This is a genomic window from Nonomuraea solani, from assembly GCF_900108335.1.
Lineage (GTDB): Bacteria > Actinomycetota > Actinomycetes > Streptosporangiales > Streptosporangiaceae > Nonomuraea > Nonomuraea solani.
In genome coordinates this window covers 1-57,671 of sequence record NZ_FNVT01000010.1, presented here as the reverse complement: position 1 = coordinate 57,671, position 57,671 = coordinate 1, and the positions used below count along the sequence as shown (strand labels likewise).

The following is a 57,671-nucleotide window of genomic DNA, read 5'->3' as shown; positions in this document are numbered from 1 at the left end:
CGATGTGCCCGAGGACCACCCGGTCCGTGCCGAGCGCGTCCAGGAGTTCGTGTCCCATCGTGCCCTTGTCGCAGTGGGTGACGACCGGCGCGCCGGTCCGCCGGGCGGCCTGCGCGACCGCGCTGATCAGCCGGGCGCCGGGCAGGCGGTGGTAGCCGGCGGCGAGCTTGATGGCGCCGGCCCGCGCGGGTGAGCGCCGGACGATCGGCCCGACGAGGCCGAGTTCGTCCATGCCCTCCTCGATCTCGGCGACCAGCAGGCCGGCGATCTCGTCCACGTCGTAGTGGTGCAGCCAGTGGGCGTCGCTGTAGTAGGTGCTCTTGTGGAAGCCGGTCACGGCCACCACGTGCAGCCCGGTCCGCTCCGAGAGCGCCCGCATCAGCCGTGGGCTGCGGCCGAAGCCCAGCGGGGTCATCTCCACGACGGCGGACAGGCCGAGCCGGCGCGCCGCCGAGACCTCGTCGACGGCGGCCTCCAGCGAGTCGAGCCGGTAGTCGGGCTCGTTGCGGACGGCCCAGTCGCCGGTCATGAACAGGTGCTCGTGGGCGTAGGTGACACCGAGCTCCTCGACGTCGCCCAGCACGGTTCTGACGGTCACAGCAGGGCTCCGTTCTCGCGCAGCCGGGTGCGCAGGACGTCCACGTCGATCTCCGCGGGGTCCCGGGAGGTCTCCACCGCGAGGGCGGCGGCCGTGCCGGCCGCCTGGCCCATCGCCATGCACTGCGCCATCGACCGGGCGGAGGCGTGCGCGTCGTGGGTCGCCGACAGGCAGCGGCCCGCGACGATCAGGCCGGGGGCATCGGCAGGCAGCAGGCATCGGTACGGGATGCCGTAGGTGCCGTAGTCGCGGACGTACTCCCAGCGGGTTCCCGAGCCGGAGTCGTGGTCCTCGATGGGCGCGCCGCAGCGGGCGATCGTGTCGGGGTGGTCCCGGCCGGCCAGCACATCCTCAGAAGTCAGGACATATCCTCCTTTGAGGCGGCGGGACTCCCGTACCCCGATCCGGGTGGACGTGCCCAGCAGCACGGCGGAGCCGTACCCTGGGACCTTCTCCCGCAGGAAGCGCACGTACTCCCCCACCTGCCGCCGCCCCTCACGCTCGGCCCGCGACAGCTCCAGCGGATCGGTCGGATCCAGGCCGCTCACCCGGGTCAGGTTGGTGTGCACGATCCCGTCGTGCACGGTCCTGTGCACCGACCCCTCGCGCCGGGGCAGGTCGTAGGCGTCACCCGCCGCCTTCATCAGGGCGTGCAGCCCGGCGGTCGAGGTGGCCGACAGGTCCACGCCACCGAGCCGGAACGTCGTGGTCATCGGCTGCAGCCGCATGCCGGGCCGCTCCAGCGCGGCCCCGGCCCGCCACGCGACCTCCGCGTCGCCGGTGGCGTCGACGACCACCGGCGCCCTGACCGCGAACCGCCCGGCGACGGTCTCCACCACGTCGCCCGCCGCGCACACCTTGGCGTGCAGCAGCACGGTGACGCCGGCGGTCAGCTCGTCCCAGACGACCTTGAGCGCCTCCGGCTCGTACGTGACGCCCGTGCCCGCGCCATAGGTGTTGGGCCGCTCGAACGCCGACCCGGTGGCGAACAGCCGCTCGCACACCTCCCATCCGATCCCGCCGACCACGCGCGGCGACTCAGGCCCCGGCGCGTAGAAGCCGTAGAAGGTGTCGAGCACCGCGGCACCCGTACCGCCGAGGAACCCGGCGCTCTCCACCAGCAGGCAGCGGGCGCCCGAGCGGGCCGCCGCCACGGCGGCCGCGCAGCCCGCGCTGCCGCCACCCGCGACGATCACGTCGCCTTCCCACAGCACATCCACGCGGGACGCTCCTTTCAACGCAGGTGCCAACCGCCGTCGACGGGAATGACCGCTCCCGTGGTGCGGCGGGCGGCCGGGGAGAGCAGCCAGAGGACGGCGGCGGCGATGTCCTCTGGGGCGCACAGGTCGGCTCCGAGGGGCATGAGCTCGGGCAGCCTGGCCTGGATGGCGAGGTCGGTCTGGGCGCGGCGGCTCATGGGGGTGGCCACCAGCCCGGCCGAGATCAGGTTGACCCGCACGCCGCGCGGCGCCACCTCGCGGGCCGCCGCCCTGATCAGCGGGATCAGGGCGCCCTTGGAGGAGGCGTAGGCCACCGTGCGGAAGTCGTCGTCGAGCGAGGTCCCCAGCGCCGAGCCGATCACCACGATCGACCCGCCCTCCGCCATCGCCGGGATGGCCGCGCGCAGCAGCCGGAACACCGACGCGTGGTTGACCCGGTGCACCTCGTTCCAGGCCTCGTCACCGCATGCGGTGATGCCGCCGTCGCCGAGCGACCTGCCGGACATGCCGACCGCGTGGACGACCCCGCTGATCGTGCCGTGCGCGGCCGACGCCCGGGCGATGGCCTGCTCGGCGCCGCCGGGCGCGGTGATGTCGATGCCACCGGCGAGATCGACGCCGAACGCCGTGCCGCCGGCCGCCTCCACCGCCGCCACGCAGGCCCGGCCGATGCCACCGTCCGAGCCGGCCACCACGACGGTCATGCGCCGGGCTTTCGCAGGACCTGGGCGGCCCGGCGGGCGTGCTCCAGGTAGGCGGCCTCGAACAGCTCCTCCGAGCGCGGCCGGCCGACGAGTTTGGCGCTGGAGATGACCGGCGGGACGAGGCCGTCGCGGGCGAGCAGCTCCGCCGTACGGACCTTGATCTCGTTGACCACCGCGACGGCCGCCACCGTGCTGCCCGGGCCGACCGGCTCCGTCAGCCCCTCGATCTGGCACAACGCGTCGCCGACCGGCGTACGGAGGTCGATCACCACGTCGGCGTGGTCGCAGAGCCGCGTCCCGCTCGGATGGCCGGGCTCGGCCGCCATCGTCTCCCGCATCGACGTCACCGCGACGACCGGCACGCCCGCCTTGCGCAGCCCCATGGCCATCTCGATGGGGACCGCGTTGAGCCCGCTGACGCTGAACACGATCGCCGCGTCCGAGGGCCGCAGCTCGTAGTTGGCCAGGATCTGGTCGGCCAGCCCTTCGACGCGTTCGATGAACATCGCCTGCCGCATCCCGTTCGGGCCCGCGACCTGCGTGTAGAACGTCGTCGCCAGTTCCACGATGGGGTGGAAGCCCGGGTAGGAGCCGTACCGGGGGAACAGCTCCTCCACGCCCATGCGCGAGTGCCCGGTGCCGAACGTGTGCACCACTCCCCCGCCGCCGATCACCCGTGCCGTGATCGCGGCCGCGCTCGCGATCGCCTCCTCCTGGGTGCGCTCGATCTCCCCGAGCAGCTCCATCGCCCGCTTGATCCACTTCATTTACGGCATCCCTCCATAGAGCGCGGCGCCGATCGCCCCGGCCCACGGGCCGAGGGCGGCAGGCAGCACCGCGACGTCACCGATGAGCGGACGCCTCCGCTCGAACTCGTCCCGCATGGCGGCCAGCATGAGGTCGAGCGCCCCCGCCACCCCGCCTCCGACGACGACCGTCCCGATCCCGAGCAGCGCCACCGCGTCTCCGAGCGCCACCCCCAACGCCCAGCCGGCCCGGCCCAGCGCCGCCGTGGCCGCCCGGTCCCCGGCCCGTGCCGCCGCCGCGACGGCCGCGGCGGTGGTGAGGCCGTCGAGTCCCCGTACGATGCCCGGGGCCGCGGCATAGGTCTCGGCACAACCGCGGTTGCCGCAGCAGCAGGGCGGCCCGGCGGGGTCGACGGTGATGTGGCCGACCTCGCCCAGGTTGTCCCGGGGGCCGGTGAGGATCTCACCGGCGAGGGCGACCGCTCCACCGATCCCGGTGCCGAGCACGGCGAAGAGCACGTCGGACCTGCCCCGGGCGGCGCCCGTACGGAGCTCGGCCAGCGCGAACGCGCGGGCGTCGTTGACCACGGCCACCGGCAGCCCGGTACGCCCGCTCAGCTCGGGCCCGACGGGGAACCCGGTCCACTCGCCCGGCGGGTTGGGGACGAACAGGGCGATCCCGGCGGCCCGGTCCACGTGGCCCGGCAGCCCGATCCCGATGCTGACCGCACCCTCCGGCACCAGCCCGGCGACCAGCTCCACCACCTCGGCCGGGCCTGACGGCGTGGGGACGGTCCCGGTGCCGAGCACCTCCGCGGCCTCCCCCTCGCCTTCGCCTTCGCCCTCGCCTTCGCCTTCGCCGAGGAGCGCCCATTTCACGGCGGTGCCCCCGACGTCGACGCCGAGCCGCGTCACCACGTGAGGGTGCCCGCGCCGGAGACGACGCCGGACGGGGTGACCACCTCGACCGGGCCGGGCGCCGACAGCCGCCCGCCGCCGTCCGGCGCGACGGTGAGCACCTGACTTCGGAACGAGGCCCCGCCACCGACGCGGAGCCGGCCGCCGGCGTCGGGCCCGACGCCCAGCAGGCGCAGGTACGCCAGCAGCGGCTGGGCGTGCGCGTGCAGGTTGGCCACCGGGTACGCCTGCATGGCGACCCCGACCTCCGCCAGGTCCCAGGTGCGCCCCGGACGCGCCGACTCGGGCGGCAGGTAGGCGTCGGGGCCGGACAGCGTGCCCTCCCAGACGTCGGGGTAGGCGGCCGCGTGGGAGGCCAGCGACATCCGGCGCCACCAGGCCCACCCCAGGTCGGGGGCGTGCTCGGCGGCGGCCCAAATGAGCGTCATGTTGATCGCGTACCAGATGGCGCTGTCGCCGGCGCCGCTGCCCGGCAGGATCGGCCAGCGTACGCGGGCGCCCAGGGGTGAGCCCGCGGCGGCGGTGGCCTCGATCCTGGTCAGCAGTTCGCGGGCCTGGGCGGGCGAGGCGGCGCCGCACAGGATCGCCCACGGCTGGACCTCCAGCCACAGGTCGTCCTCCCCGACCAGCGCCCCGGGGCCGTACGCGCGGCGGAACCAGCGGCCGTTCCACTCGCCGGCCACCAGGTCGCGCAGCGACTCGCCGAGCTTGCGCGCCTCGGCCGCCGTCGTGGGATCGCCGAGCCGCTCGGCCACGGCCGCGTACCGGGGCAGCACCCAGGCGGCCATCGCCGAGTTGAGCACCGACTCGCCGCGCTCGATCATGTCCGCCGCCGGGACGCCGCTCCGGGAGATCGCCAGGTCGTTCCAGTCGGCGTTGAGGATGCGCACGTGCCCGTGGTCGCCACGGCCGACGACGTCGGTGAGGAAGCGGAACTGGCGCCGCAGGTGCTCTCCGAGCGGCACCTCGGGCGCGTCGTGCACCGGGTGGTAGGGCACGGCCGCGCCGAACGCCTCGACGTCGCCGGTCGCGGCCAGGTATTCGGCGGCCAGCCACAGCGCCCACAGGTTCTGGTCGGACGGGCGGAACAGGTCGGTCCAGGGGGATTTGTCCGGGCGGAGGGCGTACGGCAGGTCTCCGTCGGGGCCGCCCCAGGCGCACGTGTTGCGCAACACGGAGAGGGCCAGGCCGGGCTCGGTGTACACGAGGGGCAGCGCGTGCTGGAGCGGGTCGCGCGCGGCCCCGTTGAAGCCGTGCCTGAAGGAGTAGCACGATCCCTGGTCGAGGGTGTGCCCGCCGAGCACCCCGTCGGCGCAGGCGCCGCCCGTCAGCAGCGCCGCGTGCCAGGGGATCTCGCGCTCGGCCTCCGGCGCCGCCGCGGCGTGCGCCGCGGGCAGCCGCGCGGCCAGGCCTGCGAGGCTGCTCTCGAAGAGACCGGGGTCCGCCGGGCCGTCCAGCAGGCCGTACCGCAGGTCGATGGTCTGCTCGGCGCCCGGTTCCAGGTCGAGGGGGACGACGACGCGTCCGGAGCGGGTCCGTTCGCCGCCGAGCAGTTCCAGTTCGAGGCCGGGGTCCGGCGCCGGGGCCGGCCCGGTGATCAGGGCGACGTCGGCCGGGCGGGACTCCCACTCCTCGGTCAGCGGCAGCCGTACCGGATCGGCCGTCAGGTTGCGGACCCGCAGCCGGATCAGGACCCAGGGCTGCTCCCCCTCCGGGCAGAGCACGGTGCGCTCCAGCGACAGCCGCTCGTCCGCCACCCGCACGCGCAGGAACGACGGCCCGAACAGGCGCTCCGCCGTGGAGCCCTCCGTGCGCAGGGCACCGGCGGCGGCGACGCCGGTGTCGCGGGTCAGCCAGCGCAGCCCGGTGTGCTCGTCGAACAGGTCGCAGCGGCCGTCGTTGCCGGCGACCAGCGTGATCCGCCGGTTCCCGAGGTGGACGACGTGCCGCCGGGTCGGCGGATCGAGGATCGGGTCCCAGAGCGCCCGGGGGTCGCCGTCCTGGTCCATCGTGTACGAGAACGCGGGCAGGCCGTGGACGCGGGTCCACTCGCCGAAGGCGTTCACCTCTTGACACCCCCGAGGGTCAGTCCGGCGACGTAGTAGCGCTGGAGCAGGAACATGAGCACGATCGGCGGCACCGCGGTGACCAGCGCGGCGGTGGTCATCAGCCGGATGTCGTAGCCGATCTCGGTCTGGAGCTGGGAGATCCCGACCGGCAGCGGCCATAGCGCCGGGTCGTTGGCGACGAGCAGCGGCCAGAGCAGGTTGTCCCACTGGGCCAGGAACTGCAGCAGGAACAGCGTGATCAGCGCGGGCCGGAGCAGCGGGACCGCGATCGTGGCGAAGATCCGGAACTCGCCGGCCCCGTCCACGCGCGCCGCGAGCAGCAGCTCCTCGGGCAGGCCGAGCGCGAACTGCCGGACGAGGAACACGCCGAACGCGCTCATCATGCTCGGCACGATCATGCCCTGGAAGGAGTCGATCCAGCCGAGCCCGTGCACGATGACGTAGACGGGCACCATCACGACGGTCGGCGAGAGCGACAGCGTGCCGACGACCAGCGCGAACAGCACCCTGCCGCCGAAGAAGCGCAGCCGGGCCAGCGCGTAGCCGGCCGCGCCGGCGAAGATCACGTCGAGAAGGCCGATGCCGAAGGAGAGGATGAGGCTGTTGCGGAAGTAGACGGGGAAGTCGCCGCCGGCGAACATCTCGGCGAGGTTGGCGAACAGGCCGAACCCGGCGCCGCCGCCCGCCGGCGCCGAGGCCACGACGACCATGACGCCGATCGGCAGCAGCATGGCCGCCACCACCAGCGGGAGCACGACCCTACTCATCGTCACCGCCGCGCAGGAAACGGAACTGGGCCAGCGACAGCACGACCAGCATGACGAGCAGCACCATCGCCATGGCCGAGGCGTAGCCCATGCGCTCGAAGCCGAAGGCGTTCGACCACATGTAGTAGGGCAGCACCTCGGTGGCGCCGGCCGGGCCGCCGCCGGTCAGCAGGAACGCGGGGACGAACGCCTGCGTCGACCCCACCACGGCGATGATCAGGACGAACAGCAGGGTTCTGCGCAGCAGCGGAAGGGTGATCGAGAAGAAGGCGCGGACGGGTCCGGCGCCGTCGAGGGCCGCCGCCTCGTACACGCCGCGGGGCAGCGCCTGCAGCCCGGCCGTCAGGATGATGACGAAGAGCCCGAGGTGCTTCCAGGTGACCATGACGACCAGCGACCAGATCGCCAGCCGCTCGTCGGTCAGCCAGGACACCGGCCCCAGCCCGGCCAGGCCGAGCACCGTGTTCGCCGGGCCGCCGTCGGCGTAGATGATCCGCCACACCACCGAGGTGGCCACCAGCGGCATCACCGCCGGGATCATGATCAGGCCGCGCAGCACGCCGTTGCGCCGGCCCGGCCTGGCCAGCGGGACGGCGATCGCCAGCGCCAGCACGATCGCCGGGAGCACCGAGCCCGCCGTGTAGAGGGCGGTGACCTGGGCCGAGTTCCAGAACCCGGGGTCCTCCAGCATGCGCCGGTAGTTCTCCAGGCCGACCCATTCCGGGGTGCCCGCCAGGTCGTAGCGGGTGAAGCTCAGGTAGGCGGCCGACAGGAACGGCAGCAGCCAGAACACCCCGAAGTAGACCATCGCGGGCAGGGCCAGCAGCCCGCCGGTCCGCGCCTCGGCCCGCCGCTGCCCCCTGCCCGACAGTGTGTGGACGGCTGTCACAGTGCGAGCCGCATCGCCTGGTCGAAGTCCAGCGCGGCCTGCTCGGGGGTCTTCTTGCCGTGGGCCACGGCGTCGCCCGCGTCGGTGAGGGCCTTGGCCATCTCGTTCCACACCGGCGTGCGCGGGCCGAAGTCGGCGTGCGGGGCGGAGGCGACCATGATGTCGATGGCCTTCTGGTCGGCCCCGGTGAGCTTCTCCCAGCCTTTGACCGGCGTGAGCGAGCCCGCCTCCCATAGCTGCGTGGCCGCCACGTCGGGCCGCTGCAGGTAGTCGATGAAATGCCAGGCCGTGTACGGGATCTTCGTCTTGGCCGACACCGCCCAGCCCCACGTGTAGGCGGGCACCACCGGCTGACCGGCGTCGAAGCGCGGCAGCGGCGCGATGTCGAAGACCTTGCCGAACTCCAGCCGTTTGTCGAGCGTCGGGAACAGGTCCATCGCGAACAGGCCGGAGACGAGCATCGCCGCCTCACCGGTGGCGAACAGCCCGAACCCGGACATCGGGTTCGACAGCCTGGCGTTGCCGAGTCCGCCGTAGTAGCGCAGCGCCGCCACGCCCGCGTCGGTGGCCAGCGTGGCCTTGCGCCCGTCGGGGCTGAGTATGGTGCCGCCCTTGCCCTTGACCAGGGCGAGGAGCTGCATGACGGTCCACTGCGGGTTGCCGAGGATCCACTGCAGGCCGACCTTCCTGCCGTCGGCCGAGGTCAGCTTCTTGCTGTATTCGGCGACCTCTTCCCAGGTGGTGGGCGGTTTGTCGGGGTCGAGCCCGGCCTCGGCGAAGCGGTCACGGCGGTAGTAGAGGTAGCAGAGGGTGTAGTCGGTCGGCGCGCCGTAGACCTTGCCGTCGTGGGTCATCGAGTCGAGCGCCGCCTGGTCGTACGCGCCCGTCACGGTCTTCTCGGTGGGCGCCAGCCGGCCCTTGCGGGCGTGGCCGGGGATCGTCCAGCCGCCGATCCTGAACAGGTCGGGCGCGGCGCCGCCGGCGAACGCGGTGAGCAGCTTGGTGTCGAGCTGGTTGACGGGGACGTAGAGCGGGGTGATGTCGACGCCGCCGAACTCCTTGACGTACTGGTGGAGCAGCGGGGTGAAGACCGCGTCGTACGCGCGGGTCTGGTGCAGCCAGACCGACAGCTTGCCGCGCGGGACACCGTCGGCGGGCACCTCGGGCTCCTGCCCGCCGCCACACGCGGCCAGCAGGGGTGAGAGGGCGGCGGCGGCCAGTAATCGGCGTCTGGACAGGCGGTTCATCGCGTCTCCTGGCTCATCAGGGCGTTCTTGGCGTCGTTGAGCTCGACGGAGAAGACGGCGAGGTCGCCTCTGGCGTGCCGGATCGTGTACTCCAGGGGCAGGCCGCCCTCGGTGACCGTGGATCGGGCGGTGGCCAGGAGCGCGGCGGCCATGGGCACGTGCAGCAGGCCCGCCAGGCGGTAGTCGGCGTTGACGGCGCCGATGGTCTCCCTGCCCGAGGCCGGGGTCAGGCCGTATTTCAGTCGCAGCAGGCCGTAGAGGGAACCGGTCAGGTCCTCCTGGAGGATGCCGGGCACCCGTTCGGAGGGGAGATGGGCGCTCTCGATCATGCAGGGCTCGCCGTCGAGCAGCCGGAGGCGTTCCAGGAAGACGATCTCGGCGCCGGTCTCGACGCCGAGCGCGAGGGCGACGTCGGGGCCGCACGGCTGTGTGTGCGCTTCGAGCACCTGCGTGGTCGGTCTTCGCCCCAGCCTGGCCATCGTCTCGGTGAAGCCCGCCGGTCTGGAGCCCAGCTCGGAGGCGACCCCGAGCGGCGCCGTGTACGTGCCGCTGCCCTGCCGGGCCACCAGCAGGCCCTCCTGCACCAGGTCGCCGATCGCCCGGCGCGCGGTCGCCCTGCTCACCCCGGCGAACACCATCAGGTCCTTCTCCGCCGGGATGGGGGTGTTGGGCTCGCACTCGCCGATCACCATGCGCAGGCGCTCGCGCAGCTGGTAGTAGAGCGGCACGGCGGCACCGGGTTCCAGGGACAGTCGTCGCGCCCAGTCGATTTCGCTCATCCGTTGGCCTCTGGCTCAAAGTTGTACGGACGACCGCATCTTTTCCGGAGACCGCCGGTCCTGTCAATGGCCCTCTTTTTCAATGTGGAGGTGGTAGCCCCAACGGCTACGAGTGGCGCAGGACGTCGTCCACCACGGCCAGCGACAGGGTCTTGTAGCCGACCGAGTCGAACAGCACGGTGATCCGGTCGTGCTCGCGGCTCATGACCGTCCCCGGGCCCCACATCGTGTGGGTCACCTTCGCCTGGACGGGGAACCCGCCCTCGTCGGGCACCGGCTCGGGAGTCGTCTCGCCGTTCCGGCAGGTGTCGCACGAGCCGCACGGACCGGCGTACGGCTCGCCGAAGTATTCGAGCAGGAAGCGGCGCCGGCAGCCCCGCGTCTCGGCGTAGCCGCGCATCATGTCGATGCGCGAGTCGTCGACGCGGTGCCGGGCCTCGTCCAGTTCGACGGCGCGCGCGGCCGCCTGCTCCGGGGTGAGGGTGGCGGAGGTGTAGCGCAGGTCGCCGGTGTCGGTCACGGAGAGCGCGCCCGCCCGTTCCAGCAGATTGACGAGCCGGGTGAGGTGGGACGTGCTCACTTTGAGCAGCTTGGCCAGCTCGCCCGCGGGCACCGTACCGGCGTGCTCGCGGGCCAGCGTCGCCACCCGCAGCAGCGCGTCGGCGTCGGCCCGGCCGCCGGTGAAGAACCGGCGCAGGCCCAGGTCCTCCTGCCGGTAGAACAGCACCGCCGTGGCGGGCACGCCGTCCCGGCCCGCGCGGCCGATCTCCTGGTAGTAGGCGTCGGGCGACTCGGGCGGGGCGGCGTGCAGCACGTAGCGCACGTCCGGCCGGTCGATGCCCATCCCGAACGCCGACGTCGCGACGATCGTGTCCACGTCACCGGCGGTGAACAGCTCGTGTACGCGGGTGCGCTCGGTGGCGCGCATGCCCCCGTGGTACGGCTCGGCCCGGCGCCCCTTGCCGGCCAGCGCGGCGGCGTACTCCTCGGTCTCCCGGCGGGTGGCGACGTACACCAGGCCGAGGCCCTCGCGGGAGGCGGCGTCCTCGATCAGCGCCTCGCTCTTGTCCTGCGCGCGGACGAAGCGCCGCACCTCCAGCGCGATGTTCGGCCGGTCGAACCCCCTGACGATCTCCACCGGGCGGGCCAGCCCGAGCGAGCGGACGATCTCCTCGCGGACGTTCGGCGCGGCGGTGGCGGTCATCGCGACCACCGGCGGATGCCCCAGACGCTCGATGACCTTCCCGAGCCGCAGGTAGTCGGGGCGGAAGTCGTGGCCCCAGGACGAGACGCAGTGGGCCTCGTCGATCGCGATCAGCGACGGCCTGGCCCGCGCGAGCCGTTCGACGACGTCGGGCTTGGCGAGCTGTTCCGGGGACAGGAACACGAACGCCGCGTCGCCCGCCGTCACCTTCTCCAGCCCCGCCTCGACGGAGGAGGTCGAGTTCACCGCCACGGCGCCGCCCGCGTCGGCCTTGAGCAGGCCGGTCACCTGGTCGCGCTGGAGCGCGATGAGCGGCGAGACGACGATGGCGGGGCCGTCGAGCAGCAGCGCCGGCACCTGGTAGACCGCCGACTTGCCGCCGCCGGTCGGCATGATCAGCAGGACGTCACGGCCCTTGAGCAGGTGTTCCATCGCCTCCTGCTGGCCCGGTCGCAGCCGCGGCCAGCCGAAGCTCCGCCGAGCCGTGGCCCGTAACCGCCGTCCCTGCCGTCCGAACCGGCTCTTCAGCCTCATCCACAATCGCATGCCACCCATCCTCCACTCGGTGGGGCGCTCATTACCCGCAGGCGCGGCCCGCATGCCCCATCGGACGGCGCTTGCGGCGATTGGATTGTGGTTGCGGCGATTCGGCGGCTTAGGCGAGACTCGGCGGCAGTCGTGAGGCGGGCCGGAGGAACGATGAGCACCACCACGGGCAAGGGCAATGCCTATCTGGATCAGGTCGTCGCGCAGCAGGCGGTGCTCGAGGACGATCTGCGGGCGCGCCGCGGCGGCCCCGGCGAGCCGTCACCCGGCGCGGCGGGCCCGCTGCTCAAGCGCGAGCGGGCCCTGGGCGGCGGCCCTCCCGAGAAGGCGACGCCCGGCCCGGTGGACGTGCGGATCACCGGCTTCTGGCGCTGGAAGAACGTGCTCGTCCCGCCCAACGCCTTCGTGGTGCACACCCGGCGCGGCCGCGAGAACCCGCTGCACATCGGCCTGGGCGTGTCGTTCCGGTTCAACCCGGCCACCGACTCGTTCCTGGTGGTGCCGGGGGCCACGCAGACGATCCTCATCAACGCGTACTGCATCTGCCGCGAGTTGCAGGGCGTCCTGGTGCAGGGGTACGTGCAGTGGGGCATCCAGTCCTTTTCCATCGCGTACCGGAAACTGGACTTCGGCGACCAGGCCGACCCGATGCGGCTCGTCAACCTGCAGCTGCGGGAGCAGGCGGAGGCGGCCATCAAGGACAAGGTCGCGACCATGGGCGTGCGCGACGTGCTCAGCGACAAGCAGCCCATCATCGAGGAGCTGACGGCCCGGCTGCGCGCGGTGGCCGAGGGCGAGGACAACACCGACCAGGGGCTCGGGCTGCGCATCGTCACCGTACAGATCAAGGAGGCCGTCGTCAGCTCGTCGCGGCTCTGGGAGAACCTGCAGAAGCCCTACCGGGCCGAGCAGGGGCAGCTCGCCCGGCTGGCCGAGCTGGAGTCGGAGGAGGCGGTCGCGCAGCGCGAGATGGCGGCCGAGCGGCTCAAGGAGACGCAGCGCCTGGAGTACGAGCGGGAGCTCGCCGAGCTGCGGGCCCGCAACGAGGCGTGGCAGTTCGACACCGAGGTGGCCGAGCGGCTGCGGCGTACGCAGCGCGAGCACGACGACTCCAGGGCGGTGGCGGAGCTGGAGACCGAGACGACCCGGCACGCGCTGCGGATGGAGCGCGAGCGGCACGCCGAGGAGGCCGAGACCGGCCGGCTCCGGATCGAACGGGAGCGGGAGCTGAAGCGCCTGGAGCTCGACGGCGAGCTGGAGCTGGCCCGCTCCCAGGTGCTGGCCGACCACGAGCGGGCGCTGCTCGACGTGGAGCGGACGCGGCTGCGGGCCGACATCGACAACCGGCAGACGCCGGCCAGCCTGCAGGCCAAGCTGATCGGCCTGCTCCCCGAGATCATGGCGAAGCTCCCCCAGCCGGAGGAGCTGCGCATGGTGTCGATCAACGGCGGCGACCGGACGACCGTGTCGGGCCTGCTGGCCGAGCTCGCCGTGGTGATCGGGGTGCTGCGGTCGGCGATCGACGAGCCTTCGAAATGAAAAGGCCTTTTTCGATCAGGACATCGATTCCAGTTCGGTACGCGCCAGCTTGATGGAATTCTCCGGCAGTGACGCGGGATTACCGGCGGCGTCCAGCGGATATTTCGCCTGGACGGGGTTCAGCAGCGCGGCCGGCGAGTCCGGATACGTTTCCAGGAACAGGACGTAACCGCTGTCCTGGTTGAGCGCGGTGGTGTGCTCCTCCTGGTAGGTCACGCCGTCGAAGGTGCCGCCGAGTTCCTTGACCTCGATCGACTGCCCCTCCTTGGCCTCACCCTTGAACACCTTCACGATCTGGGCGGTGTAGACGGTGATGACCATCGGCGGCGCCTCGGGCTGGGCGGCCACCGCGGCGGGGGCTCCGGCCTGCGGGTTGAGCTGCGGGTCCGTCTCGGCGGGATCGGGCGCCGCCTCCTTCTCCTGGAGGTAGCGCGGCTCTCCGACGATGCGGGCCTCGACGACCAGATTCGCCTTGTCGTAGAGCGCGTCGGCGCTCTCGTACTGGGGATAGTCGGCTCGGTAGAGAATGGGCTCTTCATGGCTCGAGCACGCGGTCATGAACACCGCGACGAAGACGAGCGCTCCAAGTCGCCGTAGCACGCGGCGGCCCCCTTTAGTAGTAGGCGTTGACGTCGGCGACATCGTGCGACTGCGGCTTGGTCATCGAGTTACGGTTGCGGCTCGTGTTCATGATCGACGTGGTCGAGTTGTGCGCGAGGTTCAGCGCGTGCCCGAACTCGTGGACCAGCGTGCTCGTGACGAAGTTCGAGAAGTTGGACGCGTCCCTGTTGATGGTGCGCGTGTTCAACTTGACGTACATGCACATGCCGCCGCACCGCTGGTAGGTGCCGTACCAGGTGTTGCTGTACGACTTCACCGTGATGGTCGAGCCCGAATTCGTGCTCTTGTAGAAATGGGCGGGGCTCGACGTGGCGTTCCAATTGGCCAGAGCCTTGTTCATCGGCGCCTGCCAGGTGCTGTTGTAGCTGTACGGGTACATGTGGATCCGGGCGATGTCCTGGCCGGTGCCGTTCCAGTGCGCGGCTGCCGGGGAACCACCCGTCACCACCACCAGCATGACGACGACGGCCGCCAGGAATCCGCGTCGTGCGTGACGTATCAATACTCTCGAATGCATTTCGAGATGACACTCCTTGCGTGCCGAGGGGGTGTCGTGCGGGAAGCACGGAAAAGGGCCTGGAAAAATCGCGGGCCCGGTTATTCAAGGAGAGGCTCGAAGGCTGATCGCAGCGCTTCGAGAGGAGTATGAACGGCTGATGATCACCTGTCAAGGGAAGGCGGCGCCCCCAGAGTGACGGACATGTTCCCTGACCTGCGAGAAATTCACTCGGACGAGTCCTACGCCGCCCGGCGCGACTGCTGCCGGATTCCCCTTGGCTGAAGGTGGCCGTTCCTCGCTCTCCGAGGTCAGGGGGCTGCCGTGGCGGGAACCGACCGCGCGACCGAACTGGCGCCGGCCGGGCAGGTGGGCACGCTCCCGGCACGGCTGAGAGAGGTGCCGCTCACCGGCTCCGAAGTCCTTCACCCGTCCTCTCCTTTGTTCGGCGACCTGGCCTGAATGTCGCCCCGGACTTCCCGATGGAAATGCTCGCCTATACCTTTCTGCACGATTTCGAGGTGCTGGAGAGAACACCGTTCGACCTGAACGACCTCGCACAAACGCTATGGGGCGTTGGTTCGGAAGGAGGAGCGGTAGGACTGCGGGGTGACGCCGACGACCTTCTTGAAGCGTTCCCGGAAAGCGGTGGGTGAGCCGAAGCCGGCCTGCGTGGCGATGCGCTCGACGCCGTGGTCGGTGGTCTCCAGCAGAAATTGGGCGCGGCGGACACGGGCTCGCAGCAGCCACTGCAGCGGGGTGGTGCCGGTCTGCTCCCGGAAGCGGCGGCTGAAGGTCCGCTCGCTGAGGCCGCTGCGGCCGGCCATCTCACCGAGGGTCATCTCGTGGGCCAGGTTGTCCTCGATCCAGGACAGCACGGGCTCCAGCAGCGAGCCCTGGGGCACCGGCGGCTGGGCGTGCACGATGAACTGGGCCTGCCCGCCCTCGCGTTCCAGGGGCGTCACCGACAGCCGGGCCAGGTCGGCGGCGACCGCCGAGCCGAAGTCGCGGCGGACGAGGTAAAGGCACAGGTCCAGCCCGGCCGCGGCGCCGGCCGAGGTCAGGATCTGGCCGTTGTCGACGTAGAGCACGTCCGGCCGTACGTCGACGCGCGGAAACCGTTCGGCCAGCCGGTGGGCGGCGATCCAGTGCGTGGTCGCGCTCAACCCGTCGAGCAGCCCGGCCGCGGCGAGGGTGAACGCGCCCGCGCAAATAGAGGCGATCCGGGTGCCCGCGGCCGCCGCCGCCCGCAGCGCGTCGAGCACCTCCCGGCCCGGCGGGGCGGCCACCTCTGAACAACCCGGCACCACGATCGTGTCCGCTTCGCGCAGCGCCTCCAGGCCGTGCGGGGCGGCGAGCGTGAACGTGTCGGTGACCACCTGCGGCGTCGCCGCACACACCAGCACCCGGTACGGCCGCCGCCCGTCCGCCAGGCGCGCCCGCCCGAACGCCTCGATCGGGGTCGCCATGTCGGCCGCCACCACATGATCCAGAGCCAGGACCGCCACCGTGTGCATGGGGCCACGGTAGGCGAGAACCCGCCATTCGCGAATCGCCTGGTCAGCACACAGACGCCGGGCGCGACCACTGACAGGCGTGGCTGGCGGAAACCCGTTGGAAATTGTCGATTCAGCCCATGGGGTCGTAACGGTCCTCGTGATCGTCCGGCCCGGCTCACCGAGATCGGTGAGGGTCTTCTTCGCTCTTGACAGGAGAGTGGCCGCGCCGCACTATCTTCACCACTAACTTTATTCCTAAAGAAAGTCCTCTACATGGCAGGCACGGACCGCGGCGACCTGACCAGGACGGCGATTCTCGCCCTTCTGGGCACGGTCGGCCCGTTGAGCCGGAGCGAGATGGCCCGCGAGTTGGATCTCAGCCCGGCCACCGTCACACAGCTCACCAAGGAGCTCATCGGGCACGGGATGCTGGAGGAGCTGGACCTGAAGCCATCGCGCGGCGGCCGGCCGGCTCAGCGGCTCGGGCTGGTGGGGAGTGCCGGACGGGCGCTCGGCGTGAAGGTGACGGCCGATCATCTGGTGCTGGTGGACGTACGGCTCGATGGTGAGGTGCTCGGGTCCTGGGAGCTGCCGCACGATCCGGCGGCGCCCGGCGCGCTCGACCACCTGGCGGACGCGGTGGAATCGGTGGTCCAGGAGATCTCCGGGGTGCCGCCGCTGCTCGGGGTCGGGGTCGGGGTGCCGGGCAGCGTGGACGACCAGGCGGTCGGCACGGTCAACGCGCCGACGCTCGGCTGGCAGGCCATGCCCGTGGGCGAACGGCTGCGGCGCCGGCTCAATCTTCCCGTCCTGGTCGAGAACGACGTGAACGCCCTGGCCGCGGCCGAGCGCCTTTATGGCCGGGGGCGTACGCACCGCGACTTCCTCGTGGTGACGATCGGGCGCGGCGTCGGAGCGGCGATCGTCGCCGACGGCCGCGTGTACCGGGGCGCCCGGGGCGGCGCGGGCGAATTCGGTCACCTGCCGGTGGATCCCGAAGGCCCGCCCTGCGGCTGCGGCGCCCGGGGCTGCCTGGAGGCGTTCGTCGGCTCGGCGGGCCTCCTGGCCGCCGCCCGCACCAAGACGACGGCCGAGGGCCTGGCCGCGCTCGGGAGGGCCGCCGCGGGCGGGGACGGAGGCGCGCGGGAGGTGTTCGCCGAGGCCGGGGCGATTCTGGGCCGGGCCACGGCGGGGCTGATCAACGTGGTGGACCCCGAGTTCGTGGTGGTGCTCGGTGAGGGTACGGCCGACTGGCCGCTGTGGCGGATCGGGTTCGAGCCGGCGCTGCGGGCCCAGCTGTATCCGGGCCGCCGTGACATCTCCGTCGAGGTCGAGAGCTGGGACGACACGAGCTGGGCCCAGGGGGCGGCGGCGCTGGTGCTGGCCACCCCGTTCGACGCCGCCGGAGCGGCGGGCGAGCAGGGCCGCCTCGTACGCGCCCGTCTGATCGGAGCCGCCCCGTGAGCGTCCGGCAGGCTCTTCCCGAAACCCCGCCGAAGGTGGCCCACGTGCGGCCGAAGCGGCGAGGTAAGTGGCGTTATGCCGGCACCGTCGCGGTGTTCCTGTTGCCGAGCCTCGTGCCGCTGGTCCTCTACACCCTGATCCCGATGATCGGCTCGCTCTGGATCAGCCTGCACGAATGGGACCTCATCACCGACATGCGCTGGGTCGGTCTGGGCAACTATCTGGAGCTCATCGGCGACCCCGACACCCGCGCCGCGTTCCTGCACACCCTGTACTTCATCGCCGGCTACCTCCCCCTCGTCTACCTCGGCGGCCTGGGCCTGGCGGTGCTGCTCAACCGGGCGATGCCCGCGCGCGGCCTGCTGCGCGGCGTCTACTTCCTGCCGGTGATCACGAGCTGGGTGGTCGTCGCGCTGATGTGGAAGTGGCTGCTCAACCCGGCCAGCGGCATCGTCAACTGGGCGCTCGGCCTGGTCGGCGTGAGCGGGCCGGGCTGGTGGACCGACCCCGACTGGGCGATGCCGTCGATCATCCTCGCCTCGGCCTGGAAGGACCTGGGCTTCGTGATGATCATCCTGCTGGCCGGGTTGCAGGCGATCCCCCGCGAGTTCCAGGAGGCCGCCATGGTGGACGGCGCCACGGCCTGGCGCAGGTTCCGGCACATCACGCTGCCGCTGCTGTCGCCCTCGACGTTCTTCGTGGTGGTGATCTCGCTGATCAACGGCTTCCAGGTGTTCGACCAGGTCCAGATCATGACGGGCGGCGGGCCGGGCGGCGCGACGCAGGTGGTGGTGTCGCAGATCTATGACCTCACCTTCCGGTATGGCCGCGCCGGCGCCGCCTCGGCACTCTCGTGGCTGCTGTTCGCGCTCGTGCTGCTGGTGACCATCGTGCAGATCCGGGGCCAGAGGCGGTGGGTGACCTATGGGTAGGAAGGCGATCCGCTATCTCCTGGTGGGGATAGGCGCGCTGGTCATGTTGTTCCCGTTCGGCTGGGCGGTGATCACCTCGATCACGCCGAGCGACGCCGTCCTGGCCGTGCCGCCCGACTTCACCCCCGAGGGCGCGAGCCTGGACGCGTACGGCAGGCTGCTGGAGACGCTGCCGTTCTGGCGGATCGTGCTCAACAGCGCCTGGATCGGCGCCGCCTCCACCGCGTTGCAGCTCGTCACGAGCGCGATGGCGGCGTACGCGTTCGCCCGCCTGCCCTTCCCCGGCAGAGGCGCGCTGTTCGCGGTCTACCTCGCGACGCTGATGATGCCGCTGCCGGTGCTGGTCGTGCCGCTGTTCATCGAGATGCGCACGTTCAACCTGGTCGACACCTACTTCGCGCTGCTCGCGCCGACGATCGCCTCCGCGTTCGGCGTGTTCCTGCTGCGGCAGGCGATCAACCAGGTGCCGAGGGAGTTCGACGAGGCGGCCGTGCTGGACGGTGCCGGACATTTCCGGATCTTTGCGTACGTGGTGCTGCCGCTCATCCGCCCGGCCCTCGCCACGTTCGCCATCTTCGGCTTCATGGCGAGCTGGAACAGCTACCTGTGGCCGCTGATCATCATCAAGTCGCCCGAGTTCATGACGCTGCCCCTGGGTCTGGCGACCCTGCACGGCCAGTTCACCACGCAGTGGGACGTGGTGATGGCCGGTTCGGTCGTCAGCGTCGTCCCGATCCTCATCTTGTACGTCTTCGCGCAGAAGCACGTCATAGCCAGCGTCGCGCAGAGCGGGCTCAAGTAAAGGAAACCCCCCATGTCACGACACATCAAGATCGTCACCGCCGTCGCGGCGGCCGCGCTGCTCGCCACCGCCTGCTCGCAAGGCTCGGCCACCAAGGGCACCGACTCCGCGACCGGCAAGGTGACGCTGCGGTACTTCACCTTCTCCGCCGCGCCCGACCACGTGAAGGACCTCGACACCATCGAGAAGGCCTTCGAGAAGGAGAACCCGAACGTGGACGTGGTCGTCGAGACCGCCCCCTTCGACCAGTACTTCACCAAGCTCCAGACCAGCATCGCGGGCGGCACGGCGCCGGACACGTTCGAGCTCAACTACGAGAACTTCGTCACCTACGCCAGCGCCGGCTCCCTGCTCGACCTCGCCACGGTCGCGGGCGACGGCGGCACCGCGGTGTACGCCCAGGAGTCGCTCAACGCCTTCAAGCGCGACGGCAAGCAGTACGCGCTGCCCGCCTCCTTCTCCACGGTCGTGCTCTTCTACAACAAGGACCTGTTCGACAAGGCCGGCGTGGCCCCGCCGACCGCCGACTGGACGTGGGCCGACGAGCAGGCCGCCGCGGCGAAGCTGACCGACAAGAAGAAGGGCGTGTACGGCGACTTCCAGCCGGTGCAGTTCTTCGAGTTCTACAAGACGCTCAAGCAGGCGGGCGGCGAGTTCCTGTCGGCGGACGGCAGGAAGTCGGCGTTCAACGGCCCGCAGGGCGTCAAGGCGGCCACCTGGCTGGTGTCGAAGGTGGGCAAGACGATGCCGACCGAGGCCGAGATCGGCGGCACCGCCGACTACGACACGAACCTGTTCAAGTCCGGCAAGCTCGCCATGTGGCACAACGGCATCTGGCAGTTCGCGGGCCTGAAGGACGTGCCGTTCGATTGGGACGTGGTCGTCGAGCCGGGTGACGCGGCCAAGGCCAGCGCGGTCTTCCACAACGCGGTCGCCGCCTCCTCGACCACCAAGCACGGCAAGGAGGCGTGGGCCTGGGCCCGCTTCCTGTCCGCCTCGGACACCGCCGCGAACACCCGAGTCCAGTCGTCGTGGGAGCTGCCGCCGGTCTCCGACCAGCAGGTGCTGTCCGGCTATCTCAAGGATCCCAAGCCGGCCAATCGGCAGGCGGTCTTCGACTCGCTCAAGTCCATCGCGCTGCCGCCGGTGATCAAGCGCCAGCAGGAGATGCAGGACGCGGTGACCAAGGAGCTCGGCGAGGCCGCGGCCGGCCGCAAGTCCGTCGAGGACGCGCTCAAGGCGGCCGCCGCCGAAGTCGACGCCCTGCTCGGCTAGACCTTCTCGTTCCTACGCACTACAGGAGAGATTCGTTGTCCCTCGTCGCGCACAGCCTCGACGTGATCAAGCGCTTGCAGGCGCCTTCCGGGGCCTATCCGGCCTCGCCCACCTTCTCCGCCTACCGCGGCTACTCCTGGCTGCGCGACGGCGCGTTCATCGCCGAGGGGGTGAGCAGGCACGGTGACGTGGCCGGCGCGGACGCCTTCCACGCCTGGTGCGCGCGGGTGGTCGGCGACCGCGCGGGCCAGGTGGACGCGCTGGTGTCCCGCGCGGGGCGCGGCGAGGCGGTTCCGGCCGCCGAGATGCTGCCGACCCGGTTCACGCTGGACGGTGTCGACGGCGACGACGACTGGTGGGACTTCCAGCTCGACGGGTACGGCACGTGGCTGTGGGCGCTGCGGGAGCACGGCGTCCGGCACGGCCACGTGGTGCCCGGCGTGGAGAAGGGCGTCAGGACGGCGGCCCGCTATCTGACCGCGTTCTGGCACGTGCCCTGTTACGACTGGTGGGAGGAGCACGTCGAGCACCGTCACGTGGCGACGCTCGGCTCGATCCACGCGGGGCTGCGCGCGGCGATCGCGCTCGGCGTCCTGAGCGGCCCGGAGTCGGCCGCGGCGGCCGAGGCCGTCGAGGGCATCGCCGGGCTCGTGGCGCAGGAGGGCGTCACTCAGGAGGGACATCTGCGCAAGTGGCTCGGCAGTGACGCGGTGGACGCGAGCCTGCTGGCCTGTGTGGAGCCGTTCGGGCTGTATCCGGCCGGGCATCCGGCCGGCGAGGCGACGGTCGCGGAGGTCGAACGGCAGCTCGCCCGCGACGGCGGCGTCTACCGCTACCTCGACGACACCTTCTACGGCGGCGGGCGGTGGGTGCTGCTCGCCGGGTTCCTCGGCTGGAACCACGCCCGCGCCGGGCGGCGGGCCGAGGCGGCACGCTATCTGGAGTGGATGGCCGCGCAGGCGAACCCTGCGGGCGACCTGCCCGAGCAGGTGCCCGGCCTGCTGCTGGCGCCGGATCGGCGGCAGGAGTGGCTGGATCGCTGGGGGCCGGTGGCCACGCCGCTGCTGTGGTCGCACGGCATGTACCTGGTGCTCGCGGACGAGCTGGGGGTGACGGCATGATCCGGCACCGGCCGTACGGCTCGGGGCATCCGTACGCGGAGACCGAGGACCAGCGTGTCCCGGCCAGGCCGCTGGACGGAGAAACGGCGGAGCTGCGGGTGCGGGCGTCCGCGCGGGTGACCTCCGTCGTGTGCGAGTGGACCGCGGACGGCGCCGCACCCGTCGAGCTACCGCTGACCAGGGTAAACGCGACCGAAACGGGCGGCACGACGGGCGACGGCGGTCATCTGGCCGCCGCTCAGGCGCGGGCGGCGCGGGCCGTCGCCGGTTCCTGGAGTGTGCGCACCCCCGCCCTGCGCGCCGGAACCCGCTACGCCTACCGCTTCCGGGCCACGACCGGTGACGGCGCGGCCCGTACGAGCCGCTGGTTCGAGGTGACGGCGGCGAGCTGGTCGGACGCCGGCGGCAAGCTGGAGGTCACCGGCGCCGACCGGATCGTGCCGGGCAGCGTGCGCTGGCTCGCCGACGGCGACGGCCCGCTGCGGGTGCGGTTCGAGCTGGAGCTCACGCCGGAGGAGCACGTGGTCGGCTTCGGCGAGCGGTTCGACGCCGTGGACCAGGTCGGCCGGGCCCTGGACGCGGTGGTGTTCGAGCAGTACAAGGCGCAGGGCCGGCACGGGCGCACGTACCTGCCGATGCCGTACGCGATGGTCATGGGCGGCCCGGCGAGCTGGGGCTGGCACGTCCAGACCTCCCGCAGGACCTGGTACGACGTCGGCGCCGCGCGGCCGGGCCGGATCGTCGTCGAGGCCGAGACCGGCCGGGACGGCGAGCTGGGCGTGCGCTTCTACGGCGGCGAGCGCCCCGCGGACGTGCTGGACGCCTTCCTCGGCGACGCCGGACGCCCGGCCGAGCTGCCGGAGTGGGTGTTCCGGCTGTGGGCCAGCGGCAACGAGTGGAACACCCAGCAGCGCGTGCTGGCCGAGATGGACCGGCACCGCGAGCACGGCATCCCGGTGGGCGCGCTGGTCATCGAGGCGTGGAGCGACGAGACGACGTTCACGGCGTTCCGCGGCGCGGAGTACGAGCCGTCCGGCGAGCCCCACCGGCTGGCCGACTACACCTTCCCCGAGGACGGCCCGTGGCCGGACCCCAAGGCCATGGTGGACGAGCTGCACCGCAGGGGCGTCAAGGTGCTGCTCTGGCAGATCCCGCTGCAGAAGACGCGCCCGCACCCCCGCCACCAGGCCGCCGTGGACGCGAAGCAGCTCGTCGAGCGCGGGTACGGGGTGCGCGAGGCCGGCGGCCGCCCCTACCGCAACCGGGGCTGGTGGTTCCCGCTCGCGCTCATGCCCGACCTGTCCGCGCGGGAGGTGCGCGACTGGTGGACGGCCAAGCGGCGCTACCTGGTCGACGAGGTGGGGATCGACGGGTTCAAGACCGACGGCGGCGAGCACGCCTGGGGTCACGACCTGCGCTACGCCGACGGGCGCGACGGCGCGGCGGGCAACGGGCTGTTCCCCGTGCACTACGCCCGCGCGTTCGGCGACCTGCTGCGCGCGTGCGGCAAGGCGCCGGTGACGTTCAGCCGGGCCGGGTTCGCGGGGTCGCAGCCGCACGGGGTCTTCTGGGCCGGGGACGAGGACTCGACGTGGGAGGCGTTCCGTTCCTCGATCAGGGCCGGGATCACGGCCTCGGCCTGCGGGATCGTCTATTGGGGCTGGGACCTGGCCGGGTTCTCAGGGCCGGTGCCGGACGCCGAGCTCTATCTGCGCGCGGCGGGGGCGTCGGCGTTCATGCCGATCATGCAGTACCACTCGGAGTTCAACCACCATCGCACGCCCATCAGGGACCGCACGCCGTGGAACGTCGCCGCCCAGACCGGGGACGAGCGGGTGATCCCGGTGTTCCGCGGGCTGGCGGAGCTGCGGGAGCGGCTGGTGCCGTATCTGGCGGAGCAGGCACGGGCGGCGGTCGCCGGTGGCGCGCCGCTGATGCGCGGGCTGTTCTTCGACCATCCGGCGGATCCGGAGGTGTGGCGGCATCCGCTGCAGTACAAGCTCGGTGACGCGCTGCTGGTGGCGCCCGTGACCGAGCCCGGCGTTACGGAAATTTCCGTCTATCTCCCTGAAGGTGGCTGGGCCGACGTCTGGACCGGGCGCGACCTGACCGGCGGGCGGACGGTGATCCTGCCCGCGCCCCTCGACCGCCCGCCCGTCCTGTGCGCGGCGGAGCACTGGTCCCGTCTGTCCGCCATCTTCTGAAGAAGGGCACCCCCATGAGCCGGTTACGGTCGGCCGCCATCGTCGTGGCGCTCGTCCTGCTCGCCTCCCTCGTCACCATTCCCGCGTACGCGCTGGACGGCATCCACCACAATCCGACCGGAATCGACGACCTCTACTCCAGTGAGCCGACCGAACGCCTCCCCCGCGACCCGATGGCCGGTGAGGCGGTCCGGATCAACGCCACGACGTGGCCGATCGAGTCCGGCCAGACGGTCTGGGTGACCTGGACGAAGAACGGCGTGAACCAGACCCCGGTGGGCGCCGCCTGGGACCACAACAGCGGCAACAACAGCTACTGGCGGATCGACCTCGGCACGTTCGCCCGGGGTGACCGGATCTCGTACACGGTCAACGCCGACGTGAACGGCGGCGGGCAGAAGAGCACCGGCCCGTTCGCGTTCACGGTCACCTCGTGGAGCACGGTGACGAACGTGACGGGGTACGTGAACAACGGCACGTCGGTGGATGTCACGACCGGTGACAGCGCGGGGAGCTTCACGCCGAAGATCCGGTTCGCCTTCCCGGCGCTCGACCGGTTCCGAACGCAGATCGCCCCGAGCGGCTCAGGTCTCAACATTTCCGGTTTATCCGGATTTACGGTGACGAACTCGGCCAGCACGTTGACCCTCTCCACCGCGTCACTCGTCCTGAAGATCCAGAAGGCGCCGTACCGGCTGTCGGTCTACAAGGGCGACGGCACGACGCTGATCACCCGCCAGTACGACCCCGCCACCTTCCGCAACATCGGCTGGGCCAGCGACGGCGCCACCACGATCACCAAGATCGAGGACCACTTCATGTCGCCGGCCGGCGAGCGCTTCGAGGGCTTCGGCGAGCGCTACGACCGGCTCGACCAGCGCGGCACCGACGTGCACAACTACGTCTACAACCAGTACCGGGACCAGGGCGCCACCCGGCGCACCTACCTGAGCGTGCCGTTCTTCCTGAACTCGGCCGGGTACGGCGTGCACGTCGCCGGCACCCGCTACGCGATCTTCAACCTGGGCACGCACCTGAGCGACCTGGCCGGCTTCACCGTGGACACCGGCGGCGGCCTGGACTCGACGCTCGACTACCACGTCTTCGCCGGTACGCCGGCCGAGATCGTGGACGACTACACGGCGGTCACCGGGCGGCCGCAACTGCCGCCGAAGTGGGCGTTCGGGGTGTGGATGTCGGCCAACGAGTGGAACACGCAGGCCGAGGTGAACGCCGAGCTGGCGAACGTGGACACATACCAGATCCCGCACACCGCGATGGTGCTGGAGCAGTGGAGCGACGAGGCCACGTTCTACCTGTGGCACGGGGCCACGTACACCCCCAAACCGGGCAGCGGTAAGCCGGCGTACGCGGATCTGACGTTCCCGGCGGGCAGCGCGTGGCAGGACCCGAGGGCCATGGTCACCGGCGCGCACGCCAAGGGCATCAAGATGATCCTCTGGCAGATCCCGGTGCTCAAGGAGAACTTCGACACGAACCCGCCGACCGCGCCGCAGCAGCACCTCAACGACAAGGCGTACGCGCAGGCGCAGGGATACGTCGCGAAGAACGCCACCAACGGCCCCTACCGCATTCCGACCGGCCAGTGGTTCGGCGACAGCATGGTGCCCGACTTCACCAGCACGGCGGCGGCGAACTGGTGGATGAGCAAGCGCGACTACCTGATCGACGAGGTCGGCGTCGACGGCTTCAAGACCGACGGCAGCGAGGCGGTGTTCGGCAGGAGCGTGCAGTTCGCCGACGGCCGCAAGGGCGACGAGATGCACAACGCCTACCCCAACAGCTACACCGGCGCCTACAACGCCTACGTCAAGGGCAAGAGGCCGGACGGCACGATCTTCAGCCGGGCGGGCACGACGGGCGCGCAGAGCAGGTCGATCTTCTGGGCGGGCGACCAGAACTCCAGCTTCGGAGCCTTCCAGGAGGCGGTCAGGGCGCAGCTCAGCGCCGGGCAGTCGGGCGTGCCGTACACGGCGTGGGACCTGGCGGGCTTCACCGGCGACTTCCCCAGTGCCGAGCTGTATCTGCGCTCGGCGGCGCAGGCCACGTTCTCGCCCATCATGCAGTACCACTCGGAGAAGGCGAATCCCGGCACCTCGGAGGCGCGCACGCCGTGGAACGTGCAGGCGCGCACCGGTGACACGAGCGTGGTGCCCAGTTTCCGCAAGTTCGCCAACGTGCGGATGAACCTGATCCCGTACCTGTACACCGAGGCCAAGGCGAGCGCCACGACGGGCGTGCCGATGATGCGGGCCATGAGCTTCGCCTTCCCCGGCGACGCGACGGCGGCGGCGCAGGACCAGCAGTACCTGTTCGGCTCGCAGCTCCTCGTCGCGCCGATCACCACGCAGGGCGCCACCTCGAAGAACGTCTACCTGCCCGCGGGCGAGTGGTACGACCTGTGGAACGGCGGCCGCTTCACCGGGCCCGGCACCAAGACCTACAGCGCGGGCCTGGACACGATCCCCGTCTACGCCAAGCCCGGGGCGATCATCCCCCTCAACCTCAACGCCGACTACCAGCTCGGCGGGGAGATCGGCAACAGCGTGGACGCGTACACGAACCTGACCTTCCGGATCTATCCATCGGGATCGACGTCGTACGCCTACTTCGAGGACTCCGCGAACGCCACCCGCACGATCACCTCGGCCGAGAACTGGGCCGCCCACACGGTGACCGTCACGGTGCCCGCGCTCACCACGACCGGCACGCTGCAGGTCGCGAGCACGAAACCGGCCTCGGTGACCGGCGCGACGGCGCGGGCGAGCCTCGCCGCGCTCAAGGCCGCGGCCGAGGGCTGGTGGTGGGACCCGGTGCGGCAACTCACCCATGTCAAGCTGGCGAGCGCCGCGGCGAACCGGACGATCACCCTCAACGGCGTGGACAAGGCGGCCTACGAGGCCGAGTTCGCGACCGGCACCGGCACGTCCACGAACACCGACCACGCCGGATACACCGGGACGGGGTTCGTGGACGGCTTCGCGAGCGCGGGTGACGCGGTGACGTTCCAGGTCAAGGCCGACGCGGCGGGCAGCCACCAGCTCAAGTTCCGCTACGCGACCACCGTGGCCTCGACCAGGACCATCACTGTGGACGGCGTCGCCGCCGGCACGCTCTCGCTGCCCGCGCTCGCCGACTGGGACACCTGGGGCACCGCGACGCTGACCACCCCGCTCACCGCGGGCGCCCACACCATCAAGATCACGTACGACAGCGGTGGGATCAACCTCGACAACCTGGTGGTGGCCCGGCCATGAAACGAGCGCTCATCTTCCTGACGACCCTGCTCTTACCGCTGCTGGTGGCCCTGCCCGCGCAGGCGGCCGTCCAGCGGGTCCAGTTCACCAGCGGCTCGGCCTACCTGATCGCCGAGTTCCTGGACGACGACCTGGTGCACTTCGAGCTGGCCAACGGCACGTCACCGGGGGCCGGCGCGCCGCTCTTCACCACGCCGCAGGTGGCCAAGACCGACTACACCGGCCCGGCGAGCTTCACCCAGGCGGCCAACACGATCACGACGGGCGCGATGAAGGTCGAGGTCACGGCCGGCACGCTGTGCGTGAAGGTCTACGACCCGGCGCGGCTGCTGTACGAGGCGTGCCCGCGCAACCTGGCCCAGGCGTGGAAGGGCCTGTCGATCACCAAGGGCTCGATCCAGAACGCGTACGGGCTGGGCGAGCAGTTCCTCATGGGCGGCAGCGCGGACGGCGACTGGGTGGGCCGGACGCGCACGCCGGGCGGCCCGTACGGCAACGCGATGGCGTACGACACCGACAACGGCCCGGTCGGCAACGCCCAGATCCCGGTCCTGTTCGCGGTCGGCGCCGCCAACCTCAACTACGGCCTGCTGCTCGACCAGGTCTACAAGCAGGAGTGGAACCTGACCGGCGACCCGTGGACGGTGGACACGTGGGGCGACCAGCTCAGGTGGTACACGATGGCCGGGCCCGACCTGCCCGACCTGCGCAAGGACTACATGGAGCTGACCGGCCGCCCGCCGGTGCCGCCGAAGAAGGCGTTCGGCATGTGGGTGTCGGAGTTCGGCTACGACGGCTGGGCCGAGATCGACAACCGGCTCTCCGGGCTGCGCACGGCGAAGTTCCCGGTGGACGGCTTCGTGCTGGACCTGCCGTGGTTCGGCGGCGTGACGGCGGGCTCCGACAACACGCGCATGGGAAGCCTCACCTGGGACACGGCCGCCTTCCCCAGCCCGTCGGCCACCATCGCGAACTATCAGGCGAACCAGGGCATCGGCCTGATGACGATCGAGGAGTCGTACGTCGGCAGGAACCTGCCCGAACACGCCGACCTGTCCACCCGCGGCCATCTCGTCAGGGCGGGCTGCGCGACGTGCGCGCCCACGTATCTCACCACCAACGACTGGTGGGGCCGCGGCGGCATGATCGACTGGACGCGGGACGCCGCCGGCGACCACTGGCACACGACCAAACGGCAGCCGCTGATCGACGCCGGGATCCAGGGCCACTGGCTGGACCTGGGCGAGCCGGAGATGTACGACGCCGGCGACTGGACCTCGGGCGTCCTGCCCGGCAAGCACGCCCACGCCGACTACCACAACATCTACAACCTCAAGTGGGCCGAGAGCATCGCCCGCGGCTACGCCTCCGGCACCAAGCGGCCGTTCATGCTGGCCCGCTCCGGCGCGGCGGGCATGCAGCGGCACGGCGTGGCCATGTGGTCGGCCGACATCGGCTCCAAGCTGACCGCGCTGGCCCAGCAGCAGAACGCGCAGCTCCACATGTCGATGTCCGGCATCGACTACTACGGCTCCGACATCGGCGGCTTCCGCAGGGAGATGCTCGACTCGGACCTGAACGAGCTGTACACGCAGTGGTTCGCCAACGGCGCGTGGTTCGAGGTGCCGGTGCGCCCGCACACCGAGAACCTGTGCAACTGCGCACAGACCTCCCCGGACAAGATCGGGCACACCGCCAGCAACCTCGCCAACCTCCGCCAGCGCTACGAGCTGACGCCCTACTACTACTCGCTGGCCCACCGGGCCTACCGGTTCGGTGAGCCGGTCGTGCCGCCGCTGGCGTACCACTACCAGAACGACCCGAACGTCCGCGAGTCCGGCAACGAGAAGCTCATCGGCCGCGACCTGCTGGTCGGCGTCGTGGCGGGCGCGGGCGAGCGCGAGCGGGACATCTACCTCCCGGCCGGCACCTGGTACGACTACGCCACGGGCGAGCAGCTCACCAGCACCGGTCAGTGGTTCCCCGACCGCCCGCTGTGGGTGAACGGCGCCTTCCGCCTGCCGGCCTTCGCCAGGGCGGGCGCGATCCTGCCCAAGATGCACGTGGACGACAAGACCATGAACGTCCTGGGCAAGCGCACCGACGCCACCACCAGGAACGAACTGGTCGCCCGCGTCCACCCCGCCACGACCGCCACGAACTTCACCCTCTACGAGGACGACGGCGCCTCGACCGGCTACCAGTCGGGAGCCGTCCGCACCACGCAGATCGACCAGCACCTGACCGGCGGCACCGCGACCGTCACTGTGGCCGCCTCCAGCGGCACCTACCCCGGCGCTCCGGCCACCCGGTCGAACGTCGTCGAGCTGGTCGCGCCCACCCAGTCCTCGGCCGTCACCCTGAACGGCACCCCGCTGACCCAGCACGCCACCAAGTCCGCCTTCGACGCGGCCGCCAGCGGCTGGTACAACGCGGGCGGCAACCTCGTCGTCGCCAAGTCGGCGGCCACGGCCGTCACGACGGCCAAGACGTTCGCGTTCACCCTCGGCCAGGCCCCGGTGTCGGCCACGTTCCGCTGCGACAACGGCACCACGACCCCCGGCCAGTCGGTCTACGCCGTCGGCAACGTGCCGCAGCTCGGCGCGTGGTCGGTGGCGAGCGCGGTCAAGCTCACCCCGTCCGCCTACCCGACCTGGACCGGCACCATCGGCAAGCTGCCGCCCGGCACCCAGGTCGAATGGAAGTGCGTCAAACGGCAGGAGGCGAACTTCCCCGACACGGCCGACCAGTGGCAACCGGGCGCCAACACGGTCTTCACCACCCCGGCCACCGGCGCCTCCGGCACGACGACCGGCACGTTCTGACGGAACGGCGCGCCGCCCCGGGGCGGCGCGCCGTTGGTCACACCGGGCGCTTGGTCCCGGATTCGCCGTCGGCCGGCGCCATGACCTGCGGCTTGCGGATCACCGTGTCGGCCAGCACCATGACCTGTGGCTTGCGGATCACGGTGTCGGCCAGCACCGTCACCACCTGCGGCTTGCGAATCACGTTGGTGGCCGTGGCCGGGCCCACGACTGCGGGGCCCGGGCCCAGTGCCAGCACGGCGGCCAATCCGACGGCCGAGACGATGGCGCGACGCGTCCAGGTACGAATCTTCATGCGGCTCTCCCAATGGGCCGATGATCACGACGTTACCGATCACCAGCATCAGCGCCACCCCCTCGCACGTCCACCCCAGAATGTGTCCGGATGTGGACACCTGTTGACCGTAACGACCATGGTCGTTATGAAGGAGTGGTCCCCCACGGCAGGAGTGCGCGATGCGCGGCTTAGCGGGAAAGCGAATCGTCGTCTGCGGAGGCGCGTCCGGCATCGGTGCCGCCACCGCCGAACGGCTCGTCGAAGAGGGCGCCAAGGTCGTGGTGGGCGACATCGACGAGGCCGGCGCCGAGGAGACCGTCAAGCAGATCACCGCGTCCGGCGGCACCGCCGTGGCCGTGCCGTTCGACCTGGCCGACGAGCCGTCCGTGCGGGCCCTGTTCGAGCGGGCGATGGCCGAGTTCGGCGGCGTCGACGGCCTCTACAACGTGGGCGCGGACCTGTCGGTGGAGACCCTCGACGCCGACAGCGACGTCGTGGCGATGGATCCGGCGATCTGGCGGCGTACGCTGGAGGTGAACCTGATCGGTTACGCCCTGACCTGCCGCACGGCCATCCCGCTGCTGCTGGAGCAGGGCGGCGGCGCCATCGTGAACACCTCGTCGGGAGCGGCGAACGCGGCCGAGCCGGTGCGCGCCGCCTACGCCGCGTCGAAGGCGGGCGTCAACACGCTGACCCGCCACATCGCCACCCGCTGGGGTAAGAAGGGCATCCGGTGCAACGGGGTGGCGCCCGGGCTGGTGCTCAGCCGGACGGCGCTGTCCAGGTTGAGCGAGGACTTCCAGGAGCTGGCGCTGCAGATGACCCGCAGTCCCCGCCTGGGCAGGCCCGCCGACCTGGCCGCCATCGTGGCGTTCCTGCTGTCGGACGACGCCGAGTGGGTCAACGGGCAGACGTGGGCCATCGACGGCGGGGGCACGCTGCGCGACTGACGATCAGTCGAACTCCTCGACGTACTCCTCCGGCGGCCCCAGCTCGGGGCGGTCCCGGAGGTCGAGGGTCGCGCCGAGGCGTTCCAGTTCGAGGACCGTCACGACGTTCTCGCCCGGGTGCAGCAGGGGCGCCGGGCAGTACAGCGTGACCTGCGGTCCGATCTCCCGGTAGCGGCCGAGCAGGAACCCGTTGACCCAGACCATGCCACGGCACGATCCCGGCAGCGCGAGGAAGGTGTCGGCGGGGGTGGCGACGCGCACGGTCGCGACCGCGAACCCGGACGACGCGGTCGCCGGTCCGCCGTGAACCGCGCGGGTGAGGTCGGTCGAGGTCCAGTCCTGGAGGGCGAGCGGGGTGCTGTCCCAGCCCTGCACCATGCGCCGGTCGATGAGGACCGGGCCGAGCAGGCCCTTGTGCCGGCCGATGCCCGGCCCGTAGTTCACCCGGCCGAGGTTCTCGACCAGGACGTCCAGGCGGACGACGGCGCCCGTACCGCGTATCGCCAGTTCCGGGTGGCCGGCGTCGGCGACGCCGGCGAATACGCCGTCGCAGAAGACCAGGGCCCGGTCGCGTACGTCGGTGAGGACGAGACGGTGCTCGCCGGCAGGGACGCGCGGACGCGCCGTGTGCAGGACCATGCCCGCGTCGAGCCCCAGCCGCTCGAACGAGGCCGGGCGCGGGCCGGTCGAGGTGGGCGCGGGCACCGCCATGAGCCCCGGGAGCAGGCCGGCGCGGTGCGCGAGCGGGACCCGCGCCGGCGGCAGCACCGGGGTCCGCGCGGACGTCCGTACGGGCCCGCGCGCCCCGAGCGCCTCCCGCATGGCGAAGAACTTGGCGGTGAGCGTGCCGTCCTCGGCGATCGGCGCGTCGGAGTCGTAGCTGGTCACGGTGGGCTGCAGGCGGCCCTCGTGCTCGTTGGCGCCTGCCCACAGCCCGAAGTTGGTGCCGCCGTGGGCCATGTAGATGCTGACGCTGCCGCAGTCGGCGATGATGCCCTTGAGGGCGCCCACGGCGCTGTCCACGCCGCGGACGTGGTGCCGCTCGCCCCAGTGGTCGAACCAGCCGTTCCAGAACTCGGCGACCACGAACGGCTCGTCCGGCCGCCGCGCCGCGTGCAACCGCCGCGCGGCGCCGGGCTTGGAACCCAGCGTGATGGCGGCCAGGGTGCCGGGCAGGGTGCCGCCGTCGAGCATCAGCTCGGTGGGGCCGTCGGCGGTGAACAGCAGCTCCCTGATGCCGCGCGCGAGCAGGGCCTCGCGGTTCCAGCGCAGATAGCCCTCGTCGTCGCCGAAGCTCCCGAACTCGTTCTCGACCTGCACCGCCACGATCGGCCCGCCCTCGGCGGCCTGGAGCGCGGCCAGGCGCGGGATCAGCTCGTCGAACCAGCGGCCGACCGGGGCCGTGAAGGCGGGGTCGGAGCTGCGGATCGCGACGTCGCGGGCGGTGAGCCAGCTCGGCAGGCCGCCGTTCGACCACTCGGCGCAGATGTAGGGGCCCGGCCGGACGACGACGTCGAGGCCCTCCTCCCCCGCCGTGCGGATGAACCGCTCGACGTCGCGCCAGCCGTCGAAGCTCGGCGCGGCGTCCTCGCGGGGCTGGTGGAAGTTCCACGCGATGTAGGTGTCGACCGTGTTGAGCCCGAGGTCGGCGAGGCGGCGGAGCCGGTCCCGCCACAGGTCTGGATGGACGCGGAAGTAGTGCAGCCCCCCGGACAGGACGCGGTGGGGAACGCCGTCGCGGTAGAGGCGGCGCCCGCGCCAGGTGAGGGCGCTCGCACCGCCCGGCGCGTCGGTCGTGGTCGCGGAAACGTCGGGCAGCTCGATCACGGTGCGAGAGCATATGTTATCGATGCCATATGTAACAAGCGCGCTAGGATCCCTCCAAACGACGTCGCGAGAGAGGAGCGCCGTGAGCAAAGCAGCCGAGCGGCCGACGAGGCAGCCCAGCATGGCCGACGTGGCCAAGACCGCCGGGGTGTCGGCGCAGACCGTCTCGCGCGCGCTCCGCGACTCGCCGAACGTCAACCCCGAGACCAGGAAGCGCGTGCTCGCCGCCGTCGAGCGCCTGGGCTACCGCTTCAACAACGCCGCCAGGGTGCTCTCCTCGGGGCGCAGCCACACCATCGGGCTCGTGCTGCTGCAGTCGGGCGGCTACTACTCCCGCTCGGCGGTGACGGCCGGCGTCGAGGCGGCCGCGGGCGAGGCCGGCTACGCGGTGAGCATCGCGACCATCGCCAGGCTCGACACCGGCCTGATGGAGCGGTCCCTGTCCAAGCTCGCCGACCAGGGCGTCGACGGCATCGTCATCGCCGTGCCGCTCATCTCCGTGACGCAGAAGATGGAGGACATCACCCGCGACATCCCGACGGTCACGCTCGACGGCTCCCGCACCGCGAGCGCCCAGGTGCTCGGGATCGACCAGAAGGAGGCGGGCCGCCTGGCCACCCAGCACCTGCTCGACCTCGGGCACCGCCAGGTGTGGCACGTCGCGGGCCCCGACGAGTGGATCGAGGCCCGGCAGCGGCGGCAGGGCTGGCAGGAGTGCCTGGCCGCGGCCGGGATCGAGGCGCCACCGCCGCTGGAGGGCGACTGGTCGCCCGACTCGGGATACCGGCAGGGGCAGGTCCTCGCCATGATCCCCGACGTGACGGCCGTCTTCGCCGCCAGCGACGAGATGGCCTTCGGCGTGATCCGCGCCCTGCGCGAGCGCGGCCGTTCCGTGCCGGGCGACGTGTCCATCGTGAGCGTCGACGACATCGCCCTGGCCGCCTACTGCAGCCCGCCGCTGACCACCGTGCGGCAGGACTTCTATCGCTCCGGCGCGGCGGCGGTCGCGCTGCTCCTGCACGAGGGCGCCGCGGGCGAGTCGCTCGTCACCGCCTCGCTCTCCGTCAGGGAGTCGACGGCGCCGCCGGCCTGAGCCTCTCGGACGGCCGTCTGTGAAGTGCCTCTTGCGCCTTCATGTTATCGATGCCACTGTAACAACGCGCCCCGTCAGGTGGGCAGATGTCCGCGGAAGGATCACACAACCATGAGGAGATCACTGGTCCTCACGAGCGCCGCCCTCACGGCGCTCGGGCTGCTCACCGGCTGCTCGTCGGCCGGAGGGAACGGCGGGAACGGCGGCTCGGAGTCGGGCAGGACGACCCTGAGCGTCGCCGCCCTCGAAGGCGGCTACGGGCGGGACATGTACAACCAGGTCATCCAGGCGTACGAGGCCGCGCACCCCGCCGTCGACGTGCAGCTCCAGATCTCGAAGAGCATCGAGGACGAGATCACGCCGAACATGAAGGCCGGGCGGTTCCCGGACGTCGTGGTGCTCGGCCAGGGCCGCAAGGCCGCGCTCACCGAGACGCTCATCAAGGACAAGGCGCTTGAGGACCTGACGCCCGTGCTGGGGGCGAAGGTGCCGGGCGAGGCCAAGACCGTCGGGGACAAGCTCATCGAGGGCATCGTCGGCAACCTCAACACCAACCCCTACGGCGACGGCAAGACGTACACGATGCCGATGTACTACGCGCCGACCGGCCTGTTCTACAACAAGGGGCTGTTCGCCAAGAAGGACTGGAAGGTCCCGGCGACCTGGGACGAGATGTTCGCGCTCGGTGAGACGGCCAAGAAGGACGGGATCGCGCTGTTCACGTACCCGACCGCCGGGTATCTCGACTCGTTCTTCTTCGCGCTGCTGGCCGATGTCGGCGGGGAGCAGTTCTACACCGACGTGATGACGTACAAGCAGGGCGTGTGGAAGACGCCGCAGGCCAAGCAGGTGCTCGACCTGACCACCCGGCTGCTGAAGTACGCCGCCCCGACCACCGTCGGCTACGCCAACGAGCAGGACTTCACCAAGAACCAGCAGTCCGTGCTGGACAACAAGGCGCTGTTCATGCCGAACGGCACCTGGATCGTCGGCGAGATGGCCGACGCGCCGCGCGCCGACGGCTTCGCCTGGGGCCTGACGCCGCTGCCGGCGGTCACCACGGGCGGCAAGCGCTACATCACGACCTCGGTCGAGTCGGCCTGGGTCCCCGCCGCCGCCAAGAACAAGGACGCGGCCAAGGAGTTCGTCGCCTACCTGTACTCGGACGAGGCGGCGAAGATCTTCGCCAAGTCGGACGCGATCCAGCCCATCGAGGGCATCGCGAGCAGCCTGTCGGCGGAGAACGCCGAGTTCTACAAGGTCTACGAGGACCCGTCGGTCGCCGCGCTCGTCGGCGGGTTCGCCAGCACCGCGCCGGTCGAGGGCGTCGACATCAAGGCCGCGCTCTTCGACACCGCCAACAGCGTCATCAGCGGCGACAAGACCCAGGAGCAGTGGCAGAGCGCGCTCGACGACGCCAGCGAGAAGCTGCGCCAGGCCGGTGGCTGAAGTGGCACCACGGGTGTCACAGCCGGTGTCACAGTCGGGGTCCCAGTCGGTGTCACAGTCGGGGTCCCAGCAGGGGTCACAGCCGGGGTCACAGCCCGCGTCGCGCAGGCGGGGGAACGGCGGCTTCGTGCTCGCCTGTCTCCTGCCCGCGCTCGTGCTCTTCGCGGTGTTCATGGTCGTCCCGACCGTGAACGTGTTCCGGATGTCGTTCTACACCTGGAGCGGTTTCTCCCCGGACATGCGGTTCGTGGGGCTCGGCAACTTCACCCGGCTGCTCGATGACACGCAGTTCGTGCGCGCGTTCCAGAACACCGTGGCGCTGCTGGTCGTCGTGACCGTCGTGACGATGGGCCTGGCCCTGTTCCTGGCGGCGATCATGACCAGGCAGCGGCTGCGCGGGCGGCCGCTCTTCCGGTTCGTGCTCTACGTTCCGAGCGTGCTGTCCGTGGTCGTGATCGCGGCGATCTTCTCCGCCGTCTTCGACCAGGAGAACGGCCTGCTCAACGGCACGCTGCGGCTGCTGTCGCTCGACGGCCTGCGGCAGGTCTGGCTCGGCGACCAGGATCTCGTGCTCTGGTCCGTCGCGATCGCGATGGTCTGGCAGTCGCTCGGCTACTACATGGTCCTGTACATGTCCGGCATGGCGAGCATCCCGGAGGAGGTGTACGAGGCGTCCGCGATCGACGGCGCCTCCCCCGGGCGGCAGTTCTTCGCCATCACGCTGCCGCTCATCTGGCAGAACCTGCGCACGACGCTGACGTTCTTCGTCATGAGCGCGGTCAACCTCAGCTTCGTCCTCGTCCGCGCGATGACCGGCGGCGGGCCCGACGGCTCGTCGGAGGTCCTGCTGAGCTACATGTACAAGCAGGCGTACACGAACTCGTCGTACGGCTACGGCATGGCCATCGGCGTCGTCATCTTCGCGTTCTCGTTCTTCGTGTCGCTGCTGGTGAGCCGCGCGACGCGGCGCGAGCCCCTCCAGTTCTGAGGATCTCCCACCATGACCACGATCAAGAAGGTGCCGGCGTACGTCCTGGTCACCGCGATCGCCCTCGCCATCGCGGTGCCGGTCGGCTGGGTGCTGCTCGCCTCGCTCAAGCGCAAGGGCGAGTTCTACGGCAGCCCGTGGACCCTGCCCGAGGGCCTGCACCTGCGGAACTACGTCGACGCGTTCGTCACCGCGTCCATGGGACGCTATTTCTTCACCTCGGTGCTGGTCACGCTGCTCGGGCTGGTGTTCGTGGTGGCGGTGTCCGTCCCGGCCGCCTACGTGATCGCCCGCTACGAGTTCCGCGGCCGCGGGCTCGTGGAGACGGCGATGCTGGCCGGGCTGTTCGTCAACGTCAACTACATCGTCGTGCCGATCTTCCTCATGCTCGTCGGCTGGGACCGCGCGCTGGTGGACGTCTTCCCCGACGGCTTCTTCATCGACAACCCGGGCGTCCTGTCGCTCGTGTACGCGGCCACCTCGATCCCGTTCAGCATCTACCTGCTCACCGCGTATTTCCGGTCGATCCCGGTCTCCTACGAGGAGGCCGCCGCCCTGGACGGGGCCTCCCGCTTCCAGGTCATGACCCGGGTCATGCTGCCGATGGCGCGACCGGCGCTCACCACCGTGCTGCTGTTCAACTTCCTGGCCTACTGGAACGACTTCATCATCGCCCTCACCCTGCTCCCGGGCGACGGCAAGACGCTGCAGGTGGGGCTGCTCAACCTGATGACCGCGCAGAAGGCCGCGGCCGACTACGGCCGGTTGTACGCCGGCATGGTCATCGTCATCGTTCCCGTCCTCATCTTCTACGCGCTCATCCAGCGCCGGCTCATCGAGGGCATGGCGTCCGGCGGCGTGAAGGGCTGACATCATGAAGGATTCGACTCGGGGCGTGCTGCTCGTCACCGCCCGGACGCTCGTCGCGACCGGCTGCGTGGCGGTCGTCGTCGCCGCCCGTACGACGGCCGGGTGGGGCAGTCTGGCGATCATGCTCGCCGCGCTGGCCGGGCTGCTGGCCGTGCTGGCCTCCTACAACCGGCGGTTCCGGTGACGGCGCTCACGGACGTGCGGCCGAGCGGGCGGCAGCTCGCGTGGCAGGCCATGGAGTTCTACGGGTTCGTGCATTTCGGCATGAACACGATGACGGACCGGGAGTGGGGCGAGGGGCACGACGACCCGGCCCTGTTCGACCCGGCCGGGCTCGACGCCGGCCAGTGGGTCGGAGCGCTCAAGGCCGCCGGGATGACGGGCGTGATCCTGACCGCCAAGCACCATGACGGCTTCTGCCTGTGGCCGAGCGACGTGACGGCGTACTCGGTCGCCGCGTCGCCCTGGCGTGGTGGCCGGGGCGACGTGGTCGCGGAGGTGGCGGACGCGGCGCGGCGGCACGGGCTGCGGTTCGGGATCTATCTGTCGCCGTGGGACCGTACCGAGGGCTCGTACGGTTCGGGGACCGCGTACGACGACTTCTACGTCGCCCAGCTCACCGAGCTGCTCACCCGGTACGGGCCGGTGTTCACGGTGTGGCTGGACGGCGCGAACGGCGAGGGCCCGAACGGCAAGCGGCAGGTCTACGACTGGGACCGCTACTACGCGGTGGTCCGCGAGCTGCAGCCGGACGCGGTCATCAGCGTGTGCGGGCCCGACGTGCGCTGGTGCGGCAACGAGGCCGGCGAGACGCGGCCCGACGAGTGGAGCGTGGTGCCGCGCGCCCTCCAGGACGCCGAGCGGATCGCGGACCGCTCGCAGCGGGCCGACGACGGCGCGTTCGCCCGGCTCGTCCGCAGCGACGACCGCGACCTGGGCAGCCGCGCCGCCCTGGCGGGGCACGAGGACGACCTGGTCTGGTATCCGGCCGAGGTGAACACCTCGATCCGGCCCGGCTGGTTCCATCATCCGGCCGAGGACGGCGCGGTCCGCGGCGTGGACGAGCTGTTCGGCATCTATCTGCGGGCCGTGGGCGGCAACTCCTCGTTCCTGCTCAACGTGCCGCCGGCCCGTGACGGGCGGCTGCGCGAGGCGGACGTGGCGGTGCTGGAGGGGCTCGGGCGGCGGGTCGCGGACTTCCGGGCGCGGCGCGTCAAGGCCGTCGCGACGGTGTCGTCCGGGATTCCCGGCGACGTCGGGACCGCGTGGCCCGGCGACGTCGGGACCGCGTGGCCCGGCCTGGGGCGGACGCCGTGGCGGCCGGACGACGCCGACCCGCTGCCCGGGGTAACGCTCACCTTTGCCCGGCCGCGTGCGGTCGAGGCGGTCGTCGTGGGCGAGGACATCACTCAGGGGCAGCGCGTCGAGCACGTCGTGGTGCGGGGGCGCCGGGACGGGCGGTGGACGACGCTCGCGGAGGCGAACGCGGTGGGCTACCAGCGCATCCTGACGTTCCCGCCGGTCGAGGTGGATGCCGTGCTGGTCGAGATCGCCCGGTCCCGGGGCACGCCGGTCGTCGCCCGGGTGGCCGTGATCGGAGCGGGCTCATGAAGAAGGTGCTGGTCGCCGGGGTGTTCACCGCCCTCGCCGCCCTGCTGGTCACCGGTGTGGCCCTGGCGCAGCGGAGCGACGAGGTCGCCACCGTCGCCGGGCATGCCGTCACCCGCGACGAACTGCTCTTCCACATGCGGCGGCTGGCGCCCCGCGTACAGGACCGGGATGGTAAGGCCGGTGGCCGGCTCGCGGCGCGGGCGCTCGACGAGATCCGGCGCGACAAGACGGCGCTCATCCTGGCGACGGAGCAGGGGCTGATCGCCTCCCCCGGCCACGCGGCCTTCCTCGCCGACCTGGCCGCCGAGAACGAGCGGCGCGCCGCCGCCCTCGCCCGGCGCGAGGTCGTGTACGGCCTGGCCAGGTTCACGCCCGAGCAGTACTACTCGCACCGGCTCACCGGGCTGACGACGGCGCTGAAGCAGCGGCTCGGCGAGCTCCGGGTCACCGACGCCGAGGTGCGGCGGGCGTTCGACGCCGACCGGGACGCCTGGAGAGCGAACGCCACCACGTACACGTACACGCAGCTCGTGGTGCCGGTGCCGGACGGCCACGCGGAAGCTCTCCAGCGGCGGGTGGCCGGCGCCGACCGGCTGACGGACCTCAAGGAGCCCGGCGCCCGGCTCACGACCGCCACCCACGAGGGCGGCGGCTCGGCCGTCCACGACCGGGACCTCATGGCGGTGCTCGGCGAGCTCGAACCGGGCCAGATCTCCGCCCCGGTCCCCGGCACCGGCCAGATCACCTACTACGAGCTCACCGGCAAGACCGTCGACGAGGAAGCGGCGTTCACCACGTACTCGCCGCGGATCAGGCAGTCGCTCATCGAGGAGAAGTTCGCCCAGTTACTCCAGCGCCGCGTGGCCGGCAGCGGTTTCGAGGTCGACCAGGCGGCGGTGGACGCCATCAACGCAGAGGATGTGCAGCAGTGAAACCTGTCGGTACCGCACCCCCCGCCGCGCGGGCGCTCCGGGTGGGCCTCACCGCCCTGCTCGCCGTGCTCGTCGCGGGCTCGCTCGCGCCGGCCGCAGCCGCCGCGGATCGCCCCACTCCGGCCGCTCCCGCCGCCGAACCGGAGGAACTGCCCGGTAACACGCCGAACCGGACCGGCGGCACGGACTACTACATCGACGCCAGGGCCGGTAGCGACGCCGCTCCCGGCACCTCGCCGAAGCGCGCGTGGCGCAGCCTCGCCAAGGCGAACGCGACGACGTTCAGGCCCGGCGACCGGGTCCTGCTCAAGGCCGGTGAGCAGTGGAACGACCAGCAGCTCTGGCCGAAGGGCTCGGGCGCCGCGAACCGGCCGATCACCATTACGGCGTACGGCGACAAGAACGCCCGCCTGCCGTACATCGCGACGAACGGCAGGGTGCCGAGCCCCTTCCGCGCGAACGGCACCAAGAACCCCGACACGGTCGGCCTGACCGGCGCCATCGTGCTGCGCAACCAGCAGTACTTCGAGATCAACAACGTCGAGCTGTCCAACGACGACAACTTCGCCGGCGACATCACCACCGGGTCCTACGTCCGTGACGGCATCGCGGTCTCCATCAACGCCGACCTCCTGCCGGCCGGCACGGACAGCGTCATGGACCACTTCCGCATCTCGAAGGTGTACGTCCACGACCTCGACGGCCCGAGCACCTGGCAGAAGATCCACTACGGCGGCGTGAACTTCCAGGTGTTCGGCGGCCGGAGCTACAAGGACTACGGCACCGGCGGCCACCATTTCAAGGACGTCCGGATCGAGAACAACACCTTCGAGAAGGTCGAGTTGCACGCCGTGCAGTTCGCGTTCAACTGGTTCGCCGCCGACGGGGTGGACGCCGGTCAATACGACGAGAGCGGGAAGTTCCACGAGGGCTGGGAGCAGCTCTGGGTGCGCACCCGTGACCTGTACAGCCGGGACGTCTACATCGGCCACAACTACGCCGAGAGCATCGGTCAGGGCGCTTTCCAGTTCGCCAACGCCAAGAACATGACGGCCGAGTACAACGAGGTCAACGGGTTCCTGGAGCGGTATGACGCGGTGTCCTGCGGGCTCTACCTGTGGGCGGGCGCCGACTCGGTCATGCAGTTCAACGAGGTCTACGGCGGCCCGGACAACGAGTTCGACGGCACGCCGTGGGATCTGGAGTACACGAACTTCAACGTCACTTACCAGTTCAACTACTCGCACGACAACGCGGCGGGCTGGATGGCGTACATGGGCAACAGCTCGAACTCGGTCGCCCGCTACAACCTGAGCGTCAACGACAACGGCGTGCTGGTGAAGAACATGTTGTCGACGAACTATTCACCGACCTATTTCGCGAACAACACGTTCGTGTACGACGGCGCGGACCTCGACTACATGCACGACGAAACGTTCCTGAGCAAGGTCTATTTCCTGAACAACATCTTCTACAACACCTCCGCGGCGCGGGCGACGCCCTGGTATCGCCGTACCGGCGCGCTGCGTCAGGCGGTGTTCTCCAACAACGACTTCTACGAGGCCGGCGGCACCCATTCGGCCCAGGAGCCGCCCGACCGCAACAAACTGCGTACCGACCCCAAGTTCGCCGGAAACCCGGCCGACTACGTCACCGGGGCGGGGGTGAAGAACATCCGCACGGCGGCCGCGCACTTCAAGCTCCGCGACGACTCCCCGCTCATCGACGCCGGCCGCTACAACCCGCACCTCGGCACCGAGGACTTCCTCGGCACGCACATCTACTACGGTGCCGCGCCGGAGGTCGGCATCGCGGAGAGCCGGATCGGCGCCCAGGTGCCCGACCCGGTGGACACCGACCCCATCGAGAACGAGCAGGGCCGCGTCAACCTGGCCCTCGGCAAGCCGGTCACCGCCAGCTCGACCCATCCCGGGGCGAACGGCACGCTCATCGCGAAGAACCTGACCGACGGGAATCCGGCGACCCGCTGGGCGGCGGCCGACGACGCCACCTATCCGATCACGCTGGACATCGACTTCGGCGCGAACACCACGTTCGACGAGATCTACCTGGACGAGTACACCGACTCGGGCACCAACCCGCGGGTCCGGACGTTCGACCTGCGGCGCTGGGACGCCGCGACCGGCGCCTGGGTCACGTTCGCGAGCGGCGCCGACGGCATCGGCCACGACCGGTCCGTCACCGGTTTCGGCGACGTGACCACGTCCCGGCTCCGGGTGGCGCTCACCGGCAAGATCGCGACCGAGGTGTACACGCCGACGATGACCGAGATCGCCGTGCACCGCGCCAGCGGGTGAACGCCTAACGGTCCTGTTGGTGGACCAAGGTGAAGTCGATCTCGAAAGAGCGGTTCCAGGGGAATCTGACGTCTTCGATCGTCCAGTCCGGGTCGAAGCCGCGCAGGATCGGCTGGAGCCGCTCGCGGGCCTCGCGGGCGTCCGGTCCGGTGGCGCGGACGATCGCCTGGTAGCCGTGGTCCTCGGTGAGGCGGTGCAGCAGCAGCCGCCGGGCGGCCGTGCGGTCCAGGGTCTTCTCCCTGGTGCCGACGACGGTCGCCACGGCGGCGGCGACCACCGAGCCGATGGTGTTGCCCGCGGTGTTCCAGCCGCCGTACGCCACCAGGCCGTCCACCAGGCCCTCCGCCCGCAGCGCCGCGACCAGGTCCGGGTCGCCGCCGTTGGTGTGGCGGACGTCCGCGAGCGCCACCGGGACGCGGGAGTCGCGGACCGCCCGGACGGTCGCGGCGACCGCGTCGGGGTCCGGGCTCGGCGGATCGCCGAACCAGTCGGTACGCCCCGGATCCGGCGTGTGCAGGACCAGGGCGACGTCGGCCTCCTCCCCCGCGGCGGCCACCTGGGCGCCGGCGGCCAGGATCTGCCGGCGGGCGCCCGCGCCGGTGGGCAGGTTCTCGAAGGCGGCCACGATGTCCAGCCCGGCCGGGTCACCGGCGACCACGCTGACGCGGACGGGCCGGCCGTGCCGGGCCGCGAGCGCACGGGCGACCAGCACCGCGCCGACCTCGTCCGCCCCCGGGTACATCAGCAGCGTGCCCGCCGGTTCGAGGGCCCGCGCCCAGTGCCGCAGCCAGTGCTGCTCGACCGAGCCCGCCGAGTGCACGGCCGTGTCGTCGGCGGTGATGAGCAGCGGGTCGACGACGCCTTCCGCGAGGAGCCGGAGCGCCTCCAGGTTGACGACGTGGTTGCGCAGGCGGCGCAGCTCGAAGTCGGCGCGGATCTCGGCGGGGACGTCGATCTCCTCGGCGGGTGCCGGCTCCCCCGTCAGGTCCGCCAGGTGCGCGCGATGGAGCCGGCCGCCGAGGGCGTGCAGTTCGCGGCCGTAGCGCGGCCAGTACGACGGCTCCTCGTCGCCGTGGTAGCTGTCGCTGGCCCTGGTGACCAGCGAGACCGCCGCGATGGGCAGGCCGGGCCTGGCCCGGCGGAGCCTGCGCAGCACGCCGAGCCGTTCGAGGACGGTCGGCGTGTCGTCGGCGCTGGTCCTGGACGGGATGAGGCCGCCGTGCACCAGCATTTCCACGCAGACCACGGCCGCGTCCACGTCCTGGTCCAGCAGCCAGTCGCCGAGCGGCCCGGCCTTGCCGGGAGTCCGCATGGACGGCAGCAGCCCGGCGTCGGGCAGGCTGAGCCGCGCGCCGGCGATGGCGGCGACGTCGGCGGGCAGGCGGACGTTGACCGGCCGCTCGTCGAGGGGCAGCAGGGCGATGCGCATGGCTTTCCTATTGGGGGTCGCGGTAGATGGTGAGCTGGTAGGAGTAGCGATCGCCCCGGTAGAGCGAGTCGGCGCGCTCGATGGCCCGGCCGCGGGCGTCGAATCCGGTGCGCTGCACCAGGAAGGCCGGGGAGAACGGCGGCGCGCCCAGGGCCCGGGCGTCGTCCGGGTCGAGCACGGTCGCCTTGATCGTCTGCTCCGCCCGGTGCGGGGTGAGACCGTAGCGGGCCGAGAGCACCTCGTACAGCGAGCCGTGCAGCTCCGGCCCGAGATCGTCGGGAACGAGGTCGCCGGGCAGGTAGCAGTGCTCCAGACACATCGGCTCGTCGTCGGCGGTGCGGACCCGGCGGATGTGCAGGACCTGCGACGACGGGCTGATCCGCAGCGCGTAGCCGATGTCGGCGCCCGCCGGGATCCGCTCGCAGCTCACCTCCAGTGACCCGGGACGCAGGCCGCGCGAGCGCATGTCCTCGCTGAAGGAGGTCAGCTCGACGGACTTGTGGATGCGCGGCTCGCTCGCGAACGTGCCCGACCCCTGGACCCGGTAGACCCGCCCCTCCCGCTCGAACTGGTCCAGCACGCGCCGCACGGTGAGCCGGCTGACCGCGAACTCCTCGGCCAGGCTGCGCTCGGTGGGCAGCCGCTCGTGCGGAGCCAGGTCGCCGGCCAGCAGGTCGACCAGGCGCTGACGGAGTTGGTCGGACTTGGCCGGAGGGCGTTCCGTCTTCATGGCCGTCTTCATGGCCCAGGAGTCTAACCCAAAATTGGTGTACTCCAATAGCTTGACCTTGCTCCCCGAACTGGCTTATACCAATCACAGCCATTCCGGCGTTTTCCGAGGAGCAAGAGATGAAGATCGCCCAACTGGGCATGCCCTTAGTGCTCATGGCCGCGCTGACGGCCTGCTCCGGCGACGCCGCCGAATCCGACGGCAAGACGACGATCACGTTCTCCTACCTCTGGTCCGGGCCGGAGGGCGAGGCGATCGAGAAGCTCATCGCCGGCTTCAACGGCTCCCAGGACAAGATCGTGGTGAAGGGCGTGTCGAGCCCGGACACCCAGAAGCAGCTCGCCTCGATGTCGAGCGCCAACGGCACCTTCGACATCTCCGACCATTTCGGTAACACGGTCGGCTCGTGGGCGGCCAAGGGCATCCTGGCCCCGCTGGATGACCTGCTCGAACAGCAGGGGGTCGACACGGCCGCGTTCGCGCCCGCCGCCATGGACCAGATGCGGCACAAGGGGCGGACGTACGCGCTGCCGATCGCCGTGCACACGTTCCAGCTCGTCTACAACAAGAAGCTGCTCGACGCGGCCGGGGTCGAGCCGCCCACGACCATGGACGAGCTGGCCGCGGCCATCCCCAAGCTCACCGAGACCGACGGCAAGGGCGCCATCACCCGGCTCGGCCTGGGCAACGCCGACCTGCCGACCTCACTGACCACCCTCGGGTACGCCTTCGGCGGCGCCTGGGACGGCACCGGCCCGACCCCGGGCGATCCGGGCAACCTGGCGGCGCTGAAGTTCTGGCAGGACAACATCACCAACAAGTACGGCGCCGACAAGGTGAGCGCGTTCAAGGCCGGGTGGGGCCAGTACATGTCGGCCCAGGATCCGTTCTACACCGGCAGGGTCGCCATGGTCATCGACGGCGAGTGGCAGGCGGTGTCGATCCCGAAGAACGCGCCCGGCCTGGAGTGGGGCGTCAGCCCGATCCCCGTCGCCCGGCCCGACCTCGACGGCACCACCCAGCTCACCGCCAGCACGCTGTTCATCCCGGCCAACTCCAAGCACCGCCAGGAGGCCGCCGCGTTCATGAAGTATCTCGTCTCGGAGAGCGCGGCCCGCGAGCTGAGCCTCGCCCTGGGCAACCTGCCCGCCCGCACGGGCCTGGCCGACGATCCCGCGTACGCGAAGATCCCGAACTTCGGCTCCTGGCTGAAGGCGATGAAGTCGCCCAAGGTGCGCTCGCTGTCCAGCGCGCCGTACGCGGCCGAATACGCCGCCGACCTGGCCAGCGCCTTCGACTCCGTCGTCCGCGCCACGGCGACGCCGGAGGAGGCGATGGCCAAGGTCGCCGGCCGGGCCGCCGGTTATGCGAAGGGCTGACGGGAGGGGCCTGCTCAAGGGGGTGGCGTTCGCCTCGCCCTTCCTGGTCGGGTTCGCGGTGTTCATCGCGTACCCGATCCTGGCCTCCCTCCGCTACAGCTTCACCGACTTCAACCTGTTCCAGGACCCCGAGGGCGTCGGCCTGGACAACTACACCCGGATGCTGGGCGACGAGCGGCTGTGGCAGAGCCTGGGCAACACGCTCTACATCACCGCGCTCGGCGTCCCGCTCACCATCGTGATCGCGCTGGCCGGGGCGCACGTGCTCAACCTGCCGGTACGCGGTCAGCCGCTGTTCCGGGCACTGGTCTACCTGCCGACGATCGTGCCGGTCGTGGTCGGCGGCTACCTGTGGCGGTGGCTGCTCAACGCCCAGTACGGCTTCGTCAACTGGGGGCTCGGCCTCGCCGGGCTGCCCGCGCCACTGTGGCTGGAGAGCCCCGACTGGTCGCGGCCCGCGATCGTGCTGATGTCCCTGTGGACGGTCGGCGGCACCATGGTCATCTATCTGGCGGCGCTCAAGGACGTGCCCGGCGAGCTGTACGAGGCGGCGGCCATCGACGGGGCCGGGATGTGGCGCCGGTTCCGGCACGTCACCTGGCCCATGCTCTCACCGATCACGCTTTTTCAGGTGATCGTGACGTTCATCGGGTTTCTGCAGATCTTCGCGCAGCCGTACCTGCTCACCCAGGAGCGGCTCAACACCAGTAGTGGCGGCCCGGGGGACACCATGCTGACCTACTCCATGTACCTGTTCCAGAACGCGTTCGTCTTCCTCAAGATGGGCTACGCCTCGGCGATGGCGTGGGTGCTCTTCCTCGTCACGCTGGTGATCACGGCTCTGCTGCTGCTGAGTTCGCGCAGGTGGGTGCACTATGGTTCGCGCTAACGGGCGGCGGCTGGTGGTCGGCGGGCTGGTGCTGCTGTTCGTCTTCCCGTTCCTGGCGATGCTGAGCACGGCGTTCAAGCTGCCCGGCGACATCTTCCACGCGCCGCCCCGGCTGCTGCCGGCCGAGTGGACGTGGGACAACTTCGCCGCCGCCTTCGAGCAGATCCCGATCTGGCGCTATCTGGGCAACACGCTGTTCCTGTCGGCCGCCAACGTGGCCGGCACGCTGCTCGCCTGCCCGCTGGTCGCCTACTCCCTGTCGAAGGTGCGCTGGCGGGGGCGCAGCGCGCTGCTGGCCGTGGTGCTCGCCACGATGATGCTGCCGCCGCAGGTCACGATGATCCCCGTCTACCTGCTGTGGAACGGGCTGGACGCGAGCGGCACCTACTGGCCGCTGATCGCCCCGGCCTTCTTCGGCACGCCGTTCCTCATCTTCATGATCCGCCAGTTCCTCATGAGCGTCCCGGACGATCTGATCGCCGCCGCCCGGCTCGACGGCGCTCACGAGCTGCGCATCTACTGGTCGATCGTGCTGCCGCTGGCCCGTCCCGCGCTGGTGACGTCGGCGGTCTTCCAGTTCGTGTGGACGTGGACGGACTTCCTCAACCCGCTCATCTACCTCAACGACAGCGAGAAGTACACCTTGTCCATCGGTCTGTACGCCTTCTTCGCCGAGCACGACGTCGCCTGGGGCCCGCTGATGGCCGCCTGCGTCCTGTTCACGATCCCCGCCCTGCTGATCTTCATCATCGGTCAGCGCTACTTCGTGGGTGGCGTCTCGGCGGGGGCGATCAAGTGAACGAGCTGCGCGGCGGGCTGATCGTCTCCTGCCAGGCGCCGGCCGGGCATCCCCTGCGCGACTCCGAGGTGATCGCCCGGCTGGCCGAGAGCGCCGTGCTCGGCGGGGCGGCCGGGCTGCGGGTCAACTCGGCCGAGGACGTGATCGCGGTGCGCCGCCGTACGAGCGTGCCGGTGATCGGCCTGCACAAGGTCAGGCACGGGCACCGCGACGTGATCACGCCGACGCTCGATTTGGCGGCCGGGCTCGCGGAGGCCGGCGCGAACATGATCGCCGTGGACCTCACGCCGGAGACCCCCGGGCCCGGGCTCAAGCTGATCGAGCAGATCCACACGCTGGGCCTGCCCGTCATGGGCGATGTGTCGTCTCTCGACGAGGGGCTGGACGCCTGGGAGGCGGGGGCGGACGTCGTCGGCACCACGCTGTCCGGCTACACCGCGCGCCAGTTGCCCACGCCGCACGATCCCGACCTGCACCTGGTCGGGGCGCTCGCCTCGCGCGGGGTGCGGGTGATCGCCGAGGGCCGTTACCGCACCGAGCACCAGGTACGGCAGGCGTTCGCGGCGGGCGCGTGGGCCGTGGTGGTCGGCGGCGCGATCACCGACCCGATCGCCATCACCCGTCGCCTGGCCGCCGCCACCCCGGCCTCCCCGCGATGACGGCGCACTCCCGCGACACCGGGATGCCATCGCCCGGCCGCCGCACCGCGATGACCGCGCCTTCCCACGACACCGCCATGACGGCACCTGACCGCCGCTCCGAGGACACGCCGCTCGCGCTGGCCGTGGACATCGGCGGGACCAAGATCGCGGTCGGGCTGGTGGCTGCGGACGGGACGCTCCACGAGCGGCGCAGGACCGTCACCCCCGCCGGGCCGTCGATCCTCCCGGCCGTCTTCGAGCTGGCGAGACCGCTCGTGGGGCGGGCCATGGCCTGCGGAATCGGCACCGCCGGGACCGTCGGCCCCCTGGGGCGCATCGCCTCGGCGACCGACCTGCTCACCGGCTGGGCGGGCACCGACGTGAAGGGCGCGGCCGAATCCGCGCTCGGGCTCCCGACTGCCGTCCTGAACGACTGCCACGCCGCCGGGGCCGCCGAGGCGCGGGTCGGGGCGGCCCGCGACGCGCGCACGGCGCTGGTCGTCGCCATCGGGACGGGCATCGGCGGGGCGGTGTGCGTCGAGGGCCGCGTGCTCACCGGGGCCTCCGGGACCGCGGGCGCCATCGGCCACCTGCCCGCGCCGACGGACGCGGGCGTGCGCTGCTCGTGCGGCGCGCTCGACCACATCGAGGCACACGCGTCCGGCCCGGCGATCGAACGCGCCTACCTGCACACGACCGGCCGAGCACTCACCCTGACCGAGATCGGCCGGCTCGCGTCCCAGGCGACGGCCTCTATCGCGGCCACCTCCCACGAGACCGCAGCTCGCGTGATCGCCGAGGCGGCGGTGCTCATGGGCCGGGTGCTGGCCGGGGCCGCCAACCTGATCGACCCCGGCGCGATCGTCATCGCGGGCGGGGTGTCCATGCTGGGCCCGGCGCTACTCCGGCCGATGGAGGCCGCCTTCCGCGCCGAGACCCTGCCGGGCCCGTCCGCCGTACCGCTGCTCCCGGCCCGCCTGGGCGCGGACGCGGGGCTGGTCGGCGCGGGCCTGGAAGCTCTGTCCCACCTCGAGAACGGATCGTCATGCGCCGTGTCCTAGCAGTCTTATCCCTGGTGGCCGGCCTGCTGGCCATCGCCCCGCCCGCCGGTGCGGCGACGTGCGCCGCCACCCCGCGCTTCGCCGGGTCGTTCCTGCAGCCCGGCCTCGGCGACACCTGGAGCCCCGCCACCTGGGACCAGGAGCTCGGGTATCTCACCCGGGCCTGCATGAGCGAACTCGTCCTGCAGTGGACGGCCGACAGCAAGGCCGGGACGGCCGTCTACCCGTCCGCGCTCTACGGCCAGTCGACGGCGACCGACGTGGTCGGGGCCGCCCTCTCGGCCGCCGACCGCGCGGGCATGACCGTCTACCTGGGCCTCCAGGTCAACGACGACTGGTGGAACACCTACGCCAACGACCCCGCCTGGCTCGCCGGCCAGGCGGCCGTCGCCAAGAACCTGGCCGACGACCTGTGGGAGAAATATCGGACCCATGCCTCGCTCGCCGGCTGGTACCTGTCGTTCGAGGTCGACAACTGGAACTTCACCACGACGGCGAGCCAGAACGCGATGGCCGCCTTCTACCAGGAGGTCGCCGACCACCTGCACGCCCTCAGCCCCGGCAAGCCCGTCGTGATCTCCCCGTTCTTCAACACCGCCGGCGGGCTCACCACCGCGCAATGGCAGAGCATGTGGACCTCGATCCTGACCGCGAGCCCGATCGACGTGATCGCGCTGCAGGATGGCGTCGGCGCCGGGCACGCCTCCGTGGGCCAGCTCGCCGCCTGGTTCGCCGCCACCAAGAACGCGATCACCGCCGCCCGCCCCGCCACGAAGCTCTGGGCCGACACCGAGACGTTCAACCTCGACTTCCAGCCGATGGCGATCAAGGGCGTGGTCGACGACATGCGGGCGGTGCAGCCGTACGTGACCTCGTACTGGAGTTTCTCCTACGACCACTACCAGAGCCCGCTGCAGGTCCCCGCCATCCACGACCGGACCTACCGCGACTACCTGGCCACCGGATCCGTGGAGTCGACCGCTCCCACCGCGCCCTCCGGCCTGACCGCGACCGCCACGAACCCGCTGACCGTCCAGCTCAACTGGACCGCCGCGACCGACGCCGTGGGTGTCGCCGGATACCGGATCACCAGGAACGGGACGCCGGTCAAGACGCTGTACGGGACGGCCACCACCTTCACCGACGCGGGTCTCGACCCGTCCACCGCCTACACGTACACGCTGCGGGCCTTCGACGCGGCCGGCAACGAGTCGGCCGCCGGCGCCCCCGCCTCGGCCACGACCCCGGCCGCGCCGGTCAACCCGGTCAACCTGGCGGCGGGCCGGCCGTACACGGTGTCGCTGGCCGCCTCCTCGTCCTACCCCGACGGCGGCGGCGAGCTGACCAACGGGGCGTACGGGACGGCGTCGTACGGCGATGCCGCCTGGCAGGGCCGCAACACCGGCTCCCCCTACTCGATCACCGTGGACCTGGGCGCGCAGCAGGCCATCAAGGAGCTGCGCAGCGACTGGCTGCAGGTCAAGGGGGTGTACATCTTCCTGCCGAAGAAGGTGACCTACGAGGTGTCGGCCACCGGGTCGGCGTACACGACGGCCGGCTCCGTGTCCGCCCCGGCGGTGGGTGACGGCGACCAGGCCCGTACGTACCGCGTCCTCGGTCTGAACACCACCGCCCGCTACGTCCGGATCACGGTCGAGCCGGCCAGCACCGCCTGGTCGTTCATCGACGAGGTGGAGGTGCGCGGGACCTAGCCGACGAGGTCCCAGATCACATCGCCGTTCTCCGCCTTGGGCTTCCAGCGGCCGATGGGCCCGCCGTTCTCCAGGGCGTCGGCGGTGGCCTTCAGTAAGGCGTGATACGAGCGGATCCGGGTTTCTCCCGGCGTGAAGCTCATCGAACCCTCGTGATCGGTCTGACCGACGTCTCGCCGTACGGAATCGATCACGAGGTGGTCACCCATCCCGTTGGAGCCGAAGGGGATCATTCGCCCGTCCCACCACTCCGACCGGGGGTCCTCCCCGTCTTCATCGTCGATGTCGCACAGCATCAGCCACGTTTCGCGGATCCCCTTGACCGACAGGTTCCCGTAGCCCAGCGGGCCGAAGCCCCAGGAGGTCCGGACGGACCCGTCGTGCCGCAGCAGTGAGGCCTTGAGGTCGTCGGGGAAGCGCAGGCCCATCTCCTGCTCCGCCGCCGCGATGGCCGCGGGCCGCGCGGGCCCGCCGAGCTCACGATGGCCGGCCGGGGCGTTGGCCTTCAGCCAGGTCTCGATGCGCCGCCACTGCCGGTTCACCGCCCGGGTCGTCTTCGCGCCTGGCCGGCGCATCGTCGCCTCGCCTGTCGGGCGCGGCCGGCAGTCCGCGTCATGGGGCGCCGGCTCGGCCGGCTCCTGAGCCGGATCGTACGGGTTGGGCAGGTTGTACGCAGAAACCTCCAGACCCGGCTCGACGTCGAACACCGCACACGCGACCTGGGACTCATCACAGGGGCCGATCGACGCGGACGAATCGCCGGCGAGCCCGCCGGAGAAGACCGCGGACTCCAGCGCCTGCGTGCCGGCGGCCAGCAGAACGAGCACGAGACCGGCCGCGCCCCAGCGGTAGAGGCGGCGCCGGACGACCGGCGAGAACGGCCTCCTTGGCGCACCGCCTCCCGCGAGCCTGGCGAACGCGGGCCGGTCGAACACGGACGGCCGGGGAGCATAACGGGCGAGATCGTCCGCGGTGGGCGTGCCGAGAATCGGAGCGGCAGGCCAGACGGCGGGCGCGGGCGCCTCCTGCGGGACGGGGACCGGGCGCCGCCGGGACCGCACGACCACCACGATCGCCGCCGCCGCCAGGGCCGCCGCGACCGCGAGCCACAACCTCCGAGAGATGATCATTCGCCGCACGCCCGGCAGCGTACTGGACGACACCGACCGAATCCGCCCCTCGCCACCAGACCAGCGCGGTGGCTACTCTATGCACGTATTCGATTACAGAAAGAGAGATCTCGTGTTCGTAGCCTTGATGGGCATCGTCGTGGCGCTGGGCGCGGCGCTCGTCGCCGGCCTGGCCGCCCACGTCGCCGGCCGGGCCATCTCCCAGCAGGTCCGGCAGGACTTCCGCGAGGGCAGCGGCCTGGTGAGCGGCATCGTCGGCACGCTGTTCGCCATCAGCGTCGGCCTCGTGGTCGTCGCCGCCTGGAACCAGGTCAACTCGGCCACCCAGACCACCTCCACCGAGGCCAGCAACCTGGTCGACGTCTACTGGTACTCCCGCAGCCTGCCCGAGCCCCAGCGCGAGACGATACGGCGCCTGGCCGACGAGTACGCCACCACGGTGATCCGCCAGGAATGGCCGCTCATGGCCGAGCAGCGGACGCTGTCACCGGCGGCCTGGCACTCGGTCGAGCAGCTGCGCGCCTACTTCCAGACGATCGAGCCGAGCACCAGCGCCGCCTCCACCCGCTACGGGCAGGCCATGACCCGCATGCAGGCCGTGCTCGACGCCCGCAGGGCCAGGGCGCAGATGGCCGACACCGGTGTGCCGCCGCTGCTGTGGATCGCCCTGGCCGGCTGCGGGCTCATCGCCGTGCTGCCGGCGATCATGTGCGGCGGCCCGGTACGCAAGGTGCACATCACCATGGCGGCCGTGGTCGGAGGGCTGGTGGGCATGGTGCTGTTCCTGGTCTACCAGCTCGACTTCCCGTTCAGCGGCGGTGTGACGATCTCGCCCACCGCCTTCGAACAGGCCCTCGACCGCTTCGCCAGCATCCGTTCCTTGGGCGCCGGCTGACCACCGGCCGGCGCGTTCCAGGACGACCACGGGGATCCGCCTGCGGCTTCCGGCCTCGTAGGTCCACCGGCGCGAGCCCGGTCATCAGACGCCAGAGCCGCTCCCATTCCGGCCCTTCGGCAGTGAACCGCTCGCCGACCTCCGGTACGGCCACCACGTTGAGGTACCAGGCGGGGTGCGTGGGGGTCACGACCGAACCTGACGCGACCAGGACGTGTTCGGCGACCGAGGGGCCGGGGCTGTCGGCGGCGTCGTCCCACATCAGTGGCCTCCTGCGGTGAGGTCCTGGGAGAAGCCGCGTTCGGACAGGGCGCGTGACGACACCTTCACCGGCTGCGAAACCACGGAGATCACTGCTGGAAGGTGTTGTCAGGGCCGGGGAAGATGCCTTCGCGCACCTCCTTGGCGAACAGTTCCACCGCTCCCTTGAGCGTCGTGCGCATGTCCGCGTACTGCTTCACGTAGCGCGGCGGCGGGCCCGACCGCAGGCCGGCGAGATCCTGCCAGATCATGACCTGAGCGTCGGTGTACGGGCCCGCGCCGATGCCGACCGTGGGAATGGACAGGTTCTCCGTGATCTCCCGCGCCGTCTCCGCGGGCACCAGCTCCAGCCCGATCGCGAAGGCCCCGGCCTCCTCCAGGCGCAGGGCGTCGTCGAGCAGGTAGCCGGCGTCCTGGCCGCGCCCCTGGACCCGGTAGCCGCCGAGGCCGTGCAGGTGCTGCGGGGTGAAGCCGATGTGCGACATCACCGGTATGCCCGCCCGTGCGAGTGCCTTGACCTGCGAGACGACGGCGCGGCCGCCCTCCAGCTTGACCGCCTGCGCGCCGGCCTTCATGAAGCGTACGGCGGTGTGGAAGGCGTGCTCGGGAGACGCCTCGAAGCTCCCGAACGGCAGGTCGGCGATGACCAGGGCCCGCCGCGCGTGGGCCGCCACGCCTCGGGTGAGCGGCAGCAGCTCCTCCACACCGATGGGCAGCGTGGAGTCGTAGCCCAGGACGTTGTTGGCCGCCGAGTCGCCGATGAGCAGCACCGGCACCCCGGCCTCGTCGAATATCTCCGCGCTGTATTGGTCGTACGACGTGAGCATCGGCCATTTCTCGCCGCGTTCCTTGGCCTGGCGGAGATGCTGGACCCGTACCTTTTTCGACCCGCCGAAAAGGCTGTCCTCGGTCATTTCCGCTCCTCCTTGGCGACGCGCACGTGAATGAGGGAAGGACGCCCGGACTCCAGCGATTTGCTCAGGAGCCGGGCGAACTCGGCGGCGCCGCCGGCGGTGTGGCCGTCGACGCCCATCGAGGTGGCCAGCGCGGCGAAGTCGATGGCCGGATGGCGTAAGTCGGTGCCGCGATATTTCTCCTTGCCGGGAATGCGGGCGCTGATCTGGGATTCGACGACGAGGTAGGAACCGTTGTCGACCACGACGAACGTCACCGGGGCCTCCTGCTCGGCCGCGCTCCACAACGCCTGCGGGCAGAACATGGCCGATCCGTCGCCGACGACGCACACCACCCGTTCGCGGTGGCCCAGCGACAGGCCGATCGCGGCCGGCATGGCCCAGCCGAGCCCGGTGCCCTCGCCCCAGAAGTAGCGGCCGGACTCGGTCGTCCGGTATTCGCGGCGCAGCCGGGGCGAGATGCACCACGCCTCGTCGACCAGCAGGGTGTCGGCCGGCAGCGTACTGGTCAGCACGTCCACCGCGGCCGAGGGCGGCATCGGGCGTTCCAGGGTGAAGCCCGCCCGCCGCAGGGCCGGTGTGAGCGGTGCGGGTGCGGCGTCGCGCCCCAGTTCACGTACGAGGGCGCGCAACGTCAGGTCCAGGTCCCCGGCCGCGCCGGCGCGTACGGGGCGGTGGCTTCCGAGTTGCCCGGCCGTGGCCACGACCTGCAGCAGCTCGGTGTCCGGCAGCATCGGCTCGGGGTCATAGTGCACGACGGGGAAGGGCCGGGGCCCGATGTGCAGCACCTTGGCGAAGCCGCCGAGCACCTCACGGATGTGGGCGGCCTGCGTCGGCGGCAGGTATCCGCGCCAGAGCGGATGAACCGTCGGGAACGGGTTCACCCCGGCGAACGGGGTCCCCCACACCGGCGCGCGCAGCGACTCGGCCAGCGCGACGGCGGCCCGCCCGGCGCCGGCCAGGTGGATGTCGGAGGCCAGCACCACGGCCAGCTCACCCGGCCCGGCGGCCTTCAGGACCGACACCAGCTCGGTGACGTCTCCGGCCACCGGCCGCGGCCACGGTCCCGGCCTGCCGGTCTCGGCCGGGCCGCGCTCGTTCTGGACGTTGAGCGGAATGCTGACGAGGACGGGCCCCATGGGCGGGGTCATGGCCTCGCGGTAGGCCCGGTGCAGAGCCGGCGCCAGCTCGGTCAGGTGCGTCACCTCGTACACCCATTTGACCACCGGCCGGGCCATCCCGGCGACGTCGCCGGACAGGAGCGGCTCGGTCAGCATGTGACGCAGGTCGGTCTGGCCGGCCGTCACCACCATGGGCACCCGGGTGGTGAGGGCGTTGTAGAGGGCGACCTCGGCGTTGCCGACGCCCACCGCGCCGTGCAGGCTCACGAACGCGGGCTTTCCCGTGGCCCGTGAGTATCCCTCGGCCATGCCGACGACCGTGCCTTCCTGCAGCCCGAGAACATAGCGCAGGTCGTCTGCCCGGTTGAACTCCAGCATCATGGGGATTTCGGTGGCTCCCCCGTTTCCGAAGACGGTGTCGGTTCCTTCCGCTCGTAACACCTCGATGAGCAGCTCGGCTCCGGAGATGTCGGCGAATTTCATATTCCCCCCTTTTCCGCACGATTTCCCCGGCATCCTCAATATCGTCACCGAGGCCAACGGCGAACATATCCATCAGCCGCTTGACTGTCGTCAACCCCAGATTGGACTTTTTCTCCACCAATCGCGGTAGCGCATATCAGATGTGAACCACCGGATTACTCAGAGTGCGAGGGGGCCGAGTTCCCGGGCGGTCGCGGCGAAGTCCCGGATCAGGGCGGACTCGGTGGCGGTGCGCCAGATGAGCGCCCACTGGGCCACGGGGGCGTCGCGGATGGGCAGGTAGATGTGGTCGGGCCGGGCGTAGTAGCGGATGGAGTGCGCGAAACACGGCGAGACGGCCTCGCTGTTCGCGATCAGAGGGGTCATCTCCGCGGACGTGGTGACGATGGGGCCGATGCGGATCAGGCGTCCGCTGGGCGTATGGGTGGGTACGAGCCAGTTGCGCCAGTAGTCCGGCCGGGCTCCGCCGAAGACGATCTCGTCCCCGAGGTCTTCGTACGACACCGACTCCCACCCGGCCAGACGATGGTCAGGGCCGACCACGAGCACGACGTCCTCGACGCTGACGACGGGGCCGACGGTGAGGTCGGGCTCCCGGACCGGCAGCCAGGCGATCAGCAGGTCGATGTCTCCGGAGCGCAGCAGCCTGAAGGGGTCGGCGAAGCCGGCGTAGCGGAGCTGGAGGTCGCATTCGGGGCGGCGGCTCCTGAAGGCGTCGAAGAGCGGGCGCAGGTCCTGGGGATTCTCGTTGACCATGCCCAAGACCAGCGTGCCGGTCTTGCCGCGGGCGGCCAGGGCGGCGCGTTCGATGCCGTCGCGCAGCCCGTCGTACATCGGCTTGAGGTCGCCGAAGAGCTGCAGCCCGATGGGGGTCAGCGAGACGCGGCGGTTGTCGCGTTCGAACAGGGCGGCGCCGATGCGGCGTTCCTGCTTCTTGATCGCCTGACTCACCCGGGCCGTCGTCACGTGCAGCCGCTCCGCCGTACGGCCGAAATGCAGCTCTTCCGCAAGGGTCAGGAAGATCTCGATGTCGCGAAGTTCCACGCGGTCCCGTCCGTCGTTTAGCGAGAGGTTAAGGCACGATACTGGATCAGGCGTTGTCGACTCAGGCCTCCTGGCGCCACGCTGATCACGTGAACATCGTCGCTTCCGCGGTGACGCTGTACGTCGACGACGTGGCGGCGTCCAGCACCTTCTTCACCACTCACCTGGGCTTTCACGAGTCGGTGGCGAGTGGGACCTACGCCTGTCTCGTCCGTCCGGACGCCACCGGCGACATCGTGCTGCAGTTGCGCGGAGCCGGGGAGCGGCCCGCGACCGGGGTCGTGGTGACGTTCACCGTCACCGATGTCACCGGCGAGTACGACCGGCTCGTACGGGAGGGCGTCACCATCAGCGTGCCGCTGCGCGACGAGCCGTGGGCGGAGCGTCTCTTCGAGATGACCGACCCCAACGGCATCGTCATCCGGCTCGTCGAATGGACCGCGCCCGCGGGCCTCTGAGTGCACGACAACATATGCGAAAGGGTTATTGAGCCATGCCTAAAACCACTAGCTGGGACATGAAGGGCACTTGGGACAGCAAGGGTGCCTGGGAGACGCAGGGTCGCTGGGAGGAGGACCGGCGCGCCGGGTTCTCCGAGGCGGGCCTGCGGCGGATGCGTGAGGTGCTGAACGGCCATGTCGCCTCCGGCGCGGTCCCCGGGCTGGTCGCGCTGGTCGGCCGGGGCGGTGAGGTCCATGTCGAGGCGATCGGCACCTTGCACGCGGGCGGCGCCGAGCCGATGCGGCGGGACACGATCTTCCGGATGGCGTCGCTGACCAAGCCGGTCACGGCCGCCGGGGTGATGATCCTGGTCGAGGAGTGCCGGGTGCGGCTGGACGACCCGGTCGAGACCTGGCTGCCCGAGCTGGCCGACCGGCGGGTGCTCAAGAGCATCGACGCCCCGCTGGAGGAGACCGTGCCGGCCCACCGCTCGATCACCGTCCGCGACCTGCTGACCTTCACCTTCGGCTTCGGGGCGGTGCTGGCGGCGCCGGACACCTACCCGATCCAGACCGCGATCCACGAGCTCGGCCTGGACACCACCTCACCGGACTTCGGGCCCGATGAGTGGATCCGCCGGCTGGGCGAGCTGCCGCTGATGTACCAGCCGGGCGAGCTGTGGCA

Annotated in this window: 50 protein-coding genes (1 of these 50 running past the window's edge); 28 read left to right on the top strand and 22 right to left on the bottom strand. The window is 71.0% G+C overall.

What is annotated here, in order from left to right; translation table 11 throughout:
• The 11 genes from C4V41_RS31765 to C4V41_RS31715 form a co-directional block, all read right to left on the bottom strand.
• Positions 1-598 carry the 5' portion of a phosphotriesterase family protein gene (locus C4V41_RS31765; protein WP_103959653.1) on the bottom strand. It extends 344 nt beyond the left edge of the window, so 598 of the gene's 942 nt are visible here — the first part of the coding sequence; it begins with the start codon at positions 596-598; its stop codon lies off the left edge, out of view.
• Positions 595-1,818: an FAD-dependent oxidoreductase gene (locus C4V41_RS31760; RefSeq protein WP_235030489.1), complete on the bottom strand. Its 1,224-nt coding sequence runs from the start codon at positions 1,816-1,818 to the stop codon at positions 595-597. The genes C4V41_RS31765 and C4V41_RS31760 overlap by 4 nt, the downstream gene beginning before the upstream one ends.
• A 14-nt stretch (positions 1,819-1,832) precedes the next feature.
• The gene (locus C4V41_RS31755; protein WP_103959651.1) at positions 1,833-2,522 is read right to left on the bottom strand and encodes an SDR family NAD(P)-dependent oxidoreductase; all 690 of its coding nucleotides are present in this window, start codon (positions 2,520-2,522) and stop codon (positions 1,833-1,835) included.
• Positions 2,519-3,289, bottom strand: a complete 771-nt coding sequence (locus C4V41_RS31750; RefSeq protein ID WP_103959650.1) for a sugar isomerase domain-containing protein — start codon at positions 3,287-3,289, stop codon at positions 2,519-2,521. The genes C4V41_RS31755 and C4V41_RS31750 overlap by 4 nt, the downstream gene beginning before the upstream one ends.
• Positions 3,290-4,183 carry an ROK family protein gene (locus C4V41_RS31745; protein WP_160150474.1) on the bottom strand — a complete coding sequence of 298 codons (894 nt, stop codon included), beginning with the start codon at positions 4,181-4,183 and terminating at the stop codon, positions 3,290-3,292.
• Positions 4,180-6,252, bottom strand: a complete 2,073-nt coding sequence (locus C4V41_RS31740) for a GH36-type glycosyl hydrolase domain-containing protein (RefSeq protein ID WP_103959649.1) — start codon at positions 6,250-6,252, stop codon at positions 4,180-4,182. The genes C4V41_RS31745 and C4V41_RS31740 overlap by 4 nt, the downstream gene beginning before the upstream one ends.
• Positions 6,249-7,022 (bottom strand): carbohydrate ABC transporter permease, encoded by a 774-nt coding sequence (locus C4V41_RS31735; RefSeq protein WP_103959648.1) that lies wholly within the window; start codon positions 7,020-7,022, stop codon positions 6,249-6,251. Before C4V41_RS31735 ends, C4V41_RS31740 begins: the two co-directional genes overlap by 4 nt.
• Complete coding sequence (locus C4V41_RS31730) at positions 7,015-7,911, bottom strand: carbohydrate ABC transporter permease (RefSeq protein WP_160150473.1); 897 nt, start codon at positions 7,909-7,911, stop codon at positions 7,015-7,017. The genes C4V41_RS31735 and C4V41_RS31730 overlap by 8 nt, the downstream gene beginning before the upstream one ends.
• Positions 7,908-9,158: an ABC transporter substrate-binding protein gene (locus C4V41_RS31725; protein WP_103959646.1), complete on the bottom strand. Its 1,251-nt coding sequence runs from the start codon at positions 9,156-9,158 to the stop codon at positions 7,908-7,910. The genes C4V41_RS31730 and C4V41_RS31725 overlap by 4 nt, the downstream gene beginning before the upstream one ends.
• On the bottom strand, positions 9,155-9,937 hold the full coding sequence (locus C4V41_RS31720) for a GntR family transcriptional regulator (RefSeq protein ID WP_103959645.1): 783 nt from the start codon (positions 9,935-9,937) through the stop codon (positions 9,155-9,157). The genes C4V41_RS31725 and C4V41_RS31720 overlap by 4 nt, the downstream gene beginning before the upstream one ends.
• A 106-nt stretch (positions 9,938-10,043) precedes the next feature.
• Positions 10,044-11,687, bottom strand: a complete 1,644-nt coding sequence (locus C4V41_RS31715) for a RecQ family ATP-dependent DNA helicase (protein WP_103959644.1) — start codon at positions 11,685-11,687, stop codon at positions 10,044-10,046.
• A gap of 153 nt (positions 11,688-11,840) precedes the next feature.
• On the opposite strand from C4V41_RS31715, the gene C4V41_RS31710 reads away from it, so the two are divergent.
• Positions 11,841-13,226: an SPFH domain-containing protein gene (locus C4V41_RS31710; RefSeq protein WP_103959643.1), complete on the top strand. Its 1,386-nt coding sequence runs from the start codon at positions 11,841-11,843 to the stop codon at positions 13,224-13,226.
• A 15-nt stretch (positions 13,227-13,241) separates the two neighbouring features.
• Here the strand turns inward: C4V41_RS31710 and C4V41_RS31705 are convergent, their stop codons facing one another.
• Together C4V41_RS31705 and C4V41_RS31700 are read right to left on the bottom strand one after the other, a co-directional pair.
• Positions 13,242-13,826 (bottom strand): hypothetical protein, encoded by a 585-nt coding sequence (locus C4V41_RS31705; protein WP_146103862.1) that lies wholly within the window; start codon positions 13,824-13,826, stop codon positions 13,242-13,244.
• Positions 13,827-13,839: 13 nt separating this feature from the next.
• Positions 13,840-14,364 carry a zinc metalloprotease gene (locus tag C4V41_RS31700; protein WP_146103861.1) on the bottom strand — a complete coding sequence of 175 codons (525 nt, stop codon included), beginning with the start codon at positions 14,362-14,364 and terminating at the stop codon, positions 13,840-13,842.
• A gap of 303 nt (positions 14,365-14,667) precedes the next feature.
• On the opposite strand from C4V41_RS31700, the gene C4V41_RS62140 reads away from it, so the two are divergent.
• Positions 14,668-14,805 carry a hypothetical protein gene (locus C4V41_RS62140; RefSeq protein ID WP_160150472.1) on the top strand — a complete coding sequence of 46 codons (138 nt, stop codon included), beginning with the start codon at positions 14,668-14,670 and terminating at the stop codon, positions 14,803-14,805.
• Between the two features lie 104 nt (positions 14,806-14,909).
• Here the strand turns inward: C4V41_RS62140 and C4V41_RS31695 are convergent, their stop codons facing one another.
• On the bottom strand, positions 14,910-15,860 hold the full coding sequence (locus C4V41_RS31695; protein WP_103959640.1) for a GlxA family transcriptional regulator: 951 nt from the start codon (positions 15,858-15,860) through the stop codon (positions 14,910-14,912).
• A 255-nt stretch (positions 15,861-16,115) separates the two neighbouring features.
• Here C4V41_RS31695 and C4V41_RS31690 point away from each other — a divergent pair, with 255 nt between their 5' ends.
• The 8 genes from C4V41_RS31690 to C4V41_RS31655 are packed head-to-tail and all read left to right on the top strand — an operon-like array spanning position 16,116 to position 29,743.
• A complete protein-coding gene (locus tag C4V41_RS31690) occupies positions 16,116-17,306 on the top strand; it encodes an ROK family transcriptional regulator (RefSeq protein ID WP_103959639.1) in 1,191 nt (396 codons plus the stop codon).
• Positions 17,307-17,350: 44 nt separating this feature from the next.
• Positions 17,351-18,238, top strand: coding sequence for a carbohydrate ABC transporter permease (locus C4V41_RS31685; protein ID WP_235030488.1), 888 nt, complete (start codon positions 17,351-17,353; stop codon positions 18,236-18,238).
• Positions 18,231-19,040: a carbohydrate ABC transporter permease gene (locus tag C4V41_RS31680; RefSeq protein WP_103959638.1), complete on the top strand. Its 810-nt coding sequence runs from the start codon at positions 18,231-18,233 to the stop codon at positions 19,038-19,040. Before C4V41_RS31685 ends, C4V41_RS31680 begins: the two co-directional genes overlap by 8 nt.
• Before the next feature lie 12 nt (positions 19,041-19,052).
• Positions 19,053-20,315 carry an ABC transporter substrate-binding protein gene (locus C4V41_RS31675; RefSeq protein ID WP_103959637.1) on the top strand — a complete coding sequence of 421 codons (1,263 nt, stop codon included), beginning with the start codon at positions 19,053-19,055 and terminating at the stop codon, positions 20,313-20,315.
• A 35-nt stretch (positions 20,316-20,350) separates the two neighbouring features.
• Positions 20,351-21,436, top strand: coding sequence for a glycoside hydrolase family 15 protein (locus C4V41_RS31670; protein ID WP_103959636.1), 1,086 nt, complete (start codon positions 20,351-20,353; stop codon positions 21,434-21,436).
• Positions 21,433-23,640, top strand: coding sequence for a glycoside hydrolase family 31 protein (locus C4V41_RS31665; RefSeq protein WP_103959635.1), 2,208 nt, complete (start codon positions 21,433-21,435; stop codon positions 23,638-23,640). Before C4V41_RS31670 ends, C4V41_RS31665 begins: the two co-directional genes overlap by 4 nt.
• 14 nt (positions 23,641-23,654) lie before the next feature.
• Entirely contained in the window at positions 23,655-26,918 is a 3,264-nt protein-coding gene (locus C4V41_RS31660) for a TIM-barrel domain-containing protein (RefSeq protein WP_103959634.1), read from the top strand.
• Entirely contained in the window at positions 26,915-29,743 is a 2,829-nt protein-coding gene (locus C4V41_RS31655; protein WP_103959633.1) for a TIM-barrel domain-containing protein, read from the top strand. Before C4V41_RS31660 ends, C4V41_RS31655 begins: the two co-directional genes overlap by 4 nt.
• Positions 29,744-29,780: 37 nt before the next feature.
• Here the strand turns inward: C4V41_RS31655 and C4V41_RS31650 are convergent, their stop codons facing one another.
• Positions 29,781-30,038 (bottom strand): hypothetical protein, encoded by a 258-nt coding sequence (locus C4V41_RS31650; protein WP_103959632.1) that lies wholly within the window; start codon positions 30,036-30,038, stop codon positions 29,781-29,783.
• Between the two features lie 161 nt (positions 30,039-30,199).
• Here C4V41_RS31650 and C4V41_RS31645 point away from each other — a divergent pair, with 161 nt between their 5' ends.
• Complete coding sequence (locus C4V41_RS31645) at positions 30,200-30,970, top strand: SDR family NAD(P)-dependent oxidoreductase (protein ID WP_103959631.1); 771 nt, start codon at positions 30,200-30,202, stop codon at positions 30,968-30,970.
• Positions 30,971-30,973: 3 nt separating this feature from the next.
• Here the strand turns inward: C4V41_RS31645 and C4V41_RS31640 are convergent, their stop codons facing one another.
• Positions 30,974-32,797: a glycoside hydrolase family 35 protein gene (locus C4V41_RS31640; RefSeq protein ID WP_200824368.1), complete on the bottom strand. Its 1,824-nt coding sequence runs from the start codon at positions 32,795-32,797 to the stop codon at positions 30,974-30,976.
• An 82-nt stretch (positions 32,798-32,879) separates the two neighbouring features.
• Here C4V41_RS31640 and C4V41_RS31635 point away from each other — a divergent pair, with 82 nt between their 5' ends.
• The 8 genes from C4V41_RS31635 to C4V41_RS31605 all read left to right on the top strand — a co-directional run bounded on the left by C4V41_RS31635 (position 32,880) and on the right by C4V41_RS31605 (position 42,058).
• The gene (locus C4V41_RS31635; RefSeq protein WP_103959629.1) at positions 32,880-33,890 is read left to right on the top strand and encodes a LacI family DNA-binding transcriptional regulator; all 1,011 of its coding nucleotides are present in this window, start codon (positions 32,880-32,882) and stop codon (positions 33,888-33,890) included.
• A gap of 111 nt (positions 33,891-34,001) precedes the next feature.
• On the top strand, positions 34,002-35,339 hold the full coding sequence (locus C4V41_RS31630; RefSeq protein WP_103959628.1) for a carbohydrate ABC transporter substrate-binding protein: 1,338 nt from the start codon (positions 34,002-34,004) through the stop codon (positions 35,337-35,339).
• 127 nt (positions 35,340-35,466) lie between these two features.
• On the top strand, positions 35,467-36,327 hold the full coding sequence (locus C4V41_RS31625; RefSeq protein ID WP_235030487.1) for a carbohydrate ABC transporter permease: 861 nt from the start codon (positions 35,467-35,469) through the stop codon (positions 36,325-36,327).
• Between the two features lie 12 nt (positions 36,328-36,339).
• Entirely contained in the window at positions 36,340-37,197 is an 858-nt protein-coding gene (locus C4V41_RS31620; RefSeq protein WP_103959627.1) for a carbohydrate ABC transporter permease, read from the top strand.
• A gap of 4 nt (positions 37,198-37,201) precedes the next feature.
• A complete protein-coding gene (locus C4V41_RS60935; RefSeq protein ID WP_146103860.1) occupies positions 37,202-37,381 on the top strand; it encodes a DUF6903 family protein in 180 nt (59 codons plus the stop codon).
• Positions 37,378-38,808, top strand: coding sequence for an alpha-L-fucosidase (locus tag C4V41_RS31615; RefSeq protein ID WP_200824367.1), 1,431 nt, complete (start codon positions 37,378-37,380; stop codon positions 38,806-38,808). The genes C4V41_RS60935 and C4V41_RS31615 overlap by 4 nt, the downstream gene beginning before the upstream one ends.
• Positions 38,805-39,740: a peptidylprolyl isomerase gene (locus tag C4V41_RS31610; RefSeq protein WP_103959626.1), complete on the top strand. Its 936-nt coding sequence runs from the start codon at positions 38,805-38,807 to the stop codon at positions 39,738-39,740. The genes C4V41_RS31615 and C4V41_RS31610 overlap by 4 nt, the downstream gene beginning before the upstream one ends.
• Positions 39,737-42,058, top strand: coding sequence for a discoidin domain-containing protein (locus C4V41_RS31605; protein ID WP_103959625.1), 2,322 nt, complete (start codon positions 39,737-39,739; stop codon positions 42,056-42,058). Before C4V41_RS31610 ends, C4V41_RS31605 begins: the two co-directional genes overlap by 4 nt.
• A gap of 4 nt (positions 42,059-42,062) precedes the next feature.
• Here C4V41_RS31605 and C4V41_RS31600 read toward each other — a convergent pair whose 3' ends face one another.
• Together C4V41_RS31600 and C4V41_RS31595 are read right to left on the bottom strand one after the other, a co-directional pair.
• On the bottom strand, positions 42,063-43,487 hold the full coding sequence (locus C4V41_RS31600) for a DUF4127 family protein (protein WP_103959624.1): 1,425 nt from the start codon (positions 43,485-43,487) through the stop codon (positions 42,063-42,065).
• Between the two features lie 7 nt (positions 43,488-43,494).
• Entirely contained in the window at positions 43,495-44,229 is a 735-nt protein-coding gene (locus tag C4V41_RS31595) for a GntR family transcriptional regulator (protein WP_103959623.1), read from the bottom strand.
• Between the two features lie 107 nt (positions 44,230-44,336).
• Here C4V41_RS31595 and C4V41_RS31590 point away from each other — a divergent pair, with 107 nt between their 5' ends.
• From C4V41_RS31590 to C4V41_RS31565, 6 genes are read left to right on the top strand one after another with little or no spacing between them, the layout of a single operon-like run.
• Complete coding sequence (locus C4V41_RS31590) at positions 44,337-45,596, top strand: ABC transporter substrate-binding protein (protein WP_103959622.1); 1,260 nt, start codon at positions 44,337-44,339, stop codon at positions 45,594-45,596.
• Complete coding sequence (locus tag C4V41_RS31585) at positions 45,583-46,485, top strand: carbohydrate ABC transporter permease (RefSeq protein WP_103959621.1); 903 nt, start codon at positions 45,583-45,585, stop codon at positions 46,483-46,485. The genes C4V41_RS31590 and C4V41_RS31585 overlap by 14 nt, the downstream gene beginning before the upstream one ends.
• Entirely contained in the window at positions 46,472-47,284 is an 813-nt protein-coding gene (locus C4V41_RS31580) for a carbohydrate ABC transporter permease (RefSeq protein WP_103959620.1), read from the top strand. Before C4V41_RS31585 ends, C4V41_RS31580 begins: the two co-directional genes overlap by 14 nt.
• On the top strand, positions 47,281-47,943 hold the full coding sequence (locus C4V41_RS31575; protein WP_200824366.1) for an N-acetylmannosamine-6-phosphate 2-epimerase: 663 nt from the start codon (positions 47,281-47,283) through the stop codon (positions 47,941-47,943). The genes C4V41_RS31580 and C4V41_RS31575 overlap by 4 nt, the downstream gene beginning before the upstream one ends.
• On the top strand, positions 47,940-48,986 hold the full coding sequence (locus C4V41_RS31570) for an ROK family protein (protein WP_103959619.1): 1,047 nt from the start codon (positions 47,940-47,942) through the stop codon (positions 48,984-48,986). Before C4V41_RS31575 ends, C4V41_RS31570 begins: the two co-directional genes overlap by 4 nt.
• On the top strand, positions 48,971-50,698 hold the full coding sequence (locus C4V41_RS31565) for a DUF4434 domain-containing protein (protein ID WP_103959618.1): 1,728 nt from the start codon (positions 48,971-48,973) through the stop codon (positions 50,696-50,698). The genes C4V41_RS31570 and C4V41_RS31565 overlap by 16 nt, the downstream gene beginning before the upstream one ends.
• Here C4V41_RS31565 and C4V41_RS31560 read toward each other — a convergent pair.
• Positions 50,695-51,828 (bottom strand): SMI1/KNR4 family protein, encoded by a 1,134-nt coding sequence (locus C4V41_RS31560; RefSeq protein ID WP_235030524.1) that lies wholly within the window; start codon positions 51,826-51,828, stop codon positions 50,695-50,697. The two genes, C4V41_RS31565 and C4V41_RS31560, sit on opposite strands and share 4 nt — an antisense overlap.
• Positions 51,829-51,940: 112 nt before the next feature.
• Between C4V41_RS31560 and C4V41_RS31555 the strand changes: the two genes are divergently transcribed.
• Entirely contained in the window at positions 51,941-52,723 is a 783-nt protein-coding gene (locus tag C4V41_RS31555) for a bestrophin-like domain (RefSeq protein ID WP_160150471.1), read from the top strand.
• Positions 52,724-53,073: 350 nt separating this feature from the next.
• Here the strand turns inward: C4V41_RS31555 and panB are convergent, their stop codons facing one another.
• From panB to C4V41_RS31535, 3 genes are all read right to left on the bottom strand, one after another.
• Positions 53,074-53,898: a 3-methyl-2-oxobutanoate hydroxymethyltransferase gene (gene panB / locus C4V41_RS31545; RefSeq protein WP_103959615.1), complete on the bottom strand. Its 825-nt coding sequence runs from the start codon at positions 53,896-53,898 to the stop codon at positions 53,074-53,076.
• On the bottom strand, positions 53,895-55,502 hold the full coding sequence (locus C4V41_RS31540; protein ID WP_160150470.1) for a thiamine pyrophosphate-dependent enzyme: 1,608 nt from the start codon (positions 55,500-55,502) through the stop codon (positions 53,895-53,897). The genes panB and C4V41_RS31540 overlap by 4 nt, the downstream gene beginning before the upstream one ends.
• A 159-nt stretch (positions 55,503-55,661) precedes the next feature.
• Positions 55,662-56,546 carry a LysR family transcriptional regulator gene (locus C4V41_RS31535; RefSeq protein WP_103959613.1) on the bottom strand — a complete coding sequence of 295 codons (885 nt, stop codon included), beginning with the start codon at positions 56,544-56,546 and terminating at the stop codon, positions 55,662-55,664.
• 89 nt (positions 56,547-56,635) lie between these two features.
• Between C4V41_RS31535 and C4V41_RS31530 the strand changes: the two genes are divergently transcribed.
• Positions 56,636-57,004: a VOC family protein gene (locus tag C4V41_RS31530; protein WP_103959612.1), complete on the top strand. Its 369-nt coding sequence runs from the start codon at positions 56,636-56,638 to the stop codon at positions 57,002-57,004.
• A gap of 35 nt (positions 57,005-57,039) precedes the next feature.
• A partial coding sequence (locus C4V41_RS31525; RefSeq protein ID WP_407670085.1) for a serine hydrolase domain-containing protein occupies positions 57,040-57,671 on the top strand: 632 nt, incomplete at its 3' end.

What these genes read in the sequence shown, in the direction of transcription:
- C4V41_RS31755 (WP_103959651.1), bottom strand. Translation starts at nt 2,522, where the DNA reads ATGACCGTCGTGGTGGCCGGCTCGGACGGTGGCATCGGCCGGGCCTGC.
- C4V41_RS31750 (WP_103959650.1), bottom strand. Translation starts at nt 3,289, where the DNA reads ATGAAGTGGATCAAGCGGGCGATGGAGCTGCTCGGGGAGATCGAGCGC.
- C4V41_RS31735 (WP_103959648.1), bottom strand. Translation starts at nt 7,022, where the DNA reads ATGAGTAGGGTCGTGCTCCCGCTGGTGGTGGCGGCCATGCTGCTGCCG.
- C4V41_RS31725 (WP_103959646.1), bottom strand. Translation starts at nt 9,158, where the DNA reads ATGAACCGCCTGTCCAGACGCCGATTACTGGCCGCCGCCGCCCTCTCA.
- C4V41_RS31720 (WP_103959645.1), bottom strand. Translation starts at nt 9,937, where the DNA reads ATGAGCGAAATCGACTGGGCGCGACGACTGTCCCTGGAACCCGGTGCC.
- C4V41_RS31715 (WP_103959644.1), bottom strand. Translation starts at nt 11,687, where the DNA reads ATGCGATTGTGGATGAGGCTGAAGAGCCGGTTCGGACGGCAGGGACGG.
- C4V41_RS31710 (WP_103959643.1), top strand. Translation starts at nt 11,841, where the DNA reads ATGAGCACCACCACGGGCAAGGGCAATGCCTATCTGGATCAGGTCGTC.
- C4V41_RS31700 (WP_146103861.1), bottom strand. Translation starts at nt 14,364, where the DNA reads ATGCATTCGAGAGTATTGATACGTCACGCACGACGCGGATTCCTGGCG.
- C4V41_RS31695 (WP_103959640.1), bottom strand. Translation starts at nt 15,860, where the DNA reads ATGCACACGGTGGCGGTCCTGGCTCTGGATCATGTGGTGGCGGCCGAC.
- C4V41_RS31690 (WP_103959639.1), top strand. Translation starts at nt 16,116, where the DNA reads ATGGCAGGCACGGACCGCGGCGACCTGACCAGGACGGCGATTCTCGCC.
- C4V41_RS31680 (WP_103959638.1), top strand. Translation starts at nt 18,231, where the DNA reads ATGGGTAGGAAGGCGATCCGCTATCTCCTGGTGGGGATAGGCGCGCTG.
- C4V41_RS31675 (WP_103959637.1), top strand. Translation starts at nt 19,053, where the DNA reads ATGTCACGACACATCAAGATCGTCACCGCCGTCGCGGCGGCCGCGCTG.
- C4V41_RS31665 (WP_103959635.1), top strand. Translation starts at nt 21,433, where the DNA reads ATGATCCGGCACCGGCCGTACGGCTCGGGGCATCCGTACGCGGAGACC.
- C4V41_RS31660 (WP_103959634.1), top strand. Translation starts at nt 23,655, where the DNA reads ATGAGCCGGTTACGGTCGGCCGCCATCGTCGTGGCGCTCGTCCTGCTC.
- C4V41_RS31655 (WP_103959633.1), top strand. Translation starts at nt 26,915, where the DNA reads ATGAAACGAGCGCTCATCTTCCTGACGACCCTGCTCTTACCGCTGCTG.
- C4V41_RS31650 (WP_103959632.1), bottom strand. Translation starts at nt 30,038, where the DNA reads ATGAAGATTCGTACCTGGACGCGTCGCGCCATCGTCTCGGCCGTCGGA.
- C4V41_RS31645 (WP_103959631.1), top strand. Translation starts at nt 30,200, where the DNA reads ATGCGCGGCTTAGCGGGAAAGCGAATCGTCGTCTGCGGAGGCGCGTCC.
- C4V41_RS31630 (WP_103959628.1), top strand. Translation starts at nt 34,002, where the DNA reads ATGAGGAGATCACTGGTCCTCACGAGCGCCGCCCTCACGGCGCTCGGG.
- C4V41_RS31620 (WP_103959627.1), top strand. Translation starts at nt 36,340, where the DNA reads ATGACCACGATCAAGAAGGTGCCGGCGTACGTCCTGGTCACCGCGATC.
- C4V41_RS60935 (WP_146103860.1), top strand. Translation starts at nt 37,202, where the DNA reads ATGAAGGATTCGACTCGGGGCGTGCTGCTCGTCACCGCCCGGACGCTC.
- C4V41_RS31610 (WP_103959626.1), top strand. Translation starts at nt 38,805, where the DNA reads ATGAAGAAGGTGCTGGTCGCCGGGGTGTTCACCGCCCTCGCCGCCCTG.
- C4V41_RS31600 (WP_103959624.1), bottom strand. Translation starts at nt 43,487, where the DNA reads ATGCGCATCGCCCTGCTGCCCCTCGACGAGCGGCCGGTCAACGTCCGC.
- C4V41_RS31595 (WP_103959623.1), bottom strand. Translation starts at nt 44,229, where the DNA reads ATGAAGACGGCCATGAAGACGGAACGCCCTCCGGCCAAGTCCGACCAA.
- C4V41_RS31590 (WP_103959622.1), top strand. Translation starts at nt 44,337, where the DNA reads ATGAAGATCGCCCAACTGGGCATGCCCTTAGTGCTCATGGCCGCGCTG.
- C4V41_RS31585 (WP_103959621.1), top strand. Translation starts at nt 45,583, where the DNA reads ATGCGAAGGGCTGACGGGAGGGGCCTGCTCAAGGGGGTGGCGTTCGCC.
- C4V41_RS31580 (WP_103959620.1), top strand. Translation starts at nt 46,472, where the DNA reads ATGGTTCGCGCTAACGGGCGGCGGCTGGTGGTCGGCGGGCTGGTGCTG.
- C4V41_RS31570 (WP_103959619.1), top strand. Translation starts at nt 47,940, where the DNA reads ATGACGGCGCACTCCCGCGACACCGGGATGCCATCGCCCGGCCGCCGC.
- C4V41_RS31565 (WP_103959618.1), top strand. Translation starts at nt 48,971, where the DNA reads ATGCGCCGTGTCCTAGCAGTCTTATCCCTGGTGGCCGGCCTGCTGGCC.
- C4V41_RS31560 (WP_235030524.1), bottom strand. Translation starts at nt 51,828, where the DNA reads ATGATCATCTCTCGGAGGTTGTGGCTCGCGGTCGCGGCGGCCCTGGCG.
- panB (WP_103959615.1), bottom strand. Translation starts at nt 53,898, where the DNA reads ATGACCGAGGACAGCCTTTTCGGCGGGTCGAAAAAGGTACGGGTCCAG.
- C4V41_RS31540 (WP_160150470.1), bottom strand. Translation starts at nt 55,502, where the DNA reads ATGAAATTCGCCGACATCTCCGGAGCCGAGCTGCTCATCGAGGTGTTA.